Annotated in this window: 48 protein-coding genes (1 of these 48 only partly in view); 31 read left to right on the top strand and 17 right to left on the bottom strand. The window is 67.3% G+C overall.

Annotated elements, in window-relative coordinates; genetic code table 11:
* Positions 1-159, top strand: partial view of a purine-nucleoside phosphorylase gene (locus BTE28158_RS09860; protein ID WP_151048081.1) — the end only. It extends 921 nt beyond the left edge of the window; the window shows 159 of its 1,080 coding nt (coding positions 922-1,080); its start codon lies off the left edge, out of view; its stop codon occupies positions 157-159.
* 228 nt (positions 160-387) lie between these two features.
* On the opposite strand, the gene BTE28158_RS09855 is transcribed toward BTE28158_RS09860, so the two are convergent.
* Complete coding sequence (locus BTE28158_RS09855; protein ID WP_151048080.1) at positions 388-684, bottom strand: DUF4148 domain-containing protein; 297 nt, start codon at positions 682-684, stop codon at positions 388-390.
* Between the two features lie 417 nt (positions 685-1,101).
* Positions 1,102-2,106, bottom strand: coding sequence for a putative multidrug efflux transcriptional regulator CeoR (gene ceoR / locus BTE28158_RS09850; protein WP_124624250.1), 1,005 nt, complete (start codon positions 2,104-2,106; stop codon positions 1,102-1,104).
* A gap of 173 nt (positions 2,107-2,279) precedes the next feature.
* On the opposite strand from ceoR, the gene BTE28158_RS09845 reads away from it, so the two are divergent.
* The 4 genes from BTE28158_RS09845 to opcM are packed head-to-tail and all read left to right on the top strand — an operon-like array spanning position 2,280 to position 9,182.
* Entirely contained in the window at positions 2,280-3,140 is an 861-nt protein-coding gene (locus tag BTE28158_RS09845) for an alpha/beta hydrolase (RefSeq protein ID WP_059599086.1), read from the top strand.
* Positions 3,141-3,171: 31 nt separating this feature from the next.
* The gene (ceoA, locus tag BTE28158_RS09840) at positions 3,172-4,389 is read left to right on the top strand and encodes a multidrug efflux RND transporter periplasmic adaptor subunit CeoA (RefSeq protein ID WP_151048079.1); all 1,218 of its coding nucleotides are present in this window, start codon (positions 3,172-3,174) and stop codon (positions 4,387-4,389) included.
* A gap of 46 nt (positions 4,390-4,435) precedes the next feature.
* Positions 4,436-7,636, top strand: a complete 3,201-nt coding sequence (gene ceoB / locus BTE28158_RS09835) for a multidrug efflux RND transporter permease subunit CeoB (protein WP_151048078.1) — start codon at positions 4,436-4,438, stop codon at positions 7,634-7,636.
* 10 nt (positions 7,637-7,646) lie between these two features.
* On the top strand, positions 7,647-9,182 hold the full coding sequence (gene opcM / locus BTE28158_RS09830) for a multidrug efflux transporter outer membrane subunit OpcM (protein ID WP_151048077.1): 1,536 nt from the start codon (positions 7,647-7,649) through the stop codon (positions 9,180-9,182).
* A gap of 184 nt (positions 9,183-9,366) precedes the next feature.
* Here opcM and BTE28158_RS09825 read toward each other — a convergent pair whose 3' ends face one another.
* Positions 9,367-10,257, bottom strand: a complete 891-nt coding sequence (locus BTE28158_RS09825; protein WP_151048076.1) for a LysR family transcriptional regulator — start codon at positions 10,255-10,257, stop codon at positions 9,367-9,369.
* 98 nt (positions 10,258-10,355) lie between these two features.
* Here BTE28158_RS09825 and BTE28158_RS09820 point away from each other — a divergent pair, with 98 nt between their 5' ends.
* Complete coding sequence (locus BTE28158_RS09820; protein ID WP_124904989.1) at positions 10,356-10,796, top strand: PACE efflux transporter; 441 nt, start codon at positions 10,356-10,358, stop codon at positions 10,794-10,796.
* Between the two features lie 99 nt (positions 10,797-10,895).
* Here BTE28158_RS09820 and BTE28158_RS09815 read toward each other — a convergent pair whose 3' ends face one another.
* The 5 genes from BTE28158_RS09815 to BTE28158_RS09795 all read right to left on the bottom strand — a co-directional run bounded on the left by BTE28158_RS09815 (position 10,896) and on the right by BTE28158_RS09795 (position 17,148).
* Positions 10,896-11,747 (bottom strand): alpha/beta fold hydrolase, encoded by an 852-nt coding sequence (locus BTE28158_RS09815; RefSeq protein WP_059599090.1) that lies wholly within the window; start codon positions 11,745-11,747, stop codon positions 10,896-10,898.
* Between the two features lie 258 nt (positions 11,748-12,005).
* Positions 12,006-12,347: a DUF3579 domain-containing protein gene (locus tag BTE28158_RS09810; RefSeq protein WP_059599091.1), complete on the bottom strand. Its 342-nt coding sequence runs from the start codon at positions 12,345-12,347 to the stop codon at positions 12,006-12,008.
* Positions 12,348-12,372: 25 nt separating this feature from the next.
* The gene (locus tag BTE28158_RS09805; protein WP_151048075.1) at positions 12,373-13,734 is read right to left on the bottom strand and encodes a sigma-54-dependent transcriptional regulator; all 1,362 of its coding nucleotides are present in this window, start codon (positions 13,732-13,734) and stop codon (positions 12,373-12,375) included.
* A complete protein-coding gene (locus tag BTE28158_RS09800; protein WP_151048074.1) occupies positions 13,724-15,628 on the bottom strand; it encodes a sensor histidine kinase in 1,905 nt (634 codons plus the stop codon). The genes BTE28158_RS09805 and BTE28158_RS09800 overlap by 11 nt, the downstream gene beginning before the upstream one ends.
* A 155-nt stretch (positions 15,629-15,783) precedes the next feature.
* Complete coding sequence (locus BTE28158_RS09795; protein WP_151048073.1) at positions 15,784-17,148, bottom strand: 2-hydroxycarboxylate transporter family protein; 1,365 nt, start codon at positions 17,146-17,148, stop codon at positions 15,784-15,786.
* Between the two features lie 422 nt (positions 17,149-17,570).
* Between BTE28158_RS09795 and BTE28158_RS09790 the strand changes: the two genes are divergently transcribed.
* The 6 genes from BTE28158_RS09790 to BTE28158_RS09765 are packed head-to-tail and all read left to right on the top strand — an operon-like array spanning position 17,571 to position 23,808.
* Positions 17,571-18,410, top strand: a complete 840-nt coding sequence (locus tag BTE28158_RS09790; protein ID WP_151048072.1) for a MetQ/NlpA family ABC transporter substrate-binding protein — start codon at positions 17,571-17,573, stop codon at positions 18,408-18,410.
* 10 nt (positions 18,411-18,420) lie between these two features.
* Entirely contained in the window at positions 18,421-19,833 is a 1,413-nt protein-coding gene (locus BTE28158_RS09785) for an LLM class flavin-dependent oxidoreductase (RefSeq protein ID WP_059599096.1), read from the top strand.
* An 18-nt stretch (positions 19,834-19,851) separates the two neighbouring features.
* Positions 19,852-21,039, top strand: coding sequence for a methionine ABC transporter ATP-binding protein (locus BTE28158_RS09780; protein ID WP_151048071.1), 1,188 nt, complete (start codon positions 19,852-19,854; stop codon positions 21,037-21,039).
* On the top strand, positions 21,032-21,688 hold the full coding sequence (locus tag BTE28158_RS09775) for a methionine ABC transporter permease (RefSeq protein WP_047902352.1): 657 nt from the start codon (positions 21,032-21,034) through the stop codon (positions 21,686-21,688). The genes BTE28158_RS09780 and BTE28158_RS09775 overlap by 8 nt, the downstream gene beginning before the upstream one ends.
* Positions 21,689-21,742: 54 nt before the next feature.
* Complete coding sequence (locus BTE28158_RS09770; protein WP_151048070.1) at positions 21,743-22,600, top strand: hypothetical protein; 858 nt, start codon at positions 21,743-21,745, stop codon at positions 22,598-22,600.
* Positions 22,597-23,808 (top strand): acyl-CoA dehydrogenase family protein, encoded by a 1,212-nt coding sequence (locus BTE28158_RS09765; protein WP_151048069.1) that lies wholly within the window; start codon positions 22,597-22,599, stop codon positions 23,806-23,808. The genes BTE28158_RS09770 and BTE28158_RS09765 overlap by 4 nt, the downstream gene beginning before the upstream one ends.
* An 87-nt stretch (positions 23,809-23,895) precedes the next feature.
* On the opposite strand, the gene BTE28158_RS09760 is transcribed toward BTE28158_RS09765, so the two are convergent.
* Both BTE28158_RS09760 and BTE28158_RS09755 read right to left on the bottom strand, forming a co-directional pair.
* Positions 23,896-25,623, bottom strand: a complete 1,728-nt coding sequence (locus BTE28158_RS09760; RefSeq protein ID WP_151048068.1) for a YadA family autotransporter adhesin — start codon at positions 25,621-25,623, stop codon at positions 23,896-23,898.
* Between the two features lie 542 nt (positions 25,624-26,165).
* The gene (locus tag BTE28158_RS09755) at positions 26,166-27,014 is read right to left on the bottom strand and encodes a helix-turn-helix domain-containing protein (RefSeq protein WP_151048067.1); all 849 of its coding nucleotides are present in this window, start codon (positions 27,012-27,014) and stop codon (positions 26,166-26,168) included.
* Positions 27,015-27,282: 268 nt separating this feature from the next.
* Between BTE28158_RS09755 and BTE28158_RS09750 the strand changes: the two genes are divergently transcribed.
* Together BTE28158_RS09750 and BTE28158_RS09745 are read left to right on the top strand one after the other, a co-directional pair.
* Entirely contained in the window at positions 27,283-28,245 is a 963-nt protein-coding gene (locus BTE28158_RS09750) for a DUF2167 domain-containing protein (protein ID WP_151048066.1), read from the top strand.
* Positions 28,242-28,889, top strand: coding sequence for a zinc metalloprotease (locus tag BTE28158_RS09745; protein WP_151048065.1), 648 nt, complete (start codon positions 28,242-28,244; stop codon positions 28,887-28,889). Before BTE28158_RS09750 ends, BTE28158_RS09745 begins: the two co-directional genes overlap by 4 nt.
* Before the next feature lie 65 nt (positions 28,890-28,954).
* On the opposite strand, the gene BTE28158_RS09740 is transcribed toward BTE28158_RS09745, so the two are convergent.
* A complete protein-coding gene (locus tag BTE28158_RS09740) occupies positions 28,955-30,352 on the bottom strand; it encodes an MFS transporter (protein ID WP_151048064.1) in 1,398 nt (465 codons plus the stop codon).
* Between the two features lie 245 nt (positions 30,353-30,597).
* Here BTE28158_RS09740 and BTE28158_RS09735 point away from each other — a divergent pair, with 245 nt between their 5' ends.
* Positions 30,598-32,175 (top strand): aldehyde dehydrogenase (NADP(+)), encoded by a 1,578-nt coding sequence (locus tag BTE28158_RS09735; protein ID WP_151048063.1) that lies wholly within the window; start codon positions 30,598-30,600, stop codon positions 32,173-32,175.
* Between the two features lie 192 nt (positions 32,176-32,367).
* Positions 32,368-32,919, top strand: a complete 552-nt coding sequence (locus BTE28158_RS09730; protein WP_124624195.1) for a hypothetical protein — start codon at positions 32,368-32,370, stop codon at positions 32,917-32,919.
* Positions 32,920-33,054: 135 nt separating this feature from the next.
* On the opposite strand, the gene kdgD is transcribed toward BTE28158_RS09730, so the two are convergent.
* Positions 33,055-33,969, bottom strand: a complete 915-nt coding sequence (gene kdgD / locus BTE28158_RS09725; RefSeq protein WP_059680382.1) for a 5-dehydro-4-deoxyglucarate dehydratase — start codon at positions 33,967-33,969, stop codon at positions 33,055-33,057.
* 229 nt (positions 33,970-34,198) lie between these two features.
* Here kdgD and garD point away from each other — a divergent pair, with 229 nt between their 5' ends.
* From garD to BTE28158_RS09705, 4 genes are all read left to right on the top strand, one after another.
* On the top strand, positions 34,199-35,752 hold the full coding sequence (gene garD, locus BTE28158_RS09720; protein WP_151048062.1) for a galactarate dehydratase: 1,554 nt from the start codon (positions 34,199-34,201) through the stop codon (positions 35,750-35,752).
* 181 nt (positions 35,753-35,933) lie between these two features.
* Positions 35,934-36,326 carry a nuclear transport factor 2 family protein gene (locus tag BTE28158_RS09715; RefSeq protein WP_124624192.1) on the top strand — a complete coding sequence of 131 codons (393 nt, stop codon included), beginning with the start codon at positions 35,934-35,936 and terminating at the stop codon, positions 36,324-36,326.
* 78 nt (positions 36,327-36,404) lie between these two features.
* A complete protein-coding gene (locus BTE28158_RS09710) occupies positions 36,405-36,860 on the top strand; it encodes an RbsD/FucU family protein (protein WP_124624189.1) in 456 nt (151 codons plus the stop codon).
* Positions 36,861-37,085: 225 nt separating this feature from the next.
* Entirely contained in the window at positions 37,086-37,523 is a 438-nt protein-coding gene (locus BTE28158_RS09705) for a DoxX family protein (protein WP_124497162.1), read from the top strand.
* A 129-nt stretch (positions 37,524-37,652) separates the two neighbouring features.
* Here BTE28158_RS09705 and BTE28158_RS09700 read toward each other — a convergent pair whose 3' ends face one another.
* Together BTE28158_RS09700 and BTE28158_RS09695 are read right to left on the bottom strand one after the other, a co-directional pair.
* Positions 37,653-38,963, bottom strand: coding sequence for an MFS transporter (locus tag BTE28158_RS09700; RefSeq protein WP_059599113.1), 1,311 nt, complete (start codon positions 38,961-38,963; stop codon positions 37,653-37,655).
* Between the two features lie 320 nt (positions 38,964-39,283).
* Complete coding sequence (locus BTE28158_RS09695; RefSeq protein ID WP_059599114.1) at positions 39,284-40,420, bottom strand: branched-chain amino acid ABC transporter substrate-binding protein; 1,137 nt, start codon at positions 40,418-40,420, stop codon at positions 39,284-39,286.
* A 668-nt stretch (positions 40,421-41,088) separates the two neighbouring features.
* Between BTE28158_RS09695 and BTE28158_RS09690 the strand changes: the two genes are divergently transcribed.
* On the top strand, positions 41,089-41,883 hold the full coding sequence (locus BTE28158_RS09690) for an AraC family transcriptional regulator (protein WP_059528381.1): 795 nt from the start codon (positions 41,089-41,091) through the stop codon (positions 41,881-41,883).
* A 70-nt stretch (positions 41,884-41,953) separates the two neighbouring features.
* Here the strand turns inward: BTE28158_RS09690 and BTE28158_RS09685 are convergent, their stop codons facing one another.
* Together BTE28158_RS09685 and BTE28158_RS09680 are read right to left on the bottom strand one after the other, a co-directional pair.
* Entirely contained in the window at positions 41,954-42,217 is a 264-nt protein-coding gene (locus tag BTE28158_RS09685) for a hypothetical protein (protein ID WP_059599117.1), read from the bottom strand.
* Positions 42,218-42,514: 297 nt separating this feature from the next.
* Positions 42,515-44,407 carry a bifunctional sugar phosphate isomerase/epimerase/4-hydroxyphenylpyruvate dioxygenase family protein gene (locus BTE28158_RS09680; protein ID WP_151048061.1) on the bottom strand — a complete coding sequence of 631 codons (1,893 nt, stop codon included), beginning with the start codon at positions 44,405-44,407 and terminating at the stop codon, positions 42,515-42,517.
* A 257-nt stretch (positions 44,408-44,664) separates the two neighbouring features.
* Here BTE28158_RS09680 and aroQ point away from each other — a divergent pair, with 257 nt between their 5' ends.
* From aroQ to BTE28158_RS09665, 3 genes are read left to right on the top strand one after another with little or no spacing between them, the layout of a single operon-like run.
* A complete protein-coding gene (gene aroQ, locus BTE28158_RS09675; protein ID WP_059528374.1) occupies positions 44,665-45,120 on the top strand; it encodes a type II 3-dehydroquinate dehydratase in 456 nt (151 codons plus the stop codon).
* Positions 45,117-45,971, top strand: coding sequence for a shikimate dehydrogenase (locus tag BTE28158_RS09670; protein ID WP_151048060.1), 855 nt, complete (start codon positions 45,117-45,119; stop codon positions 45,969-45,971). Before aroQ ends, BTE28158_RS09670 begins: the two co-directional genes overlap by 4 nt.
* Positions 45,972-46,011: 40 nt before the next feature.
* On the top strand, positions 46,012-47,352 hold the full coding sequence (locus BTE28158_RS09665) for an MFS transporter (RefSeq protein WP_124624172.1): 1,341 nt from the start codon (positions 46,012-46,014) through the stop codon (positions 47,350-47,352).
* A gap of 105 nt (positions 47,353-47,457) precedes the next feature.
* Here BTE28158_RS09665 and BTE28158_RS09660 read toward each other — a convergent pair whose 3' ends face one another.
* Positions 47,458-48,567: a 2-aminoethylphosphonate--pyruvate transaminase gene (locus BTE28158_RS09660; protein ID WP_151048059.1), complete on the bottom strand. Its 1,110-nt coding sequence runs from the start codon at positions 48,565-48,567 to the stop codon at positions 47,458-47,460.
* Between the two features lie 256 nt (positions 48,568-48,823).
* Here BTE28158_RS09660 and phnS point away from each other — a divergent pair, with 256 nt between their 5' ends.
* The 7 genes from phnS to BTE28158_RS09625 are packed head-to-tail and all read left to right on the top strand — an operon-like array spanning position 48,824 to position 56,112.
* Positions 48,824-49,915, top strand: coding sequence for a 2-aminoethylphosphonate ABC transporter substrate-binding protein (phnS, locus tag BTE28158_RS09655; protein WP_059599123.1), 1,092 nt, complete (start codon positions 48,824-48,826; stop codon positions 49,913-49,915).
* 34 nt (positions 49,916-49,949) lie between these two features.
* Entirely contained in the window at positions 49,950-51,053 is a 1,104-nt protein-coding gene (gene phnT / locus BTE28158_RS09650) for a 2-aminoethylphosphonate ABC transport system ATP-binding subunit PhnT (protein WP_059599124.1), read from the top strand.
* Entirely contained in the window at positions 51,031-51,951 is a 921-nt protein-coding gene (locus BTE28158_RS09645) for a 2-aminoethylphosphonate ABC transporter permease subunit (RefSeq protein WP_151048058.1), read from the top strand. Before phnT ends, BTE28158_RS09645 begins: the two co-directional genes overlap by 23 nt.
* Complete coding sequence (gene phnV / locus BTE28158_RS09640) at positions 51,941-52,801, top strand: 2-aminoethylphosphonate ABC transport system, membrane component PhnV (protein ID WP_124611544.1); 861 nt, start codon at positions 51,941-51,943, stop codon at positions 52,799-52,801. The genes BTE28158_RS09645 and phnV overlap by 11 nt, the downstream gene beginning before the upstream one ends.
* Complete coding sequence (gene phnA / locus BTE28158_RS09635) at positions 52,798-54,105, top strand: phosphonoacetate hydrolase (protein ID WP_151048057.1); 1,308 nt, start codon at positions 52,798-52,800, stop codon at positions 54,103-54,105. The genes phnV and phnA overlap by 4 nt, the downstream gene beginning before the upstream one ends.
* A complete protein-coding gene (gene phnY / locus BTE28158_RS09630; protein WP_151048056.1) occupies positions 54,102-55,556 on the top strand; it encodes a phosphonoacetaldehyde dehydrogenase in 1,455 nt (484 codons plus the stop codon). The genes phnA and phnY overlap by 4 nt, the downstream gene beginning before the upstream one ends.
* 4 nt (positions 55,557-55,560) lie before the next feature.
* On the top strand, positions 55,561-56,112 hold the full coding sequence (locus BTE28158_RS09625) for a phosphonate degradation HD-domain oxygenase (RefSeq protein WP_124624158.1): 552 nt from the start codon (positions 55,561-55,563) through the stop codon (positions 56,110-56,112).
* Positions 56,113-56,493: the final 381 nt, after the last annotated feature.

Genomic DNA, 56,493 nt, shown 5'->3' with positions numbered 1-56,493 from the left:
CCGTATGCGGGGCAGACGAGCGCGGACAACCTGCTGAACTACGCGGAGCAGGGCGGCTTCGCGCCGGCGACCGAAAACCTGTATCGCGCCGGCAACCCGCTCGTGCAGGACATCGTCACGCACTGGGGCGAATGGCGCGACGGTGTGCCGCGCCGTTGACGGCCGGACGCTGTCGACGAGGCGTCGGCGCGACGGTCAATGCGATTGCGGCGTGGAACGGAACGGCGTCCACACCGGTGTGGTGTCGTCCCAATGATCGAGCGGCGAAGGAAGTTGATCGTTCATCACAGACTCCTGCAACTAACTGACTAATCGAGTGTTCGACGGCGGTATCGCGACGCCGCGCGGCGGATCATCCGCTGCGCGGCGTTGCACATTGACCGACGTTTAGCGGCCCCCGCCTGCGAGCTGGTTGCTTTCCGGCATCGGGCGATACGGGCCTTCCGCGAGTTCGAGCCCTTGCGGATACGAATTCGCCTTGCGCAGCCAGGCCAGCGTGCCGTCGCGGCGAGCCTGCACGACTTCGGCGCTCACTTCGGCGCGCGTGCGCGGGCCGTTGTTGTGCTGCGTGTACCACGACGTGTTGCCGTAGTCGCCGGCGTGCGGGGTGTTCGTATCGGCGAAGGCCGGTGCGGACACGGCGAGTGCGAGGGCAACGGCGGAGAGAAGATGGCGGCGGTTCATGACGTAACTCCTGTGTTGGTCGGAGTTGGCGCCTGAGCGCTCGCTCCGGCCCCGTCAAACGGGGCTGTTCGATGCGCATCGAGGTGCGCGACAGGGTTTACTCTAGGTATCTGTTCGGACGCGATAAATGCGGCAGACGCGAATTGATTTGTCGTGTTCGAGGAACAATCGCGATTCGCAATGTCGTCAGGGTGACGTCGAAATCGCCCGCAGCCGCCTGCAGCGGGCCTCGCGGCGGTATGCCGCCGCTCGCGCGATGACGTGCGCGGACGATTGCCGCACGCGGCGCAAAGGTCTGATGCGGATTCGGAAAAGGCGAGGTGCGCGGCGAGGAAGGTGGCACGAAGGTGACACCGAAGCGGCACGAAGGCGGGGCGGCGCGCGGGCCGGACAGCCCGCGCGCCGTGGTTCAGGCTATTACGCGACCCACTCGTTGATGACCGGCGTGTCGAGCGCCGGTGCACGCTCGGCTTCCTCGAACGTGCGTTTGCTGCACGTCGCGTCGAGGCTGCCCTTGCCGCTCAGCAGCGGGCAGCGGTCGAACACTTCGGCGATCCAGTCGACGAACACGCGCACCTTCGGCGACAGGTGCCGGCTGTGCGGATACACGACCGAGATCGGCATCGGCAGCGGTTTCAGGCCGGGCAGCACTTCCTTGAGCCGGCCGTCGCGCAGGTGCGGCAGCACCATGAACAACGGCGGCTGGATCAGGCCGAAGCCTTCGAGCCCGCAGGTCACGTACGCATCGGCGTCGTTGACCGACACGATCGAGTTCATCTTGACCTCGACTTCCTTGCCGTCCGTGAGGAAGGTCCAGTCGATCGTGCGGCCCGTGCGGCTCGAGAAGTAGTTGACGGCCCTGTGGTCGCTCAGGTCCTCGATCGCTTGCGGCTCGCCGTGCTTCTCGAGATACGCGGGCGACGCGACCGACACGCATTCGAACAGGCCGACGCGGCGCGCGACGAGCGACGAGTCCTGCAGCGCACCGACGCGGATCACGCAGTCGACGCCTTCCTGCAGCAGGTCGACCGGTCGGTCGGACAGGCCGAGCTGCAGGTCGATGTCCGGATAGCGCGTGTGGAATTCGCACAGCGACGGGATCACGAGCAGCCGCCCGATCGAGCCCGGCATGTCGATACGCAACTTTCCGTGCGGCTTCCGGTTGTTGTTCTGGAAGCTTGCTTCGGTTTCCTCGACATCGGCGAGGATCCGCACGCAGCGTTCGTAGTACGCGGCGCCGTCAGGCGTCAGCGACAGCCGGCGCGTGGTCCGGTGCATCAGGCGCACGCCGAGGAATGCTTCGAGATTCTGGATGATCGTCGTGACGGACGCCCGCGGCAGGCTGAGCGTTTCTGCTGCCTTGGTGAAGCTGCTCGTATCGACGACGCGCGTAAACACCTGCATGGCCTGAAGCCGGTCCATCACAACCTCCGCAATCTAATTTGCCGCCGGAACAACAAGGCTGCGCCGCTTTGTAGGCGGAGCAGCCTGGGATTGTTCGGGGGTGTTGAATTGTGTTGCCGGATTATAGGCATTTATCCCGATGTCTGCCGGACCCAGAATTCGTTCCATCTCGAAATGGATGCTGCATCGTCATGGACGCTTCTGAATTCAGCAAATTCCTGAAAGCCGCATTGCCTGCCGAAGCCAGAGCCGGCGCGGCATTGACGGTCGCTGAGGTGGAAATCCCCGGCTACGCGCAGGACATCGTTCTGCGCCTCTACCGCCGCCCGGACAAGACCGGGCTGCCAGTAGTGCTTTATTTCCACGGCGGCGGTTTCGTGCGCGGCACGCTCGACGACGCCGACTTCGCCGCGCGCTTTTTAGCAGAACGCTTACCAGCTCTCGTAGTGTCGGTCGATTATTCGCTCGCGCCGGCCTTTCCTTTTCCGGCCGCGCCGGAGGATGCGTATCGCGCCGCCGTATGGGCCGCAACGCGTGCCCGCGCGTTCGGCGGCAATCCGAAGAAGATTGGCGTCGCGGGGCACGACGCGGGCGGCCAGCTCGCGAACTGTCTCGCGTTCATCGCGCGCGATCGCGGTGAAGTGTCGATCGCCGCGCAGGCGCTGTTCGGGCCGATGCTCGACCCGAGCATGACGCGCATCGGCGACGCCGAACGCCTTTCGTCGGACATCACCGCGCGCGAATGCGCGGCCTGTTATCGCGCCTATCTGCCGCAGGCGGCGCAGCGCATGCACCCGTACGCGGCACCGCTCGAATCGGTGCGCCTCGCGGGCCTGCCGCCCACGCTCGTCGTCACCGCGCAGAACGACGTGCTGCACGTCGAAGCGGAGAAATATGCGGGCTGCCTGATTTCATCGGGCGTGCTCACGCAGGTGATCCGCTACCCGGACGTCACGCACGCGGCGCTCGCGATGCACGAAGCCGCGCTCGAGGAAGCAGTGCGCTTCTTCCAGTGCCGCTTCCAGGCGCGCCAGCCGAATCGTTCCGAATAACCACACCAATCCACGCTTATTGGAGATCCACATGGCCATCCTACGCACCTCCCGTTCCCGAATCGCGACAGCGGCGATCGTGACGCTCGCCGTCGTCGGCCTCGGCACGTTCGGCGCGATGCGCGTGAACGCGAACGCGCCCGAGAAAGCGGCGGCGCCGCTGCCGGAAGTCGACGTCGCGACCGTCGTGCCGCAGACCGTCACTGATTGGCAAAGCTATTCGGGCCGCCTCGAGGCGGTCGAGAAAGTCGACGTGCGCCCGCAGGTGTCGGGCACGATCGTCGCGGTGAACTTCAAGGACGGCGCGCTCGTGAAGAAGGGCGACGTGCTGTTCGTGATCGACCCGCGCCCGTATCAGGCCGAAACCGACCGCGCGGCCGCGCAGCTCGCCGCCGCGCAGGCCCGCAACGGCTACGCGCAGAGCGACTGGCAGCGGGCGCAGCGGCTGATCGGCGACAACGCGATCGCGAAGCGCGATTACGACGAGAAGCAGAACGCCGCGCGCGAGGCGAGCGCGAACCTGAAGGCCGCCGAAGCCGCGCTGGAAACGGCGCGCATCAACCTTGGCTATACGCGCATCACCGCACCTGTGTCGGGCCGCGTGTCGCGCGCGGAAATCACGCTCGGCAACGTCGTGTCGGCCGGTGCATCGGCCGCGCCGCTGACGACGCTGGTGTCGGTGTCGCCGATCTACGCATCGTTCGACGCGGACGAGCAGACCTACCTGCAATACATCAACGGCGCGCGTAACGGCCGCAAGGTGCCGGTCGAGCTCGGCCTCGCGAATGAAACCGGCTACTCGCGCAGCGGCGAGATCGACTCGGTCGACAACCGGCTCGACACGTCGTCCGGCACGATCCGCGTGCGCGCGCGTTTCGACAACGCGGACGGCGCGCTCGTCCCGGGCCTCTACGCACGCGTGAAGGTGGGCGGCAGCGCGCCGCACCAGGCACTGCTCGTCGACGACGCGGCGATCAACACCGACCAGGACAAGAAGTTCGTGTTCGTCGTCGACCAGCAGGGCCGCGTGTCGTATCGCGAAGTGCAGCAGGGCCTGCAGCACGGCAACCGGCGCGTGATCGTGAGCGGCCTGTCCGCCGGCGACCGCGTGATCGTGAACGGTACGCAGCGCGTGCGGCCGGGCGAGCAGGTGAAACCGCACATGGTCCCGATGACGGGCGGCGATGCGCCGTCCGCGCCGCTCGCGGATACCGCGAAGCCGGCCGCACCGGCGAAGGCGGAATCGTAAGCGGCCCGCCGCTACGGTTTCCGCGTTCAACCAGACAGAGCCACACATGAACATTTCCAAATTCTTTATCGACCGGCCGATCTTTGCAGGAGTCCTATCGGTGATCATCCTGCTCGGCGGGGTGATCGCGATGTTCCTGCTGCCGATTTCGGAATATCCGGAAGTCGTGCCGCCTTCCGTGATCGTGAAGGCGCAGTACCCCGGTGCCAACCCGAAAGTGATCGCCGAGACGGTCGCGTCGCCGCTCGAGGAGCAGATCAACGGCGTCGAGGACATGCTCTACATGCAGTCGCAGGCGAACAGCGACGGCAACATGACGATCACCGTCACGTTCAAGCTGGGCACCGATCCGGACAAGGCCACGCAGCTCGTGCAGAACCGCGTGAACCAGGCGCTGCCGCGCCTGCCGGAAGACGTGCAGCGGCTCGGCATCACGACGGTGAAGAGCTCGCCGACGCTGACGATGGTGGTCCACCTGATCTCGCCGGACAACCGCTACGACATGACCTATCTGCGCAACTACGCGCTGATCAACGTGAAGGATCGCCTGTCGCGGATCCAGGGCGTCGGCCAGGTGCAGCTGTGGGGTTCGGGCGACTACGCGATGCGCATATGGCTCGATCCGCAGAAGGTCGCGCAGCGCGGGCTGTCCGCGGAGGACGTCGTGCAGGCGATCCGCGAGCAGAACGTGCAGGTTGCGGCCGGCGTGATCGGCGCGTCGCCGTCGCTGCCCGGCACGCCGCTGCAGCTGTCGGTGAACGCGCGCGGCCGCTTGCAGACGGAGGACGAATTCGGCGACATCGTGGTGAAGACGACGCCGGACGGCGGCGTCACGCGCTTGCGCGACATCGCGCGGATCCAGCTGGATGCGTCCGAGTACGGACTGCGCTCGCTGCTCGACAACAAGCCGGCCGTCGCGATGGCGATCAACCAGTCGCCGGGCGCGAACTCGCTGCAGATCTCCGACGAAGTGCGCAAGACGATGGCCGAGCTGAAGCAGGACATGCCGGCCGGCGTCGACTACAAGATCGTCTATGACCCGACGCAGTTCGTGCGCTCGTCGATCAAGGCCGTGGTGCACACGCTGCTCGAAGCGATCGCGCTGGTCGTGCTCGTCGTGATCGTGTTCCTGCAGACCTGGCGCGCATCGCTCATTCCGCTGATCGCGGTGCCGGTGTCGATCATCGGCACGTTCTCGCTGCTGCTCGGTTTCGGTTATTCGATCAACGCGCTGTCGCTGTTCGGGATGGTGCTCGCGATCGGTATCGTGGTCGACGATGCGATCGTGGTCGTCGAGAACGTCGAGCGCAACATCGAAAGCGGGATGAACGCGCGGCAGGCGACCTACAAGGCGATGCAGGAAGTGAGCGGGCCGATCATCGCGATCGCGCTGACGCTCGTCGCCGTGTTCGTGCCGCTCGCGTTCATGTCGGGCCTGACCGGCCAGTTCTACAAGCAGTTCGCGATGACGATCGCGATCTCGACGGTGATCTCGGCGTTCAACTCGCTGACGCTGTCGCCGGCGCTGTCCGCGATCCTGCTGAAGGGCCATGGCGACAAGGAGGACTGGCTCACGCGCGTGATGAACCGCGTGCTCGGCGGCTTCTTCAAGCGCTTCAACAAGGTGTTCCATCGCGGCGCGGAGAACTACGGCCGCGGCGTGCGCGGCGTGCTGTCGCGCAAGACGCTGATGCTCGGCGTGTACCTCGTGCTGGTGGGCGCGACCGTGCTCGTGTCGAAGATCGTGCCGGGCGGCTTCGTGCCCGCGCAGGACAAGGAATACCTGATCGCGTTCGCGCAGCTGCCGAACGGCGCGTCGCTCGATCGCACCGAGAAGGTGATCCGCGACATGGGCTCGATCGCGCTGAAGCAGCCTGGCGTCGAGAGCGCGGTCGCGTTCCCGGGGCTGTCGGTGAACGGCTTCACCAACAGTTCGAGCGCGGGCATCGTGTTCGTCACGCTCAAGCCGTTCTCGGAGCGGCACGGCAAGGCGCTGTCGGCCGGTGCGATCGCGGGTGCGCTGAACCAGCAGTACGGTGCGATCAAGGACTCGTTCGTCGCGGTGTTCCCGCCGCCGCCGGTGCTGGGCCTCGGCACGCTCGGCGGGTTCAAGATGCAGATCGAGGATCGCGGCGCGGTCGGCTACGCGAAGCTGTCGGATGCGACCAACGACTTCATCAAGCGCGCGCAGCAGGCGCCTGAACTCGGCCCGTTGTTCACGAGCTACCAGATCAACGTGCCGCAGCTCAACGTCGATCTCGACCGCGTGAAGGCGAAGCAGCTCGGCGTGCCGGTCACCGACGTGTTCAACACCATGCAGGTGTATCTCGGCTCGCTGTACGTGAACGACTTCAACCGCTTCGGGCGTGTGTACCAGGTGCGCGTGCAGGCCGATGCGCCGTTCCGCCAGCGCGCGGACGACATCCTGCAGTTGAAGACGCGCAACGACCGTGGCGAGATGGTGCCGCTGTCGTCGCTCGTCACGGTGACGCCGACGTTCGGCCCGGAAATGGTCGTGCGCTACAACGGCTACACGGCGGCCGACATCAACGGCGGCCCGGCGCCGGGCTTCTCGTCGGGTCAGGCGCAGGCCGCGATCGAGCGCATCGCGCATGAAACGCTGCCGCGTGGCGTGCGGTTCGAATGGACCGACCTCACGTACCAGCAGATTCTTGCCGGCGATTCAGCGATGTATGTGTTCCCGATCAGCGTGCTGCTCGTGTTCCTCGTGCTCGCCGCACTGTATGAAAGCCTGACGCTGCCGCTCGCGGTGATCCTGATCGTGCCGATGAGCATTCTGTCGGCGCTGACGGGCGTGTGGCTCACGCAGGGCGACAACAACATCTTCACGCAGATCGGCTTGATGGTGCTGGTGGGGTTGTCGGCGAAGAACGCGATCCTGATCGTCGAATTCGCACGCGAACTGGAGCATGACGGCAGGACGCCGCTCGAGGCCGCGATCGAGGCCAGCCGGCTGCGGCTGCGCCCGATCCTGATGACGTCGATCGCGTTCATCATGGGCGTCGTGCCGCTCGTCATGTCGACGGGCGCGGGCTCCGAGATGCGGCATGCGATGGGTATCGCGGTGTTCTTCGGGATGCTCGGCGTGACGCTGTTCGGGCTGATGCTGACGCCGGTGTTCTACGTCGTGCTGCGTACGCTCGCGGGCGGCAAGATCCACGTCGCGGGCAAGGACTCGGCCGGTTACGGCGTGACGGCCCCGGGCGTGCCGGCATCGGATGCTTGAGGAAAACAAGATGGACAACATGCACAACACGAATGGCCTGATGCGCTTCGCGAAGGTGGCGGCCGCGAGCACCCTGCTCGCGACGCTGCTCGCCGCGTGCGCGGTGGGGCCCGACTACAAGCGCCCGGACGTGTCGACGCCCGCGGCGTTCAAGGAAGCGCCGACGCTCGCGGCCGGCGAACAGGCCGGCACGTGGAAGACCGCCGAACCGGCGGACGGCGAGCATCGCGGCGAATGGTGGAAGGTGTTCGGCGATCCGGTGCTCGACTCGCTCGAGTCGCAGGCGCTCGCCGCAAACCAGAACCTGAAGGCCGCGGCGGCGCGAGTCGAGGAAGCGCGCGCGGCGACCCGCACCGCGCGCTCGCAGTGGTTCCCGCAGGTCGGCGCCGGGTTCGGGCCGACGCGGGAAGGGCTGTCGTCGGCGTCGCAGTTCCAGCCGCAGGGCACGGGCCCGACCAACGCGACGCTGTGGCGCGCGCAGGGCACGGTGTCGTACGAGGCCGACCTGTTCGGCCGCGTGAGCCGCAACGTCGAGGCGTCGCGTGCCGACCAGGCGCAGAGCGAAGCGCTGTTCCGTTCGGTGCAGCTCGCGCTGCAGGCGGACGTCGCGCAGAACTACTTCGAACTGCGCCAGCTCGACGCGGATCAGGACCTGTACCGCCGCACGGTCGAACTGCGCGACCAGGCGCTGAAGCTCGTGCAGCGCCGCTTCGACGAAGGCGACATCAGCGAGCTCGACGTGTCGCGCGCGAAGAACGAACTGGCGACCGCGCAGGCCGATGCGGTCGGCGTCGCGCGCCGGCGCGCGGCGTCCGAGCATGCGCTCGCGATCCTGCTCGGCAAGGCGCCCGCGGACTTCGCGTTCAAGGAGACGCCGATCGTGCCGGTCGCGGTGAAGGTCCCCGCGGGCCTGCCGTCCGCGCTGCTCGAACGCCGCCCGGACGTGTCGGCTGCGGAACGCGCGATGGCGGCCGCGAACGCGCGGATCGGCCTCGCGAAGTCGGCGTATTTCCCGAAGCTCGATATCACGGGCGCGTTCGGCTATGAAGCGTCGACGCTCGGCAACCTGTTCCTGTGGTCGAGCCGCACGTTCCTGCTCGGGCCGTTCGCCGGCACCGCGCTGACGCTGCCGCTGTTCGACGGCGGGCGCCGTGCGGCCGGCGTGCAGCAGGCGCGCGCGCAGTACGACGAACAGGTCGCGAACTACCGGCAGCAGGTGCTCGTCGCGTTCCGCGAGGTCGAGGACAATCTCGCCGATCTGCGTCTGCTCGACGACCAGATCCGCGCGCAGGATGCGGCCGTCAATGCGTCGCGTCGTGCGGCGACACTGTCGCGTACGCAGTATCAGGAGGGCGAGGTCGCATATCTTGACGTGATCGACAGCGAGCGGTCGGTGCTGCAGTCGCAATTGCAGGCGAACCAGCTGACCGGTGCGCAGGCCGTGTCGACCGTCAACCTGATCCGCGCGCTCGGCGGCGGGTGGGGCGCGGCGCCGACGGCGGTCGGCGATGCGGCGACGGCCAAGCAGGAAGTCGCCGTGCGTTGAGGCGTCGGTGCGCGTGGCGGTTCGCCATGCGTCACCGAAACCGGTGTTTGGTCGACGATCGAAACAACCGATCCGCGGCGACGCGGATCGGTCGATCAACGGGGCAACGACGATGCGTTGATTGCAACTAACGGTCGATCCGCCGTGCGTTGACCCACGGCGCGGCGATGATTCGCCGCACCGTTCAGCTGAGACTGTCTTCAGCCCGCAGCGCCCGCACCAGTTCGCTGGCCGCCTTGCCGAGCCCCGTGTGCTTCGGCCGGCGCAGGTACACGGGCAGCCGCAGCCCGTTGCGGATGTTCGCGAACACGAGCGGCGCGAGTTCGCCGTCGGCGACATACCGGCCGATCACCGAGTCGGGCAGGTTCGCCCAGCCGTGCCCGGCCTTCACGAGCGCGATCGCGGTGGCCATGTCTGTCACCTTCCACGTGCGGTTGCCGATCACGGGGCGCACGTCGGTGAGCGGCCGTTCCGGGTCCGCGATCACGATCTGCCGGAATCCCGACAGCCGCTCGATCGCCCCGGGATGCGCGGCTTCGGCGATCGTCGGATGACCGGGCGCGGCGACGGCGATCAGCGTTTCGGTCCACAGCGCGTGGATCTGTTCCTGCGGATGAAGATCGAGCCCGCCGTACGCGACGCAGAGATCGACCGCGCCGCGATGCAATGCGTCGACGATCGCGTCCTGCGGCGCGGAGACGATGCTGATCGCGAGCGCCGGATATTTCGCGGCGACGGCGGTCAGTGCGCGCGCAACGGGCGCGCCGTCGAGCTCCGCCGCGAGGCCGAGCCGCAGCGTGTCCTCGACGCCTTCCGACAGATGCTGCGCATGCGCGCGCAATGCCTGCAACCGTTCGGCGATCGACCGCGCATCGGGCAGCAGCGCGGCCATCGCGGCCGTCGGCGTCGGCTCGCGCGTGCCGCGGTCGAACAGCACGAGGTCCAGCTCGGCCTCGAGGTTCGCGATCGCCATGCTGACCGCCGACGGTGTGCGGCCGAGCGCGCGCGCGGCCGCCGAGAACGAGCCCTTGTCGATGATCGTCAGCAGCATGTCGATATGGTCGCTGGTCAGCATCGGCGGCCTCCTGTCAGAAAAATTGAAAGGACCTGACTTTTGCGGGCGAAGTGCCCGCTGTAGTCTCGCCACCTCGTTCGACAGGAAGGTGGTGGGTCATGCAAGGATGGAAGAGACGCATAGTCTACGTCGTGATGTTCGAGGTGCTCGGCATCCTCGTCGCGTCGTCGGTGCTCGGCATGCTGAGCGGCGCGAGCGCGACGACGAGCGGCCTGCTCGGCGTGATGATCTCGACGACGGGCGTCATCGTCAATTTTCTGTACAACCTGGGATTCGAGGCGTGGGAGCGGCGGCGTGCGGAAACGACGCGCACCGTCGCGCGGCGCGTCGTGCACGCGATCGGCTTTCAGGTCGCGCTCGTGACGTTCCTGATCCCGCTGATCGCGTGGTGGCTCGACGTGTCGCTGCTGCAGGCGTTCCTGTACGACGCGGTGCTGATCGTGTTCTTCCCGATCTTCACGTTCGCGTACAACTGGTCGTTCGACAGCGTGTTCGGGTTGCCTGATGCGGTGACGCGCAAGCCCGAACCGATCATGTGACGCGGAGGCGGACGAAGCGACGCGATGCAGGCAGTCCGCATCGCTTCGCATCATATGAGAAAGGGGCGTCACGGGCGGCGCGCATGCCGCCCACGAGCGTTACGCGGCGACGAACTCGTGCACGTAACGGTTGAACACCGCGGGGCTCGCCGCGTTCATCCCGTGCGACGCACCGGCGACGGTCTGCCGTTGCGCAGCGCCGATCCACTGCGACAGCGTGTCGACGTTGTTGCGGAACATCTTCGGGCTGCGCTGGCCGTCGATCAGCAGCGTGCGGCATGCGATGTCCGACGCCGTGTGCTGCGAATACGCGGGCAGCGGATCCTGAAGCTGCTTCGGCAGCGTGCTCGCGTTGTCGATCGCCATCGTGCGAAAGCGCGACGTGCTCTTCTTCCAGGCGCCGGGCAGGCTGACCGAATCGACGAACATCTCGAGGCCGGCTTCGACTTCGCCTTGCCCGATCAGGTTCACGGCCTTCGTGCGCAGTGCGATCGCGGCGGCCGGCAGCGCGGCTTCGCGCACGCCCGGCTGCTGCAGCGGGCCGCCCGGATCGGCGAGCGTGAGTGTGTCGACGAGCTGCGGATGCTGGCGGGCGACGTTGAACGCGACGCTGCCGCCTCGCGAGTGGCCGACGAGATGCACGGGGCCGAGGTCGAGTGCGTCGATGAATTCGGCGAGCTCGTCGACGTGGTTCTGCCAGCTGAAGTCATCCTGGATGCCCGCTTCGACGGCCGGCCAGTAGTGGCTGAGGCTCGGCGCGATGCAGCGGTAGTGGGCCGACAGCGACGCGAGTTGCGGATCCCAGTAACGGTAGTCGCACAACGATCCGTGCACGAACACCATCGGCGCGCCGCTCCCCCGCTCGACATACGGCAGGCTGATGCCCGACGAAAGCGTCGCAAATTGCAGGTCGGGGTTCGCGAGCACCGACGGCTCGATTCGCATGTTCATGACTGAAAACTCAATGGGTGCGTCATCACGTCGCAACTATGCCTCACGGCAAGCTGCAAGGAAAACGCATAATTTTCATCGTCACGATCAATTTTATTGATGGCAAGGCTGAAAACCCTTGTCGCAGCTTGGGGATGTGTCGGACCTTTCAATCGTATGACGATTGGTTGCGCGGCTGAAAGCACATGCCGACGCCTGCGCACGCGCGCATCGGAACGGGAAAAAGCGGGGGAAGGGCCGCCGAATGCGGCCCGCGCATTACCGCACCGCCAGCGCGGGCGCGGTCTGAAGCTCGACGGGAAGATCGTTGTCGGCGGCGAACTGCATCGCGAAGTCGAACGCGTCGGCGCATACGTCGCGCAATTCGTCCGACACGAACAGGCATTTGACGCCGCCGTCGACGATCGGCATCGCGAGCCGCGACAGCGCGCAGGGATAGCCGGGCCGCCGCTCGCCGACGAACAGCGTGATGACGCCCGCGAGCCGTTCGGGCCAGTCGCTCGGGCGGAAGGTCTTCTGCGCGCGCGTGACGCCGCGGATCAGGTGGCCGCGGGTTTGGCCAATGAGGCGGCCGTGTTCGGTGATGTCGATGCGATCCATGCCGGTGTGCGTATCCTCGTTCGCGTCACTCGCCGCCGTCGGCAGCCGCGTCGCCGCGCGCGGGAATCCGCAGGTTGCGCAGCTTGTGATAAAGCGTCTTCTTCGGCATGCCGAGCGCGACGCTTGCGTCCGCCACGTTGCCGTGGTGACGCTGCAGCGCGTCCTCGATCAGCATCCGCTCGAAATACGCCATCTGCTCGGCAAGCGTGCCGCCTGCCGCCGGTTCGCCGCCGGACGACAGCAGGCTGTCGCCGGTCAGCCCGAGCACGAAGCGATCGGCCACGTTCTGCAGTTCTCGCACGTTGCCGGGCCACGCGTGCGTCATCAGTTCGGACACCTGCGCAGCGGTGACGACCGGCGCCGGCTGACCGAAGCGCCGCGCGGCCGCGAGCACGAAATGCTCGAACAGCAGCGGCACGTCCTCGCGCCGCTCGCGCAGCGGCGGCAGCTCGATCTGCGCGACGTTGAGCCGATACAGCAAGTCCGCGCGGAAGCGCCCGTCGGCCGCGAGTTCGGCGAGATCGGCCTTCGACGCGGCGACGACGCGGCAATCGACCGGAATCAGCTCGTTCGCGCCGAGCCGCTCGACCACGCGCTCCTGCAGCACGCGCAGCATCTTGATCTGCAGCGGAATCGGCATCGTCTCGATCTCGTCGAGGAACAGCGTGCCGCCGTGCGCCCATTCGATCTTGCCGATGCGCTTCTTGATCGCGCCGGTGAACGCGCCGGCCTCGTGGCCGAACAGCTCGCTCTCGAACACCTGCTCGGGCAGGCCGCCGCAATTCAGCGCGACGAAATGCGCATCGCGCCGGCCGCCGAAGTCGTGCAGGCTGCGCGCGATCAGCTCCTTGCCGGTGCCTGTCTCGCCGGTGATCAGCACCGACACCGACGTATCGGCGAGGCGCAGGATCTTCTTGCGCACGTCGGCCATCGCGGGCGACTTGCCGAGCACGAACGCCTCGATGCCCTGCCAGTTGTTGAGCGCCGCGCGCAGCCCCTGCACCTCGAGCGTGAGCCTGCGCTTCTCGACCGCGCGCGCGACGCGGCCGGCGATCACGTCCGACGAGAACGGCTTCTCGATGAAGTCGTATGCGCCGTCCTGCATCGCGCCGACGGCCGTCGAAATGTCGGCGTGGCCGCTGATCAGCACGACCGGAATCTGCGTATCGACGGCCATCACGCGTTCGAGCAGCTGCAGCCCGTCGATGCCCGGCATCCGCACGTCCGACACGATCACGACGGGTGCGCCGGGCGCGACGTGCGCGAGTGCGTCGGCCGCCGACGCGAATGCGTCGACCGGGAACCCGGCAAGCGCGACGGCCTGCTCGACGCCGATCCGGACGTTTTCATCGTCCTCGACGACCAGCACGCGAATCTCATCTTCCATGCTCTGTCCTTTGTTGCGGCGTGACCGCCGCGAATTCGATGGTGAACTGCGCGCCGCCGGTGTCGCGGTTCGTCGCGGCGATCTTCGCGCCGAACGCCTCGACGATGCGCGACGTGATCGCGAGGCCGAGGCCGAGGCCCTGGCCGCGCGGCTTGGTGGTGACGAACGGCTCGAACAGGTGCGGCAGCACCTCGGGCGCGATGCCGGCGCCGCTGTCGGCGACCGTGAAGCGCACGCGGCCGCCTTCGTCCGCATCGTCCGCATCGTCGGCTTGGGCGGCTTCGATCACGATGCGCCGCACGGGCGCGTCATGCACCGCGTCGAGCGCGTTGCCGAGCAGGTTCACGATCACCTGCTGCAACTGGCTCGACTCCGCGGACACCGTCGTGCCAGGCGCGATGTTCACCTCGAGCTGCACGCCTTCGTCGCGGATCCGCGCATCGTAGATGAGCCGCGCGTGCGCGACGGCTTCGTTCAGCGACACGGCGACACGTTCGACGTCGGGCTTGCGCGCGAAGGTCTTCAGCTCGCCGGTGAGCACGGCCATGCTGTCGACCAGCTTGCCGACCCGTTCGAGATTGGCGTACGCCGGTGCCGGCTGGCCGCGCTCGAAAAACGTGCGCGCGTTGTCGCACAACGTGCGGATCGCGACGAGCGGCTGGTTCAGCTCGTGCGTGAGGCCGGCGGCCATCTGCCCGAGCACCGCGAGCTTGCCCGCGTGTACGACTTCCTGCTGCGAATCGCGCAGCCGCTGCTCGGTGCGTTCGCGTTCCACGATCTCGCGCTGCATCCGCTCGTTCGCGGCCGTCAGCGCGGCCGTGCGCTGCGCGACGGTCAGTTCGAGCTGGTCGTTCGCGCGGCGCAGCGCGTCCTGCGCATTCAACCGCGCGACGATCGCCCGGCGGCGCTGGATCGCGTAGCCGACCAGCAGCGCGGCGATCAGGAACGCGCCGGTGACGAACACGAACGCGGTCTGCTGCTGGCGCCGTGCGCCGGCGATGTCGAGCAGCACCATCAGCGAATCGCCGGCCTGCGGCGCGGGCCGCGACATCACGAGATAGCGTGTGCTGCGGCCGGTGTGACGCGGATCGGGGAACGTGCCGAACCAGGCGGCGGCGCTGCGGTCGCCGATGTGGCGGTACGGCAGCACGTCGACCGTGCGGCCCGCGTATTGCCGCGACGCCTGGATGTCGCGCTGCTGCTGCGCTGTGATCGGACGCAGCGCGGTGAATTTCCACGCCGGCTCGGTCGAGATCACGACCACGCCGTTGCCGTCGACCACCATCGCGGCGACGCCCGGCGCGCGCCACGCGGACTCGAGCGGGTCGACGCTGATCTTCACGGCCGTCGCGCCGATCGGCACGCCGTCGTCGCGCACCGCGCTCGCGAAGTAGACGCCGGGCACGCCGGTGTTGGTGCCGATTCCGAAGAAGCGACCGCTGCCGTGTGCCAGCGCATCCTTGAAGTACGGCCGGTACGACACGTTGGTGCCGACGAAGCTGATCGTCTCGTTCCAGTTGCTGGCGGCGATCACTTCGCCCTGCAAGTCGATCACGTCGACGGCACCGCTGCCCGCGTCGCGGTTCACGGCTTCGAGATACGTGTTCACGGAGTGCGTGAGCGCGGGCCGGTCTCGCGGCGCGGCCCGCAGCAGCGCGCGCACGCCGTCCTGACGGGCGACCAGGCCGGGCAGGATCTCGAAGCGGCCGAGTTCGCTCTTCAGGCTCGACGCATACAGGTCGAGCCGATGCGCGCCGGTTTCCTCGAGCGCGTCGATCGCGCGTTCCCACGCGAAATCGACGGCCGCGCCCGCCACGCCGACATACAGCACGGCGGCCGACGCCCAGCCCCACCACGGGATTCCCTTGAAGCTCTTCTGCACGTTCGCCCTCATCGAAGCCCGCAACCGGTCGTCCGCAACCGGCCGTCCGCGACCGGCCGCCCGGAGCGACGCCCCGAACGACGCCCCGAACGACGCGCGCCGCGCACCGGCAAGGCCGGCGGCGGCGCGTGCGAAGCAGCCTGCGCGACGGTGCGCGCAGCAGCGCGTCATCCGAAGTGCGAGACCAGGATCAGCGTCACCGTGACGACGATCGCGCCGCCGATGCGCGTCGCGATCTGCGCGAACGGCATCAGCTGCATCCGGTTCGCGGCGGTCAGGATCGCGACGTCGCCGGTGCCGCCTTGCCCGCTGTGGCAGGCGTTCACGATTGCGGTGTCGATAGGGTACATCTTCAGCAGGCGGCCGACCACGAAACCCGTGCCCATCAGCGTCGCGACGGTCGACACGATCGTGACGACGTTGACGATCGTGAAGGCGGCGGTCAGCTTGTCCCACGGCGTCATCGCGACGCCGATCGCGAACAGCAGCGGATACGTGACGGCGGTCGAGAAGAACTTGTAGACGACGAATGCGCCTTCCTGCAGCGGCGGCGACACCGCGCGCGCGAGCTTCACCAGCACCGCGAGGAACAGCATCGCGACCGGCGCGGGCAGGCCGAACAGCTTGTGCGCCATCAGGCCGACGAGGTACAACGTGATCGCCGTGATGCCGGCGCCCGCGATGTGCGTGACGTCGACGTGGCCGCGGATTTCCTCGTTCTCGGGCGTCATGTCGCCCGATTCGCCGACCTGCAGGCGGCCGTTGCCGGTCAGGTGCGGCAGGCGCTTGCCGAGCATGTCGAGCGCGCCCGACAGGATGATCGCGGTCAGGCTGCCGAGCATCACCGGTGGCAGCACCATCGCGAACATCTCGCCCTGCGGCAGGTGCATCAGTTCCGAATAGCCGATCGACAGCGGGATCGCGCCTTCGCCGACGCCGCCGGCCATGATCGGCACGACGATGTACAGGAGCGTGTGGCGCGCGCCGAGGCCGAGCGCGGTGCCGACCGCCGTGCCGACGATCGCGGCCGCGACCGAACCGGCGGCGAGCGGAATGAAGATCTTCACGAAGCCCTGGATCAGCACGCGCCGGTCCATGCTCAGGATGCTGCCGACGATGATCGACGCGATGAACAGGTACAGGAAGTTCGTCGACTTCGTGAACTCGACGGTGAGGTTCAGCACCGGCTTCGGCAGCACGTGGTAGTAGGTGAGCGCCGACGGCACGAAGGTCGCGAAGATCGCGGCCGCGCCGATGTTGCGCAAGAGCGGCAGGCGCTTGCCGAGTTCCGCGCACGTGAAGCCGAAGAATGCGAGCACGGCGATCGCCATCGAGATCTCGCCGGGCACCTTGCCCGTCACCGCGAAGCCGACGATCAGCCCGAACAGGATCACGTAGACCGGCAGCGGGATGATGCCGATACGGATTTCCATCAGCTTCCACCAGCCTTCCGGCCAGAAGCGCTCGCGCGTGGCGGGACCGGCTGCGGCAATCGGCTCGGGTTGGGACGGGGTATGGATAGAGGTCTGCAAGACGTGTCTCCTGATGTTTGGAATGCCTGCATCGCTTCGCGGCATCGTGTGCCGTCTATTACGCAACCCCCGTGCCAGGATTCCGGCCTGCCGGAATATTTTCAATGCATTGATTCATAAGGGATTTATTTCGTCTGCGGAAAGGGTTTGCCAGACGGGATGGCCGAGATTTCGGAATCGGCGCGGCGGGCAGGCCGAAATTTCGGCCTGGCGGCGGCCCGGGCAGCCGGCCATGTCCGCCGCCCGCCATATCGCCGCACGCGATTTTCTTCGCACAATCGCTTCGTAGACCGCCCTCCCGCCGCTCTCTATCATCGGCTGATCTTTTTCCGATGCGACGACGACTGTCCGGAGAACGCCCGCGCGTTCGCCGCGGCGCCGCTCATCCGTCGATACCGTCTTTGGACAGGAGAGTGGTTTCCATGCTGCATCCCGTTTTTTCCGCCCGCTTTTCCGCCGGCCGCGTGGCCAGCCTGGTCCGCCTGCTGGCGGCCGCGCTGCTCAGCGTCGCGCTGCTGAACGGCGCGCGCGCCGACACCGCGCCGCTGAAGGTCGGCATCTCGACGAGCCCGCAGATCGAGGCGCTGAAGATTGCCGCCAAGGAGGCGAAGGAGCAGGGCCTGGACGTGAGGATCGTCGAGTTCACCGACTGGAATACGCCGAACGCGGCGCTCGCGAACAAGGACATCGACGTCAACTACTTCCAGCACATCCCGTTTCTCGAGAACGCGAAGAAGCAAGGCGGCTACAACTTCATCTCGATCGCGCCCGGCACGATCATGAAGATCGGCCTCTATTCGAAGAAGGTGAAGCGCTTCGACGAGCTGAAGGACGGCGCGCGCGTCGCGATCGCGAACGATCCGGTGAACGGCGGGCGCGGGCTGTTGCTGCTTCAGCGCGCGGGCCTCATCACGCTGAAGCCGGGCGCGGACTACCGCGCGACGACGCGCGACATCGTGTCCAACCCGAAGCACCTGAAGATCATCCCGCTGGAAGCGTCGCAGCTCGCGCGCTCGCTCGACGACGTCGACCTCGCGCAGGGCTACCCGAGCTTCATCAAGCTCGCCGGCACGACCGACCCGAACAGCGCGCTGCTGTTCGACGGCACCGAGAACAAGAACTTCGCGATCCAGTGGGTCGTGCGGCCGGAGAGCGTGAACGACGCGCGCATCCGCAAGTTCATCGCGATCTACCAGCACTCGCCGGCGGTGCGCCGGGCGCTCGACAACGCATTCGGCTCGCTGTACGCGATCGCGTGGTGACGGAGGCGACATGACGACGGCGAACCGCAAAAAGATCCTGCTCAACGCGTTCAACATGAACTGCGTCGGGCACATCAACCACGGGCTGTGGACGCATCCGCGCGATCGCTCCGCGCACTACACCGATCTCGATTACTGGGCCGATCTCGCGAGGACGCTCGAACGCGGCAAGTTCGACGGGATCTTTCTCGCGGACATCGTCGGCGTATACGACGTGTTCGGCGGCGGCCCGGACGCCGCGCTGCGCGAATCCGTGCAGGTGCCCGTCAACGACCCGCTGCTGCTCGTGCCCGCGATGGCGCAGGTCACGCAACATCTCGGCTTCGGCGTGACCGCGAACCTGACCTATGAGCCGCCTTACCTGTTCGCGCGCCGCATGTCGACGCTCGACCACCTGACGAAGGGGCGCATCGGCTGGAACATCGTGACCGGCTACCTCGACAGCGCCGCGCGCGGGATGGGCCTCGCGCAGCAGATCGGCCACGACGACCGCTACGAACGCGCGGACGATTACATGGAGGTCGTCTACAAGCTGTGGGAACAGAGCTGGGACGACGACGCGGTGATCCGCGATGCGCACGCGCGCGTGTTCGCGCAGCCGGGAAAGGTGCGGCGCGTGAAGCACGACGGGCCGTTCTATTCGGTTGACGCGATTCACCTGAGCGAGCCGTCGCTGCAGCGCACGCCGGTGCTGTACCAGGCCGGCTCGTCCGCGCGCGGCGTCGAGTTCGCGGGGCGACATGCGGAATGCGTGTTCGTGAACGGGCAGAGCAAGGCCGCCGCGCGCGCGGCCGCGCTCGACATTCGCGCGGCTGCCGCACGGCAGGGCCGCGACCCGGCGTCGATCAGGATTTTCGCCGGCGTGAGCGTCGTCACGGCCGAGACCGAACTTCTCGCGCGCGAGAAGTTCGACGAATACCGGCGCTACGCGAGCCCGGAAGCCGGCCTTGCGCATTTCGCGAGCTCGACCGGCATCGACTTCGCGAAGTACGGCCTCGACGAGCCGATCTCGTACGTGAAGACCGACTCGATCCAGTCGGCCGTCGACGCGATCTCGCGCAAGAGCACGACCGGCACGTGGACCGTGCGCCGGATGCTCGAACAGATGTCGCTCGGCGGTCGCTATGCGCCGATCGTCGGTTCGCCATCGCAGGTCGCGGATGAACTGCAGTCGTGGATCGACGAGACGGGCATCGACGGTTTCAATTTGACGCGCACCGTGATGCCCGAGTCGTTCGAGGATTTCGTCGACTGGGTCGTGCCGGAACTGCAGAACCGCGGCATCTACAAGGAAGACTACGATCCCGCCCCGACGCTGCGCGAGAAGCTGTTCGGCGCGGGTGCGCGCCTGCCGGCGTGGCACACCGGCGCGCAGCATCGGCCGGCCGCCGTGCCCGAACCCGCGCATCCCGCGCATGCCTGAACGTGACGGAGCGAAGCGATGACGCAATTGTTCGATACGCTGGGTTTCATCGAGGCTTCGGCCGTGCGGGCCGGCGCAGGCGCGCACGCACATGGGGCGCATGACGAAGCGGCCGTACGTGCTGACGGAGTCGCCGTGTCGCTCGCGCACGTCGGCAAGGTGTTCGCGACGCCGCGCGGCCAGGCCGCCGCGCTGCGCGACGTGACGCTCGACGTGCGGCGCGGCGAGGTGTTCGGGATCATCGGCCGCAGCGGTGCAGGCAAGTCGACGTTGCTGCGGCTCATGAACGGCCTCGAACGGCCGAGTTCGGGCCGCGTGTGCGTGCAGGGCGTCGATGTCGGCGCGCTCGACGAGGACGGGCTCGTCGCGCTGCGGCGTCGCACCGGCATGGTGTTCCAGCATTTCAACCTGCTGTCCGCGAAGACGGTGTTCGAGAACGTCGCGCTGCCGCTGAAGATTGCCGGCGTGCCGAAGGCCGAGCGCGTGCGCAAGGTCGAGGCGCTGCTCGAACTCGTCGGACTGACCGCGAAGCGCGACGCATATCCTGCCAGCCTGTCGGGCGGGCAGAAGCAGCGCGTTGGCATTGCCCGTTCGCTCGTGCACGATCCCGAGGTGCTGCTGTGCGACGAGGCGACGTCGGCGCTCGATCCGGAGACGACGCAGTCGATCCTCGCGCTGCTTGCCGACATCAACCGCCGCCTCGGGCTGACGATCGTGCTGATCACGCACGAGATGGAAGTGATCCGCGCGGTGTGCGACACGGTCGCGGTGATCGAACAGGGTGAGGTCGTCGAAACGGGCCCCGTGTGGCGCGTGTTCGGCGATCCGCGCCACGGCGCGACGCGTGCGCTGCTCAGCACGATCGTGCACGACCTGCCGGCCGACCTGGCCGCGCGCGTGCGGCCGTTGCCCGAGCAGGCCGCATTGCCCGACGGCGCGCAGGTGGTGCTCGACGTCCGCTATACGGGCGAGAGCGGCGGCGAGCCGGACGTCGGCGCGCTCGCGGCGGCGCTCGGCGGCTCCGTGCGCTTCCTGCACGGCGGGATCGACCGGATCCAGGGGCATGCGCAGGGGCGGCTCGTGATCGCGGCCACACCGCGCGCGGATGAAGCCGGCCAGTCGTCGGCTCGCGGCGGCGCGGTCGCGGCACTGCTCGAACGCGCGCGCCGCCACGCGAACCACGCGGAGGTGCTCGGCTATGTTTGAACTCTGGTGGCCCGAACTGCTCGACGCGATCCGTGACACGCTGTCGATGGTCGCGGCGTCGGCCGCGATCGCCGCGCTGATCGGCATCCCGCTCGCGGTGATCCTGGTGACGACCGCGCCCGGCGGCATCTACGCGCGGCGCGGCGTGAACGCGGTGCTCGGCGCGCTCGTCAACGTGTTCCGCTCGACGCCGTTCATCATCCTGCTCGTCGCGCTGCTGCCGTTCACGCGCGTGCTGATCGGCACGACCATCGGCGTGTGGGCGGCCGTCGTGCCGCTGTCGATCGCCGCGATTCCGTTCTTCGCGCGGATTGCCGAGGTGAGCCTGCGCGAAGTCGATCGCGGGCTGATCGAGGCCGCGCTCGCGATGGGCGCGAAACGCCGTCACATCGTGTGGCACGTGCTGTTGCCGGAGGCGCTGCCCGGCATGCTCGGCGGCTTCACGATCACCGTCGTCGCGCTGATCGGCTCGACCGCGATGGCGGGCGCCGTCGGCGCGGGCGGGCTCGGCGATCTCGCGATCCGCTATGGCTATCAGCGCTTCGACACCACCGTCATGGTGACAGTGATCGTGATCCTGATCGCACTCGTTTCGGCCGTGCAAATCACGGGCGACCGCCTGGTCCGACGCGTGACCCGGCGTACCTGAGCGGCGCCACGAGCGCCGGCTCTTTTCATTGAAGACCCTGAGAGAACGATACCCATGACCTTACCCACCGGCGCGCCGCGCGAATGGAACGGACAATTCGAGGAAGCGCTGTTTCTGGACGTCGCGCGACGTCATCGTCCCGGCTTCCCGGACAAGCTGGCGACACCGCCGCGCGAGCCGCGCGATGAAGACGAACTGGCCGCCGTCGCCGACTACTACACGAAGATGGCGTCGCACGACCTGTTCATCGTTCAGGTCGTCGCGAAGGCGATCGACACGCTGTTCCGCGACGACCTGCACTTCCAGCTGATCCTGTCGCGTCAGCTCGGCGACGACGGCGCGCACGCCGTGATTGGTCGCGAACGCGTGACCCAACTGACCGGCCGCGATCCTGTGCCGGAAGTCGAGCGGCTCGTCGCCGCGCACTGGGAACGCATCGGCGATATCGCGGTGCGCGACGTCGCGGGCTTTCTCGCGTTCGAATGGCATTACGAACTGCACATCCTCGCGAAGCTGTGGATCCAGCGCAAGACCGGCCGCATCGCCGACGGCGCGATGCGCGAGCATGGCGAAAATCGGATTCGCCCGGACGAGGAGTGGCATCGCGTGCAGATCGTCCAGTGGTGGTTCGACAGGTTGAAGACGCTGCCGGCCGTCGAGCGCGAGGTGCTGATCGATCGCGTGATCGGTGCCGACGAGGAAACGCAGGCACGGCTCGACGGGTATCTGCACGACGAATACGCGCATACCGCGCACGTGTTTGGTGCCGATATCGCCGAATACCGCGCGATCTACGACGACTGGCGGCGCGAGATCCTGTCGCGGCTGACCGGCCGTGAGCTCGGCGCGCTGGTGCCGCTGTCGAACGACGCCGTTGCGCACGCATCGCTTGCACAGGAAGCCGTCGCATGAACGATCCTGGCAGCCTGGCGAAGCTGGCGCCGGACGCCGACGCACGCGCGATCAACGCCGATGCGCTGGCGCGTGCGATCGACGCGCTGCGTGCGACGGCCGTCGCGCGCGACCGCGCAGGCGGTCATGCGGCCGACGAGAAGCAGCGGCTCGCCGACGCAGGCCTGCTGACGCTCGCGGTGCCGCGCGAATTCGGCGGCCAGGAAGCCGAGTGGCCCGCGATCTACGACACGATCCGGCGGATCGCGCGCGTCGACAGCGCGCTCGCGCATCTGGTCGGGTTCCAGATCCTGCAGGTGGTGAGCGTCGACGTGTGGGGCAGTGCGGCGCAGCGCGAACGCTTTCTGCGCGGCACGGTCGAGCATCGCTGGTGGTGGGGCAATGCGGTGAACCCGCTCGACACGCGGCTGGTGGCGACCGCGACGCCGGACGGCGGCTACCGGCTCGACGGCGTGAAGGGATTCTGCTCGGGCACGCGCGGCTCGCAGCGGATGACCGTGTCCGCGCACGATCCGGAAACGGGCCGCGCCGTATTCGGCGTCGTGCCGACCGATCGCGACGGGATCACCGTCAACGAGGACTGGGATCCCGTCGGCCAGCGCCAGACCGACAGCGGCAGCGTGCGCTTCGACGGCGTGACGCTCGCGGCGGACGAGGTGCTGCACCGGTCCGAGACGCCGCCGACGCCGCGCGCGACGCTGCGCACGCTGGTGTCGCAGCTCGTATTGACGAACCTGTTCGTCGGGCTTGCGGAAGGCGCGCTGGCCGAGGCGCGCGAATACGTGCTGGCGCACGGCCGGCCGTGGATCAACTCGGGCGTCGCGCAGGCGGGCGACGATCCCTATACGCTGCAGCGCTTCGGCAACATGCGCGTGCAGGCGGTTGCGGCGGCGTCGCTGGCCGATCGCGCGGCTGTCGCGTTGCAGCGCGCATGGACGCGGCGCGACGCGCTGACGGCCGACGAACGTGCCGAAGCGGCGCTCGCGGTGTCGGAAGCGAAGATCGTCGCGCAGCGCGCGGCGCTCGACAACGGCGAGGCGCTGTTCGATGCGTGCGGCGCGCGCGCGACGGCCGCGTCGCTCGGCCTCGATCGCTTCTGGCGCAACGCGCGCACGCATACGCTGCACGATCCGCTCGACTATCGGCTGCGCGACGTCGGCCGGTTCGCGTTGACGGGGGAATTGCCGCAGGCGTCGCTGTATACGTGACGACGGTCAGCCAGCTGCGCCGTGGCGCCGATGGCTGACCGCCCGGCGTCAGGAACAGCGTCCTGACGCGTCGCTGCCGCAGCCCGATTACCAGCGGTAGCCGACGCCCGCGCCGGCGCCGAACGAGCCGTGACCCGATACCGCCGTCGTGACCGAGCCTTTGACGAGCCATTTCGTCGTCGCAACGGACAAGCCGACCGCCATGGCGCTTTGACCGCCGTACGTGCCGCCGCCGAGCGCGACGACCTTCTCGCCAGGCAGCACGGCTTGCGGCAGGTTGGCCATCGCGATCGCGCTCGCCGTGCCCGCGTTCGCGTCCTTGCGGTACTTCGACATTTCCTCGCGCACCGAGTTGATCGCCCCGTTCAACTGGCGCACGTTCACGCCATCCGTCGGCGCGGTGCCGTCCGCCACGTTGGTCAACTGGCGCTCGGCACCGGGCGAACCGATCGACACCGTGTTGTCCCGATCGGCAACCGAATTCGCGCCCAGCGCCACCGCGTTGTTCGCCGTGGCCCGGCTGTTCGTGCCGATGGCGGTCGAGTCCGTGCCGGACACATTCGAGCCCGTGCCGATTGCCGTTCCGTTTGCCGCCGTGACCTTCGAATTCGTGCCGATGGCCGTTCCGTTCGTTGCGGTGACCGTGGAATTGACGCCGACAGCAGTACCGTTGTCGCCCGAGACGTTCGAGCCGTTGCCGACCGCTGTGCCGTTCGCCGCGGTGACCGACGTATTCGGGCCGATCGCGGTGTCCGTCGGGTCCGTCACCGTGCCGCTCGGGACGCTGGACGAGATCTTGCCGACGGTCGTCGTGAGATTGGCCAGGTCCGTCGTCAGCGTCGACACCTGATTGGCGATCGAGAAGAGCTGCGAGCCGTTCACCGCATCCGTGCTGGTCGCGCTGATTGCTCCGGCCGCGACGTTCACGATCTGACGCTCGGCGCCCGCGCTGCCGACGCTGACCACGCCCACCGGCGTGCCCGCGAAGCCGCTGTAGGTCACGCCGTTGAGCGCCACGCTGTTGACGGTCGTATAGGCGCGCGTCGTCGCATTCGAGCCCAGTGCGACGGAATTCGCGTCGGCGGCGTTCGCCCCTTCGCCGATGGCGACCGCGTTCACGGCGGAGGCCGTCGCACGGGCAATGGCGACGCTGCCCGTCGCGGATGCCGAGCTGTCGACACCGAGCGCGACCGCATCGGCCGCGCCGGCATTTGCCTGGAAGCCGAGGGCCGTACCGCCCGCTGCAATGCTGCCCTTGCCCACGGCGGTCGAGAACGTCGTGGTGGCGCTCGCGCTTTGGCCGACCGCTGTCGACTGGTCGACGGCGAATGCGCCCTGACCGAAGGCGGACGCCGTGGCGCCGTTCGCGATCGCGCCGTTACCGACCGCCGTGGCCTGGGTGCCAACTGCGCTCGAAGCCGTCCCGATCGCCGTCGCCTGGTCCCCGGTTGCCACGGCGTTTCCGCCGACGGCCGTCGCGAACGTCCCGGTCGCGGCCGCCATGCGGCCGATCGCGACGGTCTCGCTATAGGCGCCGGTCGACGAGCCCGAATTCGCGACGGCCGCCGTGCCGATCGCGATGTTGTCGCAGCCGGTTGCCGCGGCCGGATACGTGCTGCTGCCCGAAATGGCGATGTTGCCGACGCAGCCCGCCGACGTTTCGGTCGACGTGCCGTTCTGCACATAGTCGGCTCGCGCGGGCGCGGAAACGGCGAATGCGGCCATGGCTGCGCTGACCGTGACGGCAAGCGCGACCTTCGACTTGCGCGGTGCGCGTTGTACGGAATTTCCCAACCCTCGTTGATGCTTGTTCATTTGTTTTCCTGAGCTCGATGTAAAAATCGTGTTGCGGTTTGCATGGCTCCGCTCGCGATATCCCGGTCGCATCGATTCGTTCGTGTCTCTTTCGTGACAGGCATCGATTTTTCGATCTGTAAAAATGAAAGGTCTACTAACAAAATTGAACATTCGTCGGTCTCGACGCGACGGGAGCCGGGCACGGATTGCGGTTACTTGCTTGCTGTCGTCACGGCTACGTCAAAAACTTCGCGAATCCGAAGCTCGGGTCGCGACGACGCATTTTGATGGGTTTGAGTCGCGCACATGTTTGCCGCAGCCGCTGAACGCTATGTTTCGGCGGACATTCGTTCGGGGGTGTGCATGAGGAAACGGCAAGGGATTCCCCGCGCCGAGCAGCCGGTTGCCCGATGATCACGGGCGGGCCGGTGACGAGGAGAGGGCGACACTGCCCGAACGCATTTGCTCACGCGACAGGCGGCATCGACCTTCGCTTGCAGGCCGTCCACTCGACGCAGGTATCCGTGCGTCGAAACCGCCTGGTCGGTGTTGTCGTGGCGTTACTGCGCCGGCAGCGCGTCCGCCAGCGCCCGCATCGCATCCACCGTCTCCGGATTCGCCGGGAAAAATGCCTCGATCGCGAGTTCCGACAGCGTCACGTCGACCGGCGTGCCGAACACCGTCGTCGTGCTGAAGAACGTCAGCTCGCCGCTCGCCGTGCTCAGCCGAAGCGGCACGGCGATATCCGCGAAATCGGTGCGCGCGTGCGAATCGTCGGGCTGGCCGGCCGGAGCCGGATAGGCGGCGAGCTCGTCGCGCAGCGCGTGCAGCGTGCGGTCGCCGCTCGCGTCGATTTGCCGTTGCAGCCGGTGCAGGATATGCGCGCGCCATTCGTGCCAGTTGACGATCTGCGGCGCGAGGCCGTCAGGATGCAGGCTCAGGCGCAGCACGTTGACGGGCGGCTGCAGAAGCGCCGGATCGGCCTGCGCGACCAGCGCGCCGAGCATCCGGTTCGCGGCGAGCAGCGTCCAGTGGCGATCCACCGCGAGTGCCGGGTAAGGCTCGTGGCCGCGCAGCACGGCTTCGACCGCGTGGCGCGCCGCATCGAGCTGCGGATCGGAGAAGGGCCGCTCGCGAAACAGCGGCGCATAGCCGGCCGCGACGAGCAGCGCATTGCGCTCGCGCAGCGGCACGTCGAGGCGCTCGGCGAGATGCAGCACCATCTCCCGGCTCGGCTGTGCCCGCCCCGATTCGACGAAGCTCAGGTGCCGCGCGGACACCTCGGCCTCCAGCGCGAGGGCCATCTGGCTGAGGCGTCGGCGTTGACGCCAGGTGCGCAGCAGCGAGCCGATGCCGGACGCGCGGCCGGCTGACGGGGGGAGCGATTGAAGGGCGGCGGTCGAGTTCATGACGAGGATGATAGGCAATCCCGCGTGCCCCGGACATTACCTGCGACGTAAGCATTCCGGATCGATGTGTATCGGGTGTGCATCGCCGACTCCGCCCGCGGCCGCCCGAGGCGTCCCTCCGCCCCCGCATTTCGTGCCCGGCGCGGCCCCGACGCTGCGATACCATAGCCCCCGTGCCACCTGAGAGGCGGTGCCGGACCCGCGACCACAACGCCCCGGGCCGGATGCCGCGCACATTCACAACAAGGCATTCCAGGGGAATCCAACAATGAAAAAACTCGCCCTCCGCGTCGCCTGCGTGGCGATGCTCGCGCTCGCCGCAACCAGCGGCCATGCGCAGACCGAAGCCGCGCAGGTCGAAATGAGGGCCGCCGCCGCGGCCGCCAACAAAGCCGTCGTGAACGGGCCGGCCGATATCGACGTCAAGCACGAAGCCGTGCTGAAGCTGAAGGAAGGCGAATCGTTCGTGCCGGCCGCCGAAGCCGGCCGCTACCTGCGCTCGATGGGCAACTCGATCGACGAATCGAAGCTGGTCGGCCTCGTGCTGCCCGAGGACCCGGACGCCGACTGGATCTCGGTCGTGTCCTTCGAGCCGAGCGGCTACATTCGCGACGACGACGCGAAGGACTGGAAACCCGACGAATTGCTGAAGAGCCTGCAGGCCGGCACCGAGGAAAACAACCCGGCGCGCAAGGAGCGCGGGCTGCCCGAGACCGAGGTGGTCGGCTGGGCGCAGGCGCCCGCGTACGACGCCGCCACGCACCGGCTCGTGTGGTCCGCGATCATCCGCGACAAGGGTGCGGCCGCGAACGCGGAGAGCGACGGCGTGAACTACCGGACGCTCGTGCTCGGCCGCGACGGCTACCTGTCGCTGACGATGGCGTCGACGCTCGCCGATCTGCCGAAGTACAAGGCCTCGGCCGACGGCCTGCTCGCGAACATCCGCTTCAACGACGGCAAGCGCTATGCCGATTTCAACAAGTCGACCGACCACGTCGCCGAGTACGGGCTCGCGGCGCTGATCGTCGGCGTCGGCGCGAAGAAGCTCGGGCTGCTCGCGCTGATCGGCGCGTTCGCCGTGAAGTTCTTCAAGATCGGCGCGGTCGCGCTGCTGGCGGGCGGCGCGGCGCTGAAGCGCTTCTTCGGGCGCAAGCCGAAGCCGGCAGCCGTGCCGATCGTCGCCGATGCAACCGACGCAGCCGCCGTGTCCGGCACGGAGCGCAAGGAATGACGAAGCTGCTGCTGCTGATCTTCGGCGGCCTGAAGCTCGGCAAGGTGCTCATGTCGGCGGGCACCATGCTGGCGTCGATCGCCGTCTACGCGCTGTTCTACGGGTGGCGCTTCGCGGCCGGTTTCGTTGCGCTGCTGCTGGTCCACGAAGCCGGTCACTACGTGGCCGCGCAGCGGCGCGGGCTCGACGTCGGGCTGCCGACGTTCATTCCGTTCGTCGGCACGCTCGGCGCGCTGGCCTGCTACGCGGCCGCGCGGCACTACGACAGCAATCTGCTGCTCGCGCTCGCCTATACGGGCTTCTTCCTGAACCTGTTCAACATGATTCCGCTGTCGCCGTTCGACGGCGGGCGCATCACGGCGGTGCTGTCGCCGCGCATCTGGTTCGCGGGCGTGCCCGTGCTGATCGCGCTGTTCGCGTATCGGCCGAGCCCGCTCCTGATCGTGATGGCGATCCTCGCGCTGCCGCAGTTGAAACGTGCCTGGCGCTACGATCCCGACGCGCCGGAGAACCGCGCGTACTACACGACGTCGGTCGAGACGAAGACGACCTACGCGCTTTTCTACGTCGGCCTGCTCGCGTTTCTCGCGCTGATGACGTCCGGCGTGCATGACATGCTGCGCGTCGCCCATTCTGCAGCCTGAGCGATGTAAGAACGGCGGCCGCTCATGCGCGGCCGCCGTCGTTTTCCCACCATTCCCGCCGAAGGTCACGCGTCGCGATGACGCAGCTCGACGCGCTTGATGTCCTTCACGATCACGAGATAGCTGAGCACCGTGACGAGCGCGTTCAGTCCGACGAACACGAGCGCGCCGTTGAACGAGCCGCTCGCGCCGACCAGGTAGCCGATCGCGATCGGCGCGACGATGCCGGCCGTGTTGCCGAACATGTTGAACAGGCTGCCCGACAGGCCGATCGCTTCCTTCGGCGCGGTGTCCGCGACGACGGCCCAGCCGAGCGAACCGATTCCCTTGCCGAAGAACGACACGGCCATCAGCACGATCACCAGCGCTTCGCTGTCGACGTAATTGCAGCCGATGATCACCATCGACAGCAGCATGCCGCCGACGATCGGGATCTTGCGCGCGAGCGTCAGCGACACGCCGCGGCGGATCAGCATGTCCGACAGCATCCCGCCGAGCACGCCGCCGAGGAACCCGCAGATCGCCGGCAGCGACGTCATGAAGCCGGCCTTCAGCAGCGACATTCCGCGCGCCTGTACGAGGTAGATGGGGAACCACGTCAGGAAGAAATACGTGAGCACGTTCACGCAGTACTGGCCGAGATAGACGCCGAGCAGCATCCGGTTCGACAGCAGCTGGCGCACGTAGTACCAGCCCGCGACGCGGCGGCCTCCGGATGCCGTTCCCGCGCCGGCGCCGCGCGCCCCGGTCGATCGGTCCGTGGTGCGCACGAGGCCGCCGCCTTGCTCGATGTGCTCGAGTTCCGCGCGGTTCACCGCCGGATGGTCGACCGGATCCTTCATCACGCGCAGCCACAGGAACGCGAGCGCGATGCCGGCGAGGCCGAGCCACAGGTACACGTGGTGCCAGCCGTACGCATGCGTGAGCCACGCCATCAGCGGCGAGAAAACCACCGCCGCGAAATATTGCGCGGCATTGAAGATCGCCGACGCCGTGCCGCGCTCGGCGGTCGGGAACCAGCTCGCGACGACCTTCGCGTTCGCGGGAAACGCGGGCGCCTCGGCGATGCCGACCGCGAAGCGCATCACGAACAGCGCGGTCACCGCGAACGCGGCGCTGCCGCCGAGGCCGATCGTGCTTTGCAGCAGCGTGAACGCCGACCACAGGAAGATGCTGGTCGCATACACGCGGCGCGCGCCGAAGCGGTCGAGCAGCCAGCCGCTCGGCAATTGCGCGAGCACGTACGCCCAACTGAACGCCGAGAAGATGTAGCCCATCGTCACCGGATCGATGCCGAAAGCCTTGCGGATCGGCGTGCCGGTGATCGACAGCGTCGCGCGGTCCGCATAGTTGAGCGTCGTGACGACGAACAGCATCGCCAGGATCCAGTAGCGCACGGCGGTGCGGCGCGCGGTGCGCGCAAGGTCGATCGGAAGATCGCGAGGAGCGGTTTGATTGGGCACTTTAATGTACGTCGTCGTATAACATGGGTGGAAGTTTATGAGGGTTGGTCGCGCTCAGAAACCTCGGGTTTTCCCTTGATGAGCCATGCAAATTGGTCAAAGTGTGGGCAAAAGCTGAATCAATAAGGGATTCATGCATGGTGTGGCAAGATCGACGGGCGGCACGATTTATGAAATGCTGTCAGCAGACATCGTATCTGTTGAGCTACAATGAACCATCATTCCCGAAACACGGAGCACACCCCATGCAACTGACTGGAGAGATGCTGATCGGCGCCGAAGCGGTAGCCGGCTCGGCCGGTACCTTGCACGCGTTCGACCCGACGAAGGGCGCACCGATCGATGCGCCGGCCTTCGGCGTCGCGACGCAGGCCGACGTCGAGCGCGCGTGCGAACTCGCACGCGACGCCTTCGATGCGTACCGCGCGCAGCCGCTCGCGGCCCGCGCGGCGTTTCTCGAAGCGATCGCCGACCAGATCGTCGCGCTCGGCGACGCGCTGATCGAGCGCGCACACGCCGAAACGGGTCTGCCCGTCGCGCGGCTGCAGGGCGAGCGCGGCCGCACCGTCGGCCAGCTCCGGCTGTTCGCGCGCGTCGTGCGCGACGGGCGCTTCCTCGCCGCGTCGATCGATCCCGCGCAGCCCGCACGCACGCCGCTGCCGCGTTCGGACCTGCGGCTGCAGAAGGTCGGCCTCGGGCCCGTCGCGGTGTTCGGCGCGAGCAACTTCCCGCTTGCGTTCTCGGTGGCCGGCGGCGATACCGCGTCGGCCCTCGCGGCCGGCTGCCCGGTGATCGTGAAGGCCCATGAGGCGCACCTCGGCACGTCCGAGCTGGTCGGCCGCGCAATTCGCGCCGCGGTGGCGCAATGCGGGATGCCGGCCGGCGTATTCTCGTTGCTGATCGGCCCCGGCCGCGTGATCGGCGCGGCGCTCGTCAGCCATCCGGCGGTGCAGGCCGTCGGCTTCACCGGGTCGCGGCAGGGCGGCATGGCGCTCGTGCAGCTCGCGAACGCGCGCCCGCAGCCGATTCCTGTTTATGCGGAAATGAGCAGCATCAACCCGGTCGTGCTGTTCCCGGCCGCGCTGGCCGCGCGCGGCGACGCGATCGCGACCGGCTTCGTCGATTCGCTGACGCTCGGCACCGGCCAGTTCTGCACGAACCCGGGCCTCGTGCTGGCGGTCGACGGTCCCGACCTCGACCGCTTCGAGTCCGTCGCCGCGCAGGCGCTCGCGAAGAAGCCTGCCGGCGTGATGCTGACGCGCGGCATCGCCGACGCGTATCGCAATGGCAGCGCCAAGCTGGCCGAACTGCCGGGCGTGCGCGAAATCGGCGCGGGCGAGGCGGCGCAGACCGAATGCCAGGCAGGCGGCGCGCTGTACGAAGTCGCCGCGCAGGCGTTCCTGGCCGAGCCGGCGTTCAGCCACGAAGTGTTCGGGCCGGCATCGCTGATCGTGCGCTGCCGTGATCTCGACGAAGTCGCGCGCGTGCTCGACGCACTCGAGGGCCAGCTGACGGCCACGCTGCAGATGGACGCCGACGACAAGCCGCTCGCGCGCCGCCTGCTGCCGATCCTCGAACGCAAGGCCGGGCGCCTGCTCGTCAACGGCTATCCGACCGGCGTCGAAGTGTGCGACGCGATGGTGCACGGCGGGCCGTTCCCGGCGACGTCGAACCCGGCCGTCACGTCGGTCGGCGCGACCGCGATCGAGCGTTTCCTGCGGCCCGTGTGCTATCAGGATTTCCCGGACGACCTGCTGCCGGAGGGGCTGCAGGAAAGCAATCCGCTCGGCATTCCGCGGCTGCGGGACGGGAAGGCGGAGTGACGGTGCGGCGGCGCGGCGCGAAGCCGGGCCGCATGCTGAAGGAATGAAAGCGGGGGCGGCCGGCTGGCTGCCTCCGCTTTTTTCATGATGGCTTCCGCGTCACCGGAATTTCTCCTACAGTAGCGGGGCCTCGGGCCGCACGGCCCGCAGGCGGGCCTGAGAGATCACAACATTCCAAGCGGGAACCATCCGATGAACATCAGCAAGCGCGGCGACCACCTGTTCGCCGCCGGATTGTGGAAGGCGATCGGCGACGTTGCGCATTCGGTGCGCAGCCGGATCGGCCAGTACAGCGAAGGGCGCGTGCTCGCGAATGCGTTGCTGGAATTCCAGCGCGACCTGGGCGGCAGCGAATTCGACGTGACCATCAACCAGGGGCGGCCCGTTACCGGCTCCGACGCGCATTCGCTCATGTTCGGCCTCGCCGTGCGCCGTTTCCGACAGGACATGGAAGCGCTGGTGTTCGCGCTCGAGCATCGCCGCGGCATCGACGAACACGACCAGGGCCTGCGCACCGAAGCGCTGATGCAGGCCAACAGCGCGCTTCTGACCGCGAAGCAGTCGGCAACGATCACGGTCGGCCGGTTCTTCGATGCGGTCGTCGATCGCGACGTGCTGGGGCAGATTCTCGGTGACGAGTCGAACGCACGCGTGCGTGCGGGCGCGCAAGGGCAGATCGAGGCGACCCGGATCAAGCTCGGCAACGTGCGTCACCGGATCATCGGCGTCATCGCGCAGATGTGACCGCGCGCATCGCGATGGGATGCGTGGCATGGCCGCCGCTGCAAACGACCGCGGCCGGCAGGCGCCGGCCGCGATGCAACACGGGCAACAAACCGGTCGCGGTGCCATTGAAGACGCCGCGCCGGCCGTACGCGCTTACTGCGGGCCCATCTTCTTGATCAGCACGTCCAGTTCGGCCATTTCGGCGTCGGTGAGGTCGACGAGCGGCGCGCGCACCGGGCCAGCGTCATGGCCGACGAGCTTCGCGCCCGCCTTCACGATGCTGACCGCGTAGCCCGCGCGACGGTTGCGGATATTCAGGTACGGCAGGAAGAATTCGTCGATCAGGCGGCCGACCGTTGCGTGGTCGTCCTTCGCGATCGCTTCGTAGAACGCCATCGCCGTCTTGGGGATGAAGTTGAACACGGCCGACGAGTACACCGGCACGCCGAGCGCCTTGTACGCGGCTGCGTAGACTTCGGCCGTCGGCAGGCCGCCGAGATACGCGAAGCGGTCGCCGAGGCGGCGGCGAATCGTGACCATGCTCTCGATTTCGCCGACGCCGTCCTTGAAGCCGATCAGGTTCGGGCAGCGATCGGCGAGGCGCTCGAGCATGTCGGCGTTCAGCTTCGAATTCGCGCGGTTGTACACCACGACGCCGATCTTCAGCGCGCGGCACACCTGCTCGACGTGTTCGGCGATGCCTTCCTGGCTGGCTTCGGTCAGGTAGTGCGGCATCAGCAGCACGCCGCTCGCGCCGAGGCGCTCGGCTTCCTGCGCGTATTCGATCGCGACGCGCGTCGCGCCGCCGGCGCCGGCCAGGATCGGCACCTTGCCCTTGCAGGTTTCCGTCGCGACGCGGATCACGTCCGAATACTCGCGCTGCGTGAGCGAGAAGAATTCACCGGTGCCGCCGGCCGCGAACAGCGCGGTCGCGCCATACGGTGCCAACCATTCCAGACGCTCGGCATAGGTGGTCGGGCGGAAGCTGCCGTCTGCGTCGAAGTCCGTCAGCGGAAACGACAGCAGGCCGTGGGAGATGATCTGTTTGAGTTCTTGCGGTGAAGTCATGGTTGGGTCGTCCGTCTAGCGCGAGTGCTGGGTTCGTCGGGTACGGCATCCGAGCCATATTGGCGATGTCGTTGTATGTCATCGTACAACGAGGCAAAAGGTGACGCAAGCGATTTGCTGGCGGGCGGGGGTTAGGGTCTTTCCGGATAAGGGTTTACTCAGCATCCCGGTTGGTGTTGAATGTCGTATGATGACTAACGATTTGACTGGTGGCCTTCCAGGAATTCCGATGACTGCTTCCCCGCTTTATATCCGCGTGCACCCCGACGACAACGTCGCGATCGTCGTCAACGACGGCGGCCTGCCCGAGGGCGCGACGTTCGCCGACGGCCTGACCCTGCGCGAAGGCGTGCCGCAAGGGCACAAGGTCGCGCTGGTCGACCTTGCGGCCGGCGACCCGATCGTCCGCTACAACGTCGTGATCGGCTACGCGCTCACCGAGCTGCGCCGCGGCAGCTGGGTCAACGAGCGCACGATGCGCATGCCCGAGCCGCCGGGGCTGGACAACCTGCCGCTCGCCACCCGTGCCGCGCCGCCGCTGGCGCCGCTCGAAGGTTATACGTTCGAGGGCTTCCGCAATCCGGACGGTTCGGTCGGCACGCGCAACATCCTCGCGATCACGACGACCGTGCAGTGCGTGTCGGGCGTCGTCGAGCATGCGGTGAAGCGGATCAAGGACGAACTGCTGCCGCGTTACCCGAATGTCGACGACGTGGTCGGGCTCGAGCACACCTATGGCTGCGGCGTCGCGATCGATGCGCCCGATGCCGACATCCCGATCCGCACGCTGCGCAACATCAGCCTGAACCCGAACTTCGGCGGCGAGGTGATGACGGTGAGCCTCGGCTGCGAGAAGCTGCAGCCCGAGCGCCTGCTGCCACCCGGCGCGATTCCGCTGGCGGCCGACGGCGCGGCGGACAACGGCGGCGTGGTGTGCCTGCAGGATGCCGCGCACGTCGGCTTCAACTCGATGATCGACTCGATCATGAAGATGGCCGAATCGCACCTCGAGCGGCTGAACCGCCGCCGTCGCGAGACGTGCCCGGCGTCCGATCTCGTCGTCGGCGTGCAGTGCGGCGGCAGCGATGCATTCTCGGGGCTGACCGCGAACCCGGCGGTCGGCTTCGCGGCCGACCTGCTCGTGCGCGCGGGCGCGACGATCATGTTCTCGGAAGTGACTGAAGTGCGCGACGGCGTCGCGCAGCTCACGTCGCGCGCGGCGAACGAGGACGTCGCCCGCGAAATCATCCGCGAGATGGACTGGTACGACCGCTACCTGCAGCGCGGCCGCGTCGATCGCAGCGCGAACACGACGCCCGGCAACAAGAAGGGTGGCCTGTCGAACATCGTCGAGAAGGCGATGGGTTCGATCGTGAAGTCGGGCAGCGCGCCGATCGCCGGCGTCGTGCGGCCCGGTGATCGGGCGCGGCAGAAGGGGCTGCTGTACGCGGCGACGCCCGCGAGCGATTTCATCTGCGGCACGCTGCAGCTCGCGGCGGGGATGAACCTGCACGTGTTCACGACCGGCCGCGGCACGCCATACGGCCTCGCGCAGGTGCCGGTGATCAAGGTCGCGACGCGCAGCGATCTCGCGCGCCGCTGGCACGACCTGATGGATCTCGACGCGGGGCAGATCGCGACCGGCGCGGCCTCGATCGAGGACGTGGGCTGGGAGCTGTTCCGGCTGATGCTCGATGTCGCGAGCGGCAAGCGCCGCACCTGGGCCGAGCAATGGAAGCTCGCGAATGCGCTGACGCTGTTCAACCCGGCGCCGGTGACCTGACACGCGCGGTTGCGATGGCAGACGATGCGGGCGCCTTCGAGCGCCCGTTCTTGATTGCGGCGGCGCGATTTCCTTACCTCGAACGTAATCGACCGCCCATGCGAGGCAGGTGACGATGACGGCACGCGAACACGAAACGTCCGCGGCGCCGTCCTTCCTTCATCCAGACCAGGAGCCTCGCATGAACACCGCCCAAACCGTCCAGTCCGCTCACGCCGACCTGATCGACCGCTATTTCGACGCCTGGAACGAGCCCGACGTCGCACGCCGGCGCGCGCTGATCGATGCGACCTACGCGAGCGACGCGGCCTATCGCGATCCGCTGATGGCCGGCGACGGCCACGCGGGCATCGACACGATGATCGCCGCGGTGCAGGCGCGCTTCCCCGCGTTCCGGTTCCGCCGCACGACCGACGTCGACGGCTTCGGCCAGCACCTGCGCTTCTCGTGGGCGCTCGTGTCGCCCGACGGCGCGGCGATCGTGAAGGGTTCGGATTTCGGCACCGTCGATGCGTCGGGCCGCCTGAAGTCGGTCACGGGTTTCATCGACGAAATGCCGGCCGCGGCATCGTGACGTGAGCGATGCACGCCCGGTGGCCGCCGGGATCGGGTAACTTATGCAATTCGTTCCCGATCCCGGAGATTTGCCCACATGCTGAAGAATCTCGATCCTCTGCTGCACGCCGACATCCTGCACACGCTGCGCGCGATGGGCCACGGAGATGAAGTGGCGATTTGCGATGCGAATTTTCCCGCGGAGTCCGTCGCCGAGCACACGGTGGTCGGCCGCGCGCTGCGCATCGACGGCGCCGACTCGGCGCGCGTCGCGCGCGCGGTGCTGTCCGTGCTGCCGCTCGACACGTTCGTCGATACGCCCGCGTGGCGGATGGAAGTGGTCGGCGACCCCGCCGCGGTGCCGCCCGTGCAGCGCGAAGTGCAGGCCGAAATCGATCGCGCGGAAGGGCGCGCCGTGCCGCTCGCGGGCGTCGATCGATTCGCGTTCTACGAGCGCGCGCAGCAGGCGTACGCGGTGATCGTCACCGGCGAGCTGCGCGGCTACGGCTGCTTCCTGTTCAAGAAAGGCGTGCTGTTGAGCGACGCCGGTTAGGGCCTGTTCCCTTTATTCGCGGCGACGGCCGGGCGTCGTTCTTCATGGCGCCGTCATGCTTGCGTCGCCGCCGCAGCGTAAAGATTTGCTACAACCTTTTTCTTGGACACCGCGAAAAGACCCTCTATGCTGGCCCATTTGCCGCGGGCCCGACAGGGCCGCGCGGCTCCGAACCGCACGGGCACGCCCCGCGCGGACGGCCGAACTGCATACGAGGAGAGAGGCATGACGCGTTCCGTCGATTCCGGCGTCATTTTTTTCGCGCGCCTGGCGCTGGCGGCGTTGTTCTTGTGGGGCGGCGTGATGAAGCTGCTCGGCTACAGCGATTTCATCGGTTATCTGCATGGGCTGAACGTGCCCTATCCGCAGGTGATGGGCCCGGTCGTCGTCACGATCGAGGCACTCGGCGGCCTGCTGCTGATCGTCGGCTACAAGGTGAAGCCGCTCGCGTTGCTGATGGCGTTCTATACGATCGCGACCGCGATGGTGGGACACAATTTCTGGGATGCGACGGACGCCGCGGTCCAGCACGACATGGTGATCCACTTCTGGAAGAACGTCGCGATCGCCGGCGGGTTCCTGCTGCTGTTCGTGACCGGTGCGGGCGGCGCGAGCATCGACGCGCTGCGCCGGCCGAGTTCGTCGTACGGCGCGCTGCGCTGAATCGCACCGGGCTGAATGGCGCGACGCACGCACGTCGCGCGCCGCGCTGAACCAAAACAAAAGGGCCGAATCCCGCACGCCGCGGGATTCGGCCCTTTGTTCATCCAGCCAACGCGTGCGCGCCGGCGTTCAGCGTGCGTCCTTCAGGTCCTTCGCATCCTTCGAGAACTGCACGGCGATCGCGCCGAGCACGCAGATCGTTGCGACGTACACGACCGGCGCGAGCGGGTTCGATTTCATCATCAGCGACACGATCACCGGCGTCAGGCCGCCGAAGATCGCATACGCGACGTTGTACGAGAACGAGATGCCCGAGAAGCGCACGACCGCGGGGAAGCTCTTGACCATCACGAACGGCACCGCACCGATCGTGCCGACCGTGAAGCCGGCAATCCCGTAGTACAGCGGCAGTGTCGACGCGTCGGCCGCGACCTGCGCGAACAGCAGGTAGTAGCACGCGGCCAGCACGAGGCCGCCGATGCCGAGCACGCGCTTCGCGCCGATCCAGCCCGCGAGCGAGCCGGCGGTGATGCAGCCGGCGGTCAGGCACAGCGTCGCGACGCTGTTCGCGAACAGCGTGGTCGCGGGCGTCAGATGAAACTGCTTCTGCAGCAGCGCGGGCGTCATCAGGATCACGACGACGATCGCCGCCGACAGCATCCACGTGAGCAGCATCGACACGATCACCGCGCGGCCGTGGTCGCGCAGCACGGCCTTCAGCGGAATCTCGGCCGCGAGCGCCTTCTTCGCCTTCATCTCGGCGAACACCGGCGTCTCGTGCAGCCAGCGGCGCAGGTAGACGGAGAACAGGCCGAACACGCCGCCGAGCAGGAACGGAATGCGCCAGGCGAATGCGGTGACTTCGGCGCCCGAGTAACGGCTGTTGATGCCGGCGGCGACCAGCGAGCCGAGCAGGATGCCGGCCGTGAGGCCCGCGGTCAGCGTGCCGCACGCATAGCCGATGTGGCGCGACGGCACGTGCTCCGACACGAATACCCATGCGCCCGGCACTTCGCCGCCGACCGCCGCGCCCTGCAGCACGCGGAACAGCAGCAGCAACACCGGCGCGAGGATGCCGACCGAGTCGTAGGTCGGCAGCAGGCCCATGAGCAGCGTCGGCACCGACATCATCAGCACGCTCAGCGTGAACATCCGCTTGCGGCCGAACAGGTCGCCGAAGTGCGCCATGATCACGCCGCCGAGCGGACGCGCGAGATAACCGGCCGCGAAGATGCCGAACGTCTGCAGCTGGCGCAGCCAGTCGGGAATGTCGTGCGGGAAGAACAGCTGTCCGATCGCGGGTGCGAAGAACACGAAGATGATGAAGTCGTAGAACTCGAGGGCGCCGCCGAGTGCGGCAAGGCCAAGAGTTTTATAGTCGCTGCGCGTGAGCGCGCGTTCGGCGGCGCGAGGCACGCCGCTCAATTCGGAAGCTTGCATGGTCAGGACGATCGGTTTTCGAATGTTGTTGTCGGTGCTGCGTCTCCAGAACCCGCTATCGGCATGGACTGGCAAGGCGCGGCTTGCGTCGTCGAGCGTGTGCCGAGCGCCGGATGGGGCACGCGACACGCACCGTCGCACCGGGATGGGGCACGACGCAGACGAAGCGTCAAAGCGGGTGGGGGGATTCTACAGGAGCGCGAAATGCGCGCGCGCGGGGCCGCGCCGAGGAATGCTTCGGACTTCGTCGAACCGAAACGCACGCGGCGCGGCAGGCGGGTGACCCGCATGCCGCGCCGCGCGTGACAGGGACTGCGCGATCAGTTGCCGGCGATGGTATCGACCGGCTTGAACGCGCCGTGCTCGACCTTGTAGATCGTCACCGGCGCATCCTTCAGGTCGCCCTTCGCGTCGTATGCGATGCTCGGCGCCGACACGCCCTTGATCGACACCTTGCCGAGATACGGCGTATAGACCTTCGGATCGGTCGAGTTCGCGTTCTTCATCGCGGTGAGCAGCGCGATCGTGCCGTCGTACGAGTAGGGCGAATAGGTGATGACGTCTTCATTGAAGCGTGCCTTGTAGCGCGATGCGTAGCCGGCGAAGCCCGGCATCTTTTCCTTCGGCAGCCCGCCCATGTAGACGATCGCGCCTTCGGCCGCGTCGCCGCCGACCTTCAGGAACGTCGGCGAGCGCGACATCTCGCCGGTCACGAAGGCGGACTTCATCCCGAGCTGGCGCATCTTGCGGATCATCGGCGAAGACTGCGCGTCGCCGCCGCCGTAGAAGATCGCGTCGGGGTTGAGGCCCTTCAGGTTGGTCAGGATCGCCGAGAAGTCGAGCGCCTTGTCGTTCGTGAAGTCGCGCTTGACGATCGTGCCGCCCGCGGCCTGCACGGCCTTCGCGAATTCGTCGGCGATGCCCTGGCCGTAGGCCGTGCGGTCGTCGATGATCGCGATGCGCTTGAAGCGCAGCGTCTTCACCGCGTACGTGCCGACGATGCGGCCGGCCTGCGCGTCGCTCGTCAGCAACCGGTAGGTGGTCTTGTAGCCGCGCGCCGTGTATTGCGGCGACGTCGCCATCGAGATTTGCGGCAGCCCCGCGCGATCGTACAGGTCGGACGCCGGAATGCTCGTGCCCGAGTTGAAGTGGCCGATGACGCCGCGGACGTTGTCGTCGATCAGCCGCTGCGCGACCGTCGTGCCGGTGCGCGGGTCGGCCTGGTCGTCCTGCGAGTCGAGCTGGAACGTGACCGGCTGTCCACCGATCGTCGGATGCGTCGCGTTGAAATCGGCGATCGCGAGTTGCACGCCCTTCTGCATGTCCGTGCCGTAGTTCGACTGCGGCCCCGTCAGCGGTGCGGCGAAACCGATCTTGACGACGTCGGCGGCGATGGCGTGTGCGCCCGACAGTGCGCAGGCAGCGGCCAGCGCGACGTGCGATACCTTCAGCTTCACTTTCACTTCCCCTTGATGGCGTGGTTGGGCCGCCGCCGGCCAGCGGGCCGGTGCGGTAAACCGGGCGAGACGTATCGGTCTGCAGGCCTGTGCGACAGCCGTGCGGGGTGTGCCATGCGCCGCGCGGGTTGTGCCGGAATCGGCGTGCGTGGTGTTGGCGGGATGTCGTCTCGTAACCGTTGATCGAAGTCTAGGTAGCGAAAATGCGCGCGTCTTGCGCGTTCGGTGCGCGACCGGCGACGATTTCGGCATATCGTCGATAACCCTGATATATGCCGAAATCGTCATGTAGAACGCGCAATCGCGCCAAGACGTGACGCGCCGGCATTTCTAGGATGGCGGGTCCGGCGCAGGTTGTCTCGGCGTCAGTTGGGTGCATCGATATCGCCGACGTTGCCGACCGATGCCCGGCGCCATGCAGCGGGCCGATGCGTATTCGACGCCGCCCGGCAAGCGCGCGGCGCAGTGGTTGCGCGCACAACAGCACGGCGTACGATGCGCCGCCGCATGCGGCCACCCGATCGTCGCCAATCGTCGCCGATCGGCGGCGCGTTGCGCGGACCGCCGTTCGCCGAGCCGCCCGATCGCTTGCCCGAGATCGCCACGACGTGTTCTCGGGCGCGCTCCTATAATCGACGCCATCAGCCACTCCCTTCGCAGATGCCGGGATGACGACCTTCCTTGCCGCACCGCCCATGAGCCTGTCCGACACGCTGCGCTACCAGCCCGACAACGCCGATCTCGGCGCGATGCTCGCGCACTTCCGCCTGCTCGAGCCGGTGTTCGATGCGCTGCCCGACGTTGCATTCTTCGTGAAGGACGCGAACGGCCGCTACGCGCTCGTCAACCGCACGCTGGCGATGCGCTGCGGCTACAAGGACAAGCGCGACCTGCTCGGCAAGACGACCGACGAAGTGTTTCCGCGCCGCTTCGGCCGGACCTATTTCGAGCAGGACATGGCGACGATCACCGCCGGCCAGCAACTGATGGACCAGCTCGAGCTGCATCTGTATCCGGGCCGCCAGCCGGGCTGGTGCCTGACCTGCAAGGAGCCGCTGCGCGACGCGGCCGGCAAGGTGGTCGGCCTCGCGGGCATCTCGCGCGACCTGAAGGCGCACGAGGGGTCGCATCCGGCCTACAGCAAGCTCGCCGACGTGGTGCAGCACATCCAGGATCACTACGTGCAGCCGCTGAACCTGAAGCAGCTTGCGCAGATGGCCGGGATGTCGGTCGCGCAGCTCGAACGCTACTTCCACAAGGTGTTTCACCTGACGCCGCGCCAGGTGCTGCTGAAAACGCGGCTCGACGCGGCCACGGCGCTGCTCGTCACGCACGACAAGGTGACCGACGTCGCGGCGCTATGCGGTTATACGGATCACAGCGCGTTCACGCGCCAGTTCAAGGCGACGGTCGGCATGACGCCGACGGAATATCGGCTGATGCTGCAGGATCGGGCAGGGTGAAGTGTCGCGCCGGGCGGGCCGGCGGGTCTGAAGGATCGGGGCGATGCGGGGAAGCGGTGAAAACCGTGGCTCAGCGGTAGCCGAGCCCTTTCAGGACGGCCGTGCCGTCTTCGGTCAGCCGGAAGCTGGGGGCCGTATCGGGGTCGAGCCTGACCATCTCGACGAGACCGGCTTCCTGCAGCGCAGGCAATTCGGCTTTGGCGTTCGCGCCGATCGGCGCATGCAGCAGCACGAGCAACGTCGCGATTTCGTGATGACTGAGCAGGCGGCGCAGCATCGTCTTCTTTGCAGGGGGCGCGGCCGGGCGGCCCGCGGGTGCTTCTACGGCGCTCATCGCTGTCCTCCTTTTCGAGATAACCATCGGGTACTGGTTGCGGATGGTGCCGTCGAAGACTTAAGCGATTCTTAAAACCGCGGTGGCCGAGCGGATGCTGCAGTGCGGCGTGCGTTACGGGATGTAACCCCAGCCGGGCGGCCGCTTCCGGCCCCGTTTCCGGCCCCGAGCGGCCTGCCTTGCCGGGCGGGGCACCGCCGCGGCATTCACCACGATGGTGCGTCCGCGCGACGCACGTCGCAGGGTCGTCGTGGTTTTCTCGTTCGATTCGCCCCTGCGCGAAATTCGCTTGCTCCCTTATTTCCTGCGCTGGGCCTGCGCGGCGAGCCGCACGGCCGCGTTGGCCGCGCCGTAGCCGTCGTAGCCGCCGCGCCGCTCGACGATTTCGAGCGAGAAGCGGTTGTCGACCAGTTCCGTATACGCATGCAGGAATTCGCCGCCGTTTTCGTCGCGGTCGTACAGCAGATGGTGAGCGCTCAGCGTGTCGATCAGCTCGTCCGGCAGCGCGTAGCGCGCGGCGAGATCGTCGTAATAGTTCGGCGGGATCCGCAGGAACGGCACGCCGTCGGCCGCGAACGTGGCGACCGTCTGCACGATGTCGTCGGTCCGGAACGCGACGTGGTTCAGCCCCGTGCCGTGATAGCGTTCGAGCGATTCGGCGACGGCCGTATGGCGGTCGACCGACGCATTCAGCGCGATCCGCACCGAGCCGTCGGCGCTACGCACCGCGCGGCTGCGCATCAGGCCGTACGGATCGGGCACGAGCCAGCTGCGCTCGGCCTCGAAGCCGAAGGCGGTCTTGAAGAACAGGATCCACGTATCGAGCGCGTCGGCCGGCAGCGCGAGGCAGACGTGATCGATGCCCGTCAGCGGGCCGACCTCGGTCGGGCCGTCGATGTCGGTCAGCACGAAATCCGACTCATACAGCGTTGGCGCGTTCGGCGTCTCGTCGACGAAGTATTCGAGGCTGCCGTCCGGCGCTTGCACGCCCGGCAGCACGCGCTCGTTCGGGCCGACGCGCCCGGAAAACGGCGCGTAGCCGAAGCCGGCCGCGCGTTCGAATGCCACTTTCGCATCGTCGACGCGGAATGCCGACGCGCACAGCGACAACCCGTGCTGCTGGAAGAACGCGTCGGCGAACGAGTCGCGCTCGGCGTTCAGCACGATCGACGCGGCGCCGTGCTGGAACAGCGTCACGTCCTTCGATCGATGACGGCCCGCGAGCCGGAACCGCATCCGGCCGAGCCATTCGCCGACGGTGGCCGCCGCCTGCGCGTCGACCGCGAATTCAATGAACTGGAATCCGACGTGCGCGGGCGGCGCCGGCGGCGCGAACAGTGGCTGGCCGGCGGCGGGCGCGTGGCCGTCCTGTGCGAGCCGCGCGCGCGTCAGCTCTTCCAGATAAAGCAGCGAGCGGTGGCCGTCGGCGGCCGTGATCGCGGTCGGCGCGGCGCGGAAGCCGTCGTTGAAGATCTCGAGCGACAGCGGCCCCGTATAACCGGACTCGATCACGCGGGCCGTGAAGCGCGCGAGGTCGAAGTCGCCCTGGCCGGGGAACGAGCGGAAGTGGCGGCTCCATTCGATCACGTCCATCGCGAGCTTCGGCGCGTCGGCGATCTGCACGAACGCGATCCGGTCGCCGGGGATGTCGGCGATCGCGTCCGGCGAATCGTCGAGCGACAGCGTATGGAAGCTGTCGAGCGCGAGGCCGAGATGCGGGCTGTTCACCGCGTTCACGAGCTGCCATGCGTGGCTGTACCGGTTCACGACGCGGCCCCACGCGAGCGCCTCGTACGCGGCAACCACGCCGGCCTGCCGCGCGGCTTCGGCGAGCGCGCCGAGCTGGTCGACCAGCAAAGCATCGTCCGCGATCGTGTCGGGCGACACGTTGCTGCACACCAGGATGCGGTCGGTGCCGAGCGCGTGCATCACGTCGAACTTGCGGCGGATGCGGTCGAGATTGCGGGCGAGCTGGGCCGGGCTCACGCCTTCGAAGTCGCGAAACGGCTGGAACAGCACGATGTCGAGGCCGAGATCGGCGGCCATGTGCCGCACGTCGGCGGGCGATCCGTCGAAGTAGACGAGGTCGTTCTCGAAGATTTCGACGCCGTCGAAGCCGGCGGCCTGGATGGCGGCGAGCTTCTCGGCGAGCGTGCCGGACAGTGACACGGTGGCGATCGAGCGCTGCATGGGCGAATCCTGCGGATGAGCGGGGCGTGGCGTCGGCCGGATCGGGCCGGAATGAACCAGTCGTTGAATTACCTGCGGGCGCCACATCCCGAATTTACTAGGGGAGTATGGGGAATTATACAAACTAACTAGATGGTACAAATTAGCGAAAACCCGAAAAGACATTGCGCTTGCGCAAGCGCACACTAGCGCCAAATCTTGACGTCAAGGGGCGCAGTCGGCTAGCGATTCGCCCCTGTTTTAGGAGCAGAAACACCATGAGCAAGCACAAGGTGCTGGTGCTGAACGGCCCGAACCTGAATCTGCTGGGGACCCGCGAGCCCCATATCTACGGCGCGGAAACCCTTGCCGACGTCGAGCAGCGTTGCCGCACGGCGGCCGAAGGGCTCGGGCTGGAGATCGACTTCCGCCAGTCGAACGCCGAGCACCAGCTGATCGACTGGCTGCATGCCGCGCGTCACGATACGCACGGCATCGTGATCAACCCGGCCGCGTATACGCACACGTCGGTCGCGCTGGCCGACGCGTTGTCCGCGATCGCGAAACCCGTGATCGAGGTGCATATCTCGAACGTGCATCGTCGCGAGGCATTCCGTCACCACTCTTATGTGTCGGCGGTGGCCGAAGCCGTGATCTGCGGCTGCGGCACCGAAGGCTACGTATTCGCGCTGCAGCGCCTGTCGACCCTTTTTGCGCAGGGAGCCGCACGATGAGCCGCCCGTCTTTTCTGATCGGCCTGATCGGCCAGGGCATCGGCGGTTCGCTGTCGCCCGCGATGCATGAGGAAGAAGGCTTCCGCCAGGGTTTCGGCTACGTGTACCGGCGCATCGATCTCGACGTGCTCGGCGTGACCGCCGACGCGCTGCCTGAACTGCTCGATGCCGCGCAGCGCATGGGCTACAACGGGCTCAACATCACGCATCCGTGCAAGCAGCGCGTGATCGAGCACCTCGACTCGCTGTCGGACGACGCGCACGCGCTCGGCGCGGTGAACACCGTGCTGTTCAAGGACGGCAAGCGGATCGGCCACAACACCGACTGGTCGGGTTTCGCGAAGTCGTTCCGCCGCGGGTTGCCCGACGTGTCGCTCGAGCGTGTCGTGCAGCTGGGCGCGGGCGGCGCGGGTGCGGCCGTCGCGCATGCTGCGCTGCAGATGGGCGCCGCCGAACTGACGATTTTCGACGTCGACGGCACGCGTGCCGCCACGCTCGCGGGCGAACTGCAGCAGCGCTTCCCGGCCGCCCGGGTTACACCGGGCAGCGATCTCGCGGCCGCGATGCATGTCGCGACTGGCCTGATCCACGCCACGCCGACCGGCATGACCAAGCATCCAGGCCTGCCGCTGCCGGCCGAGCTGCTCCGCGCGGGAATGTGGGTTGCCGACATCGTGTATTTCCCGCTCGAAACCGAACTGATCCGCGCCGCCCGCGCGGCCGGCTGCGCGACGCTGCCGGGTGGCGGGATGGCCGTGTACCAGGCCGTCGATGCGTTCGAGATCTTCACCGGACGCACGCCGGACGACGAGCGAATGTTCGAACACTTTCAGTCGCTCGTCGCGCGCTGACCTTTTACCGACTAGCTGAAAAAGAGACCAGGAGACGACCATGCAGCACACCACCCACACGAACGCCGCGCCCGCGGCGGCCGGCACGGTCCGGCGGACCTCGGCGCGCTACAAGATCCTCGCGCTGCTCGCGATCGGCACGATGATCAACTATCTCGATCGTACCGTGCTGGGGGTGGCTGCGCCGCAGCTCACCAAGGAGCTTGGCATCAACGCGGCGGTGATGGGCATCATGTTCTCGGCATTCTCGTGGACGTACGTCGCGATGCAGGTGCCCGGCGGGTTGTTCCTCGACCGCTTCGGCAGCAAGATCACCTATTACTGGTCCATGACGCTGTGGTCGCTGTGCACGTTGCTGCAGGGCTTCGTGCCCGGTGTCGGGACGTTGCTCGCATGCCGGCTCGGCCTCGGCGTGACGGAAGCGCCGTGTTTCCCGACCAACAGCCGGGTCGTCGCGACGTGGTTCCCGCAGAACGAGCGCGCGATGGCGACCGGCACCTACACCGTGGGCGAGTACATCGGTCTCGCGTTCTTCAGCCCCGTGCTGTTCGCGCTGATGGGTGCGTTCGGCTGGCGCTCGCTGTTCTGGGTCGTCGGCACGATCGGCATCGTGTTTGGTCTGGTCTGGTGGAAGTTCTATCACGAGCCGCGCAACCATCCGGCCGCCAATTCGGAAGAACTCGCGTACATCGAAGCGGGCGGCGGTCTCGTGCACGGCGCGCGCAAGGACGGGGACAAGAGCGGCAAGCCCGCACAGGCCAAGTTCAGCTGGTCGATGGCCGGCCGGCTGCTGAAGAAGCGTCAGCTCGCGGGTATCTGCCTCGGCCAGTTCGCCGGCAACTCGACGCTCGTGTTCTTCCTGACCTGGTTCCCGACCTATCTTGCGACCGAGCGCCATATGGGCTGGCTGAAGATCGGCTTCTTCGCGGTGATGCCGTTCATCGCCGCGTCGGTCGGTGTGATGTTCGGCGGGATCTTCTCCGACTGGCTGCTGCGCCGCGGCAAGTCCGCGAACCTCGCGCGCAAGCTGCCGATCATCGCGGGCCTGCTGCTCGCGTCGACGATCATTCTCGCGAACTACGTGAAGAGCAACGAAGCCGTGATCGCGATCATGTCGGTCGCATTCTTCGCGCAGGGGATGGCGGCGCTCGGCTGGACGCTCGTGTCCGACATCGCGCCGGACGGCCTGCTGGGCGTGACCGGCGGCATCTTCAACTTCGCGGCGAACCTCGCCGGCATCATCACGCCGCTCGTCGTCGGCTTCATCGTCGCATCGACCGGATCGTTCGTCGGCGCACTCGTGTTCATCGGCGTGATCGCGCTGATCGGTGCGCTGTCGTATATCTTCGTCGTCGGCGACATCAAGCGGATCGAACTGTAACTACCGGCTCCACGCACACTCGGTGCGTTCGCCCGGCGACCTGTGGGTCGCCGGGCTTTTTTGTTTCTGCCGTTCCCGCTTGCGGGCCGGGGCACGCGTCAGCGCTCACGCGCGCTGCACGGCAATCCCGAGCGATTCGACCGCCTGCGCGATCGCCGCGACCGCAAGCCGGATGTCGCCGGCATCGATCGCGCCGATGCAGCCGACGCGGAACGTCTCGAGTTGCGTCAGTTTGCCCGGATACAGGATGAAGCCTGCGTCGCGCACTGCGTCGTAGAAGCGGAGGAAATCGTAAGCCGGATGGTCGGGCGCATGGAACGTGACGATCACCGGCGCCTGCACGCTTGCGTCGAGGAACGGCGTGAAGCCGAGCGCGCGCATCGATTCGATCAAGGTCCGGCAGTTCTCCGCATAGCGCGCACCGCGCGCCGGCTGGCCGCCTTCGGCCAGGTACTGGTCGAGCGCGGCGCGCAGCGCGGCGATCACGTGGGTCGGCGGCGTGAAGCGCCACTGGCCCGTCTTGCGCAGGTATGCGTGCTGATCATGCAAGTCGAGCGCGAGCGACGGCGAGTTGCCTTCGCTCGCGTCGAGTACATCGCGCCGCACGATCGCGAACCCCATCCCCGGCACACCTTCCAGGCATTTCCCGCTTGCCGAGATCAGCGCGTCGATTCCGCTGTCCGCCAGCGCGATCGGCAACGCGCCGAACGAACTCATCGCGTCGACGATCAGCCGCTTGCCGTGCCGTCGGCACGCGACCGCGATCGCGTCGAGCGGATTCAGGATGCCGGCGCTCGTTTCCAGGTGCACCAGCGCGACGTGCGTGACGCGTGGCTCGCGCGCGAACGCGGCTTCGATCGCCGCCGGGTCGACCGCGGCGTCCTCATCGAACGGCAGCGCGATCGCCGCGATGCCGAGCCGGCCGAGGATCTTCAGGATGCGCGCGCAATACGCGCCGTTGTCCGGCACCAGCACGACGCCGTCGCGCGGCACGAGCGTGCCCAGCGCGGCCTCGACCGAAAACGTGCCGCTGCCTTGCATCGGCACGCACACGTATTCGTTGCCGCCGCGCGCGATCGCGACGAGATCCGCGCAGACACTGGCCGTCAATTGATTGAAAGCGGCGTCCCACGAGCCCCAGTCATGTTGCATTGCGTGGCGTGTTGTGGCGGACGTGGTGAGCGGACCGGGCGTGAGCAGAATCGGGTCGGGCATGGCTTTTTCTCCAGCAAAGGTCGGGCGAAACGCCGGGGCGGCATTTCTGGGTGATTTGCATGATATTGGCAAAATGTGTCATTTTTTGGAAATTGTGGCACTCGTCACGGCGTTGTCATCGAACGCTGTGATCCTTCGGTTGCCGCGCGAGACCACCCGCAGCGCGGCAGCGAGGCAGGCCGGTTGTCGGTCTGTCCGACTGAAAGGAGCCGGATCGTGCCCCGGCCGTTTGGTGTTCCGCCTACGGAGAAGTGAGATGACACTGCAGAATTCCTCGCGCGCCGCTGCCGGCGCGTTCCGCAAGCTCGCGCTGGCCGCCTGCGCCGCCGGTCTGCTGCAAGGTGCCGCGATGCCCGCACATGCGGCAAACGCGGTCGTGCTGTATACGGCGGACGGTCTCGAGAATCTCTATCGCGATGTGCTGCCGGCCTTCGAGAAGAAGGAAGGCGTCAAGGTCAACATCGTGACGGCGGGCAGCGGCGAGGTCGTTAACCGCGCGAACATCGAGAAGAATTCCCCGAAGGCCGACGTGATCGTCACGCTGCCGCCGTTCATTCAGCAAGCCGGCCAGATGGGCCTGCTGCAGCCGTACCAGAGCGTGAACTACAAGAACGTGCCGGCGATCGCAAAGGCCGAGGACGGCACGTGGGCGACGTTCGTGAACAACTACTTCTCGTTCGCGATCAACCCGGACGTCGTGAAGAACCAGCCGAAGACGTTCGCCGACCTGCTGTCGCCGGCCTACGCGGGCAAGGTCGCGTACTCGAACCCGGCCACGGCCGGCGACGGGATGGCCGTGCTGATCCTGACGACCTCGCTGATGGGCGAGGACAAGGCGTTCGACTACCTGGCGAAGCTGTCGCAGAGCGTGAAGTTCCACACGAAGGGCACGGGCTACCTGAACGTGCTGCTGTCGCGCAACGAGATCAGCGTCGCGAACGGCGACCTGCAGATGGACCTCGACGACGCCGAACACGGTGCACTGTCCGTCAAGCCGATCTTCCTGTCCGCGAAGGACGGCGACCAGCCGACCACGTTCCAGCTGCCGTACGGCATCGGCCTGATCAAGAGCGGCCCGAACCAGGACGCCGGCAAGAAGCTGATCGACTACCTGATGTCGACGGAAGTGCAGTCGAAGGTGCCGGACATGTACGGCATCCCGGGCCGCACCGACGTGCCGCTGGCCGGCAAGAACGGCGAAGCGGTCAAGAAGGCGATCGCGGGCGTGAAGCTGATCCCGGTCGACTGGACCCAGGTGATGGCGAAGAAGCCGGTGTGGATCGAGCGCTGGAAGAAGGACGTGATCGGCAGCTCGGGCAAGCAGCTCGACGTCGTCAAGCCGAAGTGATCGGCACACGCCGCCTGTATTAGCGAGCAAGAGGATGAACCCGGTGGAAACCACCCTGACCCATCCCGGCGCATTCGGCGCCGCCGAACCGCACGCCACGCTGCGGTCCGGCGCGCCGGGCGGTGTGCAGATCGAACACCTGAGCGTGCGCTATGGCGCACGCACTGTGCTGGAAGATCTGTCGCTGTCGATCGGCGCCGGTGAATTTCTGACCGTGCTCGGCAAGAGCGGCTGCGGCAAGACCACGCTGCTGCGCTTCATCGCCGGGTTCGTGAAGGCCGACGGCCTGACCGGCACGCTGACCGTGGCCGGACGCGACCTGACCCATGCGCCGCCGCACAAGCGTAATCTCGGTCTATTGTTCCAGAATTACGCGCTGTTCCCGCACCTGTCGGTGTTCGAGAACGTCGCATTCGGGCTGCGCGCCCGCGGGATGGCCTCGTCCGAAGTGACACGTCGCGTCGCCGACGCGCTGAAGCTCGTGCAGCTCGGCGATGCGGGCCACCACCTGCCCGCGCAACTGTCGGGCGGGATGCAGCAGCGCGTTGCGCTGGCCCGCGCGCTCGTGATCGAGCCGGACGTGCTGCTGCTTGACGAACCGCTGTCGGCGCTCGACGCCAACCTGCGCGCGTCGGTGCGCAGCGAGCTGAAGGCGCTGCACGAGCGCCTGCCGAACCTGACCGTCGTCTGCGTGACGCACGACCGCGACGACGCGCTCGTGCTGTCCGACCGCGCGCTGCTGATGCGCGACGGCCGCATCGCGCAGCTCGGCACGCCGCAACAACTGTACGACGCGCCGCAGGACGGCTACGTCGCGCGCTATCTCGGCCCGGCGAACCTGCTGCCGCCGCACGTGATCTTTCCGCTCGGCGATCCGCGTCACGAAGTGCGAGACAAGGTCGCGTGCGTGCGCCCCGAGCGCCTGACCGTGATGCCGCTCGCGGCGGGCGGCCTGCACGGCACGGTGTCTTCCGTCGAATGGCAGGGCGCGGACCTGTCGATCGCGGTCGTGATCGATGCGGCGCCCGACGAACCCGTGCGCGTGACGATGCAACGCGGCCGCGGCGCGGCCCCCGAGCGCGGGGCGCGCGTTTCCCTGCATTGCGAGGCAGACGATGTCGTCCTTATCGAGCCCTGAAGCCGGCCTGCCGCCGCATGTGCTCGCGTCGGCCGCCGCGCATGCCGCTGCCGCGCGGCGCCGCAAGCGCATGGGCGACCTGCACCTCGCCGTGCTCGCGATCGTCGTGCTCGGCCCGCTCGTCGTCTATCCGCTGGTGCGGCTCGTGCTGCTGAGCGTATCGGGCGATCACGGGCTGAGCTTTGCCGCGTACCGGACGTTCTTCGGCAACCCCGATACGCGCAACGTGCTGCTGACGACGCTCGGCGTGCTGTTCGCGAGTGCCGGCACCGCATCGGTGCTCGGCGTGCTGCTGGCCGCGCTGCTGTTCTTCAAGCCGTTTCCGGGCGCGTCGCTCGTCACGCGCTTCCTGGAACTGTACGTCGCGTTCCCGTCGTTCCTCGTCGCGTTCACGCTGATCTTCCTGTACGGCTCGCAAGGCTCGATCAGCATCGCGCTGCAGCACCTGTTCCATCTCGAGAGCGCGCCGCTCGATTTCCTGTTCGGCATCGGCGGCGTGATTCTCGCGCAGACCGTGTTCTATACGCCGTTCGTCGTGCGGCCGACGCTCGCGTCGTTCGCGACGCTCGACCTGCGCCTGATCGAAGCCGCGCGCAGCCTCGGCGCGTCGGGCTGGATGCTTGCACGTCGCGTCGTGCTGCCGATCGCGTGGCCGGGCATCGCCGCCGGCACCGTGCTGTGCTTCCTGCTGACGCTGAACGAATTCGGGATTCTGCTCGTGCTCGGCAGCGCGCGGCTCGTGACGCTGCCGGTCGCAATCTACAGCAGCGCGACCGTCGACCTCGACCTGCCGACCGCGTCGGCCGGCGCGGTCGTGATGCTCGCGCTGTCGCTGGCGCTTTATGCGGTTTATCGTCGGGTAAACCGGCGTGCGACGGGAGGGAACGATGTCCGCTGAATTCCGTATCGGGCAAGCCGTGCCGCGCCATCAGATCGGCTGGGGCGACACGCTGCTCAAGCATGCGTCGCGCGCGGCGCTCGCGCTGGCCGCGTTCGCCTGCTTCTGGCTGTTCGTGCTGCCGGTCATCGTCGTTGCACTGTCGAGCGTGTCGACGCAGTGGTCGGGCACGATCCTGCCGGCCGGCTACAGCCTGCGCTGGTTCGAGCGGCTCGGTTCGCCGGAATACGACGCGCTGCTGACGAGCCTCGAGATCGGCTTCGGCGTGTCGGCGATCGGCACGATCCTCGGGCTGTGGCTTGCACTCGCGCTCGAAGGGCGCGACCGGCGCGGCCTCGGCGCTGTTGTCGATGCGCTCGTGATGGTGCCGAACGGCGTGCCGAGCGTTGTGCTCGGACTCGCGGTGCTGATCGCGTATCACCAGAAGCCGCTCGACCTGTCGAGTTCCGCCGCGATCGTCGTGCTCGTGCAGCTCGCGCTGATTCTGCCGTTCTGCTATCGCTGCGCGGCCGCCGCGCTGCGCCCGGAGCTGACCGTGCTGCGCGAAGCTGCGGCGAGCCTCGGTGCGCCGCCCGCGATGGTGCTGCGCCGCGTACTGCTGCCGCAGCTCGTGCCGGCGCTGCGTGCGAGCCTCGCGCTCGGCTTCGCGCTGTCGCTAGGCGAGCTCGGCGCGACGCTGACCGTCTACCCGCCGGGTTTCGCGACCGTGCCGATCGTCGTGATCGGCCAGGTCGAGCGTGGTTATTACCTTCCGGCATCGGCGCTGTCGCTGCTGATGCTCGGCGCGTCGCTCGCGGCGCTGCTGCTGATCGCCGCGCGTGTGCCGCGCGGCAAGCGGGCGGCATCATGAACGCCGCGTTTGCATTGCGCCATCCGGGTGAAGCGTCGGCGAGCGGCGCATCGCCGAATCTCGCGGGACGCTCCGTCGACGTCAACGGCCGGCGCTACCGGCTGCCGGTCGAGCCGACCGTGGTCGTCTGTGTCGACGGCTGCGAGTACGACTATCTCGAACGTGCGGTGGAAGCGGGCGTTGCGCCGTTCATCGGCCGGATGATCGCGGAAGGCACGGCGTGGCGCGCCGATTGCGTCGTGCCGACCTTCACCAACCCGAACAACCTGTCCATCGTCTGCGGCGCGCCGCCGTCGGTCCACGGGATCTGCGGCAACTATTTCTGGGATCCGGCCGCCGACGGCGGGCGCGGCGCCGAAGTGATGATGAACGACCCGGCCTATCTGCGTGCCGGCACGCTGCTCGCGGCGGCGTCCGACGCCGGCGCGCGGGTGGCCGTCGTGACGGCGAAGGACAAGCTGCGCCGGTTGCTGGGCTGGCAGATGAACGGCATCTGCTTTTCCGCGGAGAAGGCCGCGCAGGCGAATCTCGCGGAAAACGGCATCGTCGACGTACTCGACTGGGTTGGCCTGCCGTCGCCGGATGTCTATAGCGCGGCGCTTTCCGAATTCGTGTTCGCGGCCGGCGTGCGGCTTGCGCAGACGCGGCAGGTCGACCTGATGTACCTGTCGACCACCGATTACGTGCAGCACAAGTGCGAGCCGGGCAGTGCCGGCGCAAACGCGTTCTACGCAATGATGGACGGCTATCTCGCGCAGCTCGACGCGCTTGGCTGGGCAATCGGGCTCACGGCCGACCACGGGATGAACGCGAAGCACGATCCCGCGACCGGTCGCCCGAACGTGATCTATCTGCAGGATGCGTTCGACGGCTGGTACGGCGCGCAGGCTGCGCGCGTGATCCTGCCGATCACCGATCCGTACGTCGTGCACCACGGCGCGCTTGGCTCGTTCGCGACCGTCTACCTGGCACCCGGCGTCGACCGGACCGAGGCGATGTGGCGCGTCGGCGGGATCGACGGCGTCGAGCTCGTGCTCGACAACGCGGAAGCCGCCGCGCGCTTCGAATTGCCGGCCGATCGGATCGGCGACCTCGTCGTGATCGGTCGGCGGGACATGACGCTCGGCACGCGCGAGCGCGAACACGACCTGTCCGGCCTGACCGTGCCGCTGCGTTCGCACGGCGGCGTGTCCGAGCAGGAAGTGCCGTTGCTGTTCAACCGTCGGATCGAGCGGGACGATCCTGCACGTCGTCCGCGCAATTTCGACGTCTTCGATTTCGTGCTGAACCGGGTCGCGTCATGATGGCTCATCCCCGACAGGATCACCTCGCCTTTCGCGCCGAGGCGCTGCGCTGGTGCGGCACGCGTGCGACGCGGGATCGAGTTCTCGACGTTACCGATCCGTACACCGGCATGCGTGTCGGCACGGTGCCGCTGGCGAGCGTCGACGACGTGCGCGCCGCGTTCGACTACGCGATGGCGTACCGGCCTGCGCTCACGCGTTACGAGCGTTCGCAGATTCTCGAACGCGCGGCGGCGCTGCTGCGCGAACGTACCGAGGAAGCGTCCGACCTGATCACGCTCGAATCGGGATTGTCGAAACGGGATTCGCGCTACGAGATCGGCCGCGTTGCCGACGTGCTGAAGTTCGCGGCGGTCGAGGCGCTGCGCGACGACGCGCAAAGTTTCTCCTGCGACCTGACGCCCCACGGCAAGGCGCGCCGCGTGTTTTCGCAGCGACAGCCGCTCGACGGCGTAATCGTCGCGATCACGCCGTTCAATCATCCGATGAATCAGGTCGCGCACAAGATCGCGCCGGCGATCGCGACCAACAACCGCGTGATCGTGAAGCCGTCGGAGAAGGTGCCGCTGTCGGCGTTCTATCTGGCGGACCTGCTCTACGAGGCCGGCCTGCCCGAGCCGATGCTGCAGGTGCTGACCGGCGACCCGCGCGAAATCGCGGACGAGCTCGTCACGCATCCGCACGCATCGCTGATTACCTTCACGGGCGGCGTGTCGATCGGCAAGGCGATCGCTGCGCGGGCCGGCTACCGGCGCATCGTGCTGGAGCTCGGCGGCAACGATCCGTTGATCGTCCTTGACGATGCCGATCTGGAGCGTGCCGCATCGCTGGCCGTGCTCGGCTCGTACCGGAATTCGGGGCAGCGCTGCACGGCCGTCAAGCGGATCCTGGTACAGCGCTCGATCGCGCCGGCATTCACCGAGTTGCTCGTCGAGAAGACGCGTGCATGGAAATATGGCGATCCATTCGATCCCGCGAACGAAATGGGCACGGTGATCGACGGCGCGGCGGCGCGGCTTTTCGAGGCGCGGGTCCGCGAGGCGGTCGCACAGGGTGCGCGCTTGCTGATCGGGAACGTGCGTCGGGGGGCGCTCTATTCGCCGACCGTGCTCGACAACGTTGATCCGTCGATGACGATCGTGCGCGAGGAGACCTTCGGCCCCGTCTCGCCCGTCATCGCGTTCGACACGATCGACGACGCGATCCGGATCAGCAACGGGACGGCATTCGGGCTGTCGTCGGGTGTCTGTACGGACAGCACGGCGGCCGTCGTGCGCTTCGTGAACGAGCTGAACGTCGGGACCGTGAATGTATGGGAAGTGCCCGGATACCGGATTGAGCTTTCTCCGTTCGGCGGGATCAAGGATTCGGGGCTCGGTTACAAGGAAGGCGTTCAGGAGGCGATGAAGAGCTTCACGAACCTGAAGACGTTTTCGCTGCCTTGGGAGTGAGCGGATGGCACTGACGGTGGAAGAGATTCATGGGCTGTATCGCGAGCACGGCCATGTGGCCTATAGCGGTGAACCTGTCACGCAGCTCGAGCATGCGTTGCAAAGCGGGTTGCTGGCGGAAGAGGCGGGCGCGGACGAAGCGCTGGTTGCGGCCGCGTTCCTGCACGACCTGGGGCATCTGCTGAATCGACAGGGCGAGACGCCGAGTGCGCGCGGTATCGACGATCTGCATCAGTATTTCGTGCTGCCGTTCCTGCGGCCGCTGTTTTCGGACGCGGTACTGGAACCGATCCGGCTGCATGTCGACGCGAAGCGTTGCCTGTGCCGCACGGACGTCGGCTACTTCGAGAGCCTGTCGCCGGATTCGGTGCGTAGCCTCGCGCTGCAGGGCGGTATCTTCAGTGAAGATGAGACGGTGGCATTCCTGCAGCGCCCGTTTGCGGAGGACGCGCTTCGTCTGCGCCGCTGGGACGATACGGCGAAGGAAGAGGGCAAGGTGACGCCCGGCCTCGATCACTATATGGAGATAGTGGCGCGCCAAGTGCGTGTGGCCTGACGATTCGGCTGCTTCTATATAAGGCCCCGCACGCGGCAGCGTGCGGGGCCTTATATTTTTTACGAAACCCCTTGCGCGATTGCCGGGAGCTGCTTAGAATCGCGCCTCTTTCGCGCTAACGGAAACGCGGCGCGGAGGAAGAAGGGAAGCGGTGCGATGGAGGGTCGGTTGTAGAGCCCCGGCGCACATGAAGTTGAACCCAGTCGCCGCAACGAAGCAGTTCAAAAAGTTGTTGACTGACTGAAAAAGACGGTTCATAATCTCGCTTCTCTGCTGCTGAAAACGCAGCGCTGCTGAGAAACTTCAGGTTTCTCGCAGAAATGCTCTTTAAAAATTAACAGCCGATAAGTGTGGGCGCTTGATGGAAGCGAGCTGATCTTC

This window comes from Burkholderia diffusa, assembly GCF_902499115.1.
GTDB classification, from domain to species: Bacteria; Pseudomonadota; Gammaproteobacteria; order Burkholderiales; family Burkholderiaceae; genus Burkholderia; species Burkholderia diffusa.
The sequence above is the reverse complement of the archived record's forward strand: the minus strand, read 5'-3'. Positions and strand labels throughout refer to the sequence as shown.

Excerpts from the sequence above, each read along its gene's own strand:
- phnY (WP_151048056.1), top strand. The coding sequence starts at position 54,102 with ATGATGGCTCATCCCCGACAGGATCACCTCGCCTTTCGCGCCGAGGCG.
- ceoR (WP_124624250.1), bottom strand. The coding sequence starts at position 2,106 with ATGGACCGGCTTCAGGCCATGCAGGTGTTTACGCGCGTCGTCGATACG.
- BTE28158_RS09800 (WP_151048074.1), bottom strand. The coding sequence starts at position 15,628 with ATGAGGGCGAACGTGCAGAAGAGCTTCAAGGGAATCCCGTGGTGGGGC.
- BTE28158_RS09820 (WP_124904989.1), top strand. The coding sequence starts at position 10,356 with ATGCAAGGATGGAAGAGACGCATAGTCTACGTCGTGATGTTCGAGGTG.
- garD (WP_151048062.1), top strand. The coding sequence starts at position 34,199 with ATGACTGCTTCCCCGCTTTATATCCGCGTGCACCCCGACGACAACGTC.
- BTE28158_RS09855 (WP_151048080.1), bottom strand. The coding sequence starts at position 684 with ATGAACCGCCGCCATCTTCTCTCCGCCGTTGCCCTCGCACTCGCCGTG.
- ceoB (WP_151048078.1), top strand. The coding sequence starts at position 4,436 with ATGAACATTTCCAAATTCTTTATCGACCGGCCGATCTTTGCAGGAGTC.
- BTE28158_RS09700 (WP_059599113.1), bottom strand. The coding sequence starts at position 38,963 with ATGCAAGCTTCCGAATTGAGCGGCGTGCCTCGCGCCGCCGAACGCGCG.
- BTE28158_RS09790 (WP_151048072.1), top strand. The coding sequence starts at position 17,571 with ATGCTGCATCCCGTTTTTTCCGCCCGCTTTTCCGCCGGCCGCGTGGCC.
- BTE28158_RS09715 (WP_124624192.1), top strand. The coding sequence starts at position 35,934 with ATGAACACCGCCCAAACCGTCCAGTCCGCTCACGCCGACCTGATCGAC.
- BTE28158_RS09705 (WP_124497162.1), top strand. The coding sequence starts at position 37,086 with ATGACGCGTTCCGTCGATTCCGGCGTCATTTTTTTCGCGCGCCTGGCG.
- BTE28158_RS09785 (WP_059599096.1), top strand. The coding sequence starts at position 18,421 with ATGACGACGGCGAACCGCAAAAAGATCCTGCTCAACGCGTTCAACATG.
- BTE28158_RS09690 (WP_059528381.1), top strand. The coding sequence starts at position 41,089 with ATGACGACCTTCCTTGCCGCACCGCCCATGAGCCTGTCCGACACGCTG.
- BTE28158_RS09815 (WP_059599090.1), bottom strand. The coding sequence starts at position 11,747 with ATGAACATGCGAATCGAGCCGTCGGTGCTCGCGAACCCCGACCTGCAA.
- BTE28158_RS09745 (WP_151048065.1), top strand. The coding sequence starts at position 28,242 with ATGACGAAGCTGCTGCTGCTGATCTTCGGCGGCCTGAAGCTCGGCAAG.
- BTE28158_RS09780 (WP_151048071.1), top strand. The coding sequence starts at position 19,852 with ATGACGCAATTGTTCGATACGCTGGGTTTCATCGAGGCTTCGGCCGTG.
- BTE28158_RS09775 (WP_047902352.1), top strand. The coding sequence starts at position 21,032 with ATGTTTGAACTCTGGTGGCCCGAACTGCTCGACGCGATCCGTGACACG.
- aroQ (WP_059528374.1), top strand. The coding sequence starts at position 44,665 with ATGAGCAAGCACAAGGTGCTGGTGCTGAACGGCCCGAACCTGAATCTG.
- BTE28158_RS09825 (WP_151048076.1), bottom strand. The coding sequence starts at position 10,257 with ATGCTGACCAGCGACCATATCGACATGCTGCTGACGATCATCGACAAG.
- phnS (WP_059599123.1), top strand. The coding sequence starts at position 48,824 with ATGACACTGCAGAATTCCTCGCGCGCCGCTGCCGGCGCGTTCCGCAAG.
- BTE28158_RS09660 (WP_151048059.1), bottom strand. The coding sequence starts at position 48,567 with ATGCCCGACCCGATTCTGCTCACGCCCGGTCCGCTCACCACGTCCGCC.
- BTE28158_RS09845 (WP_059599086.1), top strand. The coding sequence starts at position 2,280 with ATGGACGCTTCTGAATTCAGCAAATTCCTGAAAGCCGCATTGCCTGCC.
- BTE28158_RS09770 (WP_151048070.1), top strand. The coding sequence starts at position 21,743 with ATGACCTTACCCACCGGCGCGCCGCGCGAATGGAACGGACAATTCGAG.
- phnV (WP_124611544.1), top strand. The coding sequence starts at position 51,941 with ATGTCCGCTGAATTCCGTATCGGGCAAGCCGTGCCGCGCCATCAGATC.
- BTE28158_RS09805 (WP_151048075.1), bottom strand. The coding sequence starts at position 13,734 with ATGGAAGATGAGATTCGCGTGCTGGTCGTCGAGGACGATGAAAACGTC.
- BTE28158_RS09810 (WP_059599091.1), bottom strand. The coding sequence starts at position 12,347 with ATGGATCGCATCGACATCACCGAACACGGCCGCCTCATTGGCCAAACC.
- BTE28158_RS09760 (WP_151048068.1), bottom strand. The coding sequence starts at position 25,623 with ATGAACAAGCATCAACGAGGGTTGGGAAATTCCGTACAACGCGCACCG.
- ceoA (WP_151048079.1), top strand. The coding sequence starts at position 3,172 with ATGGCCATCCTACGCACCTCCCGTTCCCGAATCGCGACAGCGGCGATC.
- BTE28158_RS09750 (WP_151048066.1), top strand. The coding sequence starts at position 27,283 with ATGAAAAAACTCGCCCTCCGCGTCGCCTGCGTGGCGATGCTCGCGCTC.
- BTE28158_RS09645 (WP_151048058.1), top strand. The coding sequence starts at position 51,031 with ATGTCGTCCTTATCGAGCCCTGAAGCCGGCCTGCCGCCGCATGTGCTC.
- opcM (WP_151048077.1), top strand. The coding sequence starts at position 7,647 with ATGGACAACATGCACAACACGAATGGCCTGATGCGCTTCGCGAAGGTG.
- BTE28158_RS09710 (WP_124624189.1), top strand. The coding sequence starts at position 36,405 with ATGCTGAAGAATCTCGATCCTCTGCTGCACGCCGACATCCTGCACACG.
- BTE28158_RS09680 (WP_151048061.1), bottom strand. The coding sequence starts at position 44,407 with ATGCAGCGCTCGATCGCCACCGTGTCACTGTCCGGCACGCTCGCCGAG.
- BTE28158_RS09670 (WP_151048060.1), top strand. The coding sequence starts at position 45,117 with ATGAGCCGCCCGTCTTTTCTGATCGGCCTGATCGGCCAGGGCATCGGC.
- phnA (WP_151048057.1), top strand. The coding sequence starts at position 52,798 with ATGAACGCCGCGTTTGCATTGCGCCATCCGGGTGAAGCGTCGGCGAGC.
- BTE28158_RS09735 (WP_151048063.1), top strand. The coding sequence starts at position 30,598 with ATGCAACTGACTGGAGAGATGCTGATCGGCGCCGAAGCGGTAGCCGGC.
- BTE28158_RS09765 (WP_151048069.1), top strand. The coding sequence starts at position 22,597 with ATGAACGATCCTGGCAGCCTGGCGAAGCTGGCGCCGGACGCCGACGCA.
- BTE28158_RS09685 (WP_059599117.1), bottom strand. The coding sequence starts at position 42,217 with ATGAGCGCCGTAGAAGCACCCGCGGGCCGCCCGGCCGCGCCCCCTGCA.
- BTE28158_RS09665 (WP_124624172.1), top strand. The coding sequence starts at position 46,012 with ATGCAGCACACCACCCACACGAACGCCGCGCCCGCGGCGGCCGGCACG.
- kdgD (WP_059680382.1), bottom strand. The coding sequence starts at position 33,969 with ATGACTTCACCGCAAGAACTCAAACAGATCATCTCCCACGGCCTGCTG.
- BTE28158_RS09755 (WP_151048067.1), bottom strand. The coding sequence starts at position 27,014 with ATGAACTCGACCGCCGCCCTTCAATCGCTCCCCCCGTCAGCCGGCCGC.
- BTE28158_RS09625 (WP_124624158.1), top strand. The coding sequence starts at position 55,561 with ATGGCACTGACGGTGGAAGAGATTCATGGGCTGTATCGCGAGCACGGC.
- phnT (WP_059599124.1), top strand. The coding sequence starts at position 49,950 with ATGAACCCGGTGGAAACCACCCTGACCCATCCCGGCGCATTCGGCGCC.
- BTE28158_RS09730 (WP_124624195.1), top strand. The coding sequence starts at position 32,368 with ATGAACATCAGCAAGCGCGGCGACCACCTGTTCGCCGCCGGATTGTGG.